Source organism: Vibrio sp. R10-SG3-ISO10 (assembly GCF_059834185.1).
In genome coordinates this window covers 173,015-230,685 of record NZ_JCBDHG010000024.1, presented here as the reverse complement: position 1 = coordinate 230,685, position 57,671 = coordinate 173,015, and the positions used below count along the sequence as shown (strand labels likewise).

Sequence of the window (57,671 nt, the reverse complement as noted above, 5' to 3'; positions counted from 1 at the left end):
TGGTATTCGCGCACTAAGGACACGACGAAGATGACGGATACGACGTTCGGCTTTGACGCTATCTGGTTCAGTGAATCCTATTGGACGACCATCTTGTTCCAGACCGATATCTCGCAGCAAACGTTCGTTATTCCATGGGATGTCGAAAGTGCTGCGGCGTAGTTTACGTTTCCAATCACGTTCTTCTCGGCGTAGATCCGCTTTGACCAAAAGAGTGGCAAGTTTTAGGTATACAGAATGACTCATGAGTTTTCTCCAGTTGAGTTTGAAGCTGGGAAAAGATCAACGAATCATTAGATCAAGAGTGTTTTAATTCGCTGCTTTTCCGCAGCCAATTAAAAAAGGTTACGGATTAATTACATGGTTTTATCTAGTTTTCGATCGGCTACAAACGTATTGCGTGTAATAGCATCCATTGCGGGAATGGTTTGATCGACAGACGCACAGATAAATGATTGAACAGTGAAATGTTTCATTGTGCGCCTCCTAGCTAATGTATTAATCCAAATATTTTGATGGGTTTGAGCCTTAGCTCATGGTTAAATTCTATTCATATCAGGTGATATTTCAACCACCTTACTGCATAAATGTTCAAAACAATTTTTTAACCTAGAAATAATCATTTTGAGCTTTTGATTATAAGATATTCAGCCAAGGAATATTGCATGTGCAATAGATCATATCGCTTATATAAGTAAAGCCGCACTTTCATAAGCGCGGCTTTTATTTACAAAACAATCAATTAGGCAGGTATATCTGAGATAAGGTTATGCTTGTTTAACAATCGATACATAGTTGCACGCGATACACCTAGCTCTTTTGCTGCCATGGAAACTTGACCTGAATGAGACTCTAGCACCAACAACAAGGCATCTCTTTCACTACGCTCACGGATACTCTTTAAGCTGCGGCGGCTATCACTGCGCTTAGGTAGGTCTAGGTGTGGTTCGTCAAGCATCACGGTATCTGACATAAGCACGATACGTTTGATCTGGTTCATCAGTTCGCGGACATTACCTGGCCAATGATAGCGAGTCATTGCACGAGCGGCCTCTTCAGTAAAACTGCGAGCTTGAGCATTGTACTCTTTCGAATATTCCTGCAAGAAGTGACGTGCAAGGATTGCAATATCCCCTGCTCGCTCTTTTAAACTCGGAACATTAATACGCAGCACATTGATATAGTGATAGAGCTCTTCATTGAAATCGCCATCAATCAATGCCTTTTCAATATCAGCAGAGTTCGCCGCTAAAACACGCACATCCACTTCTTTACGGCCTGATGGAGTATCAACCATCCCCTCTTGGAGGAAACGCAGTAAATTAAACTGCTGTGAGCGAGGTAATGTAAGAATATCGTTGAGTAATATCGTACCGCCATCTGCTCTCTCTAGAATTGACGGCTCACTCATATCATCACGGTTAATCCCGAATAAATCACTCTCTATCCGACGCTCTGACATCGCACGACAGTTAACTGAGATAAACTCCTTGTTTGCTCGCGCTGAGGTACGATGAACGGCACGCGCAACCGTTTCTTTGCCGGTACCGTTTTCTCCATAAATTAGGATACTGACATCAGTAGGGCCAATGCGCTTAATCTGATCACGTAGACGCTTAACAGGGATAGAGTCACCGATTAGCCCCATGTCACTTTGATTGCCATAATGTGGCCAAACTTTTTTCTCAAGTTTCAGCATACCTAGTTGGTGGCCAATGGTGCTGAGTAACTGAGCATCTGGAATCGGGGCGGTAAAAAAGTCGATACAGAAGTTAACGATAAATTGGCAAATAGTATCCGAACTTAATTGAGACTCACGAATAAAGGCTAACCAACGTACTTGTTTGTGTTTACTCACCAAGTTAGCAATACCATTGAGACTGAACTCATCATGGCTAAGATCAACAATACCGATACAAGGGCCCGTTTCAGTAAACAATGTATCGGCCTTGCGTAAGTCACCACACTGAGTACATCTCCAACCTACTTGCTCTAAAACTGACAGCCATGGTTCATAGGTTCCTCCCACTACAACCAACGAACCTGGAACGGAATCCATCCGGAATTGACTACCCATGAAGCGAGTTCCTTCTTATTGATAACGTAAATGCTGTGCGCTTAAACACACATAAAAATATATGTGGTTACATTATAGAGACTTGCAGAGATAATCTGTCTCAAATATAAGACTAGCGAGGGAATCGTACTTTTTCCATGCGTTGTGAGAAGCTACTCGTAAAAAAAATTCTTTTCTAAATAACTCAATTGCTTAGTTTACTGCTAACAGAGCTACTGGTTCGACCAATAGTCCAAATAAAAACCAACTTTCGTTGTAGGCTGATTAAACGCAAAAAGTCACCCGAAGGTGACTTTTAACTATCAAAAGCTGTCTATAGCTTATGCTTGAGGACGCATTGCTGGGAACAAGATCACGTCACGGATTGTGTGCGTGTTTGTAAATAGCATTGCTAGACGATCGATACCGATACCTTGACCCGCTGTTGGTGGTAGGCCGTGCTCTAATGCAGTGATGTAGTCTGCATCGTAGTACATTGCTTCATCATCACCAGCGTCTTTCGCGTTAACTTGCGCTTTGAAGCGCTCGTCTTGGTCTTGTGCATCGTTAAGCTCAGAGAAGCCGTTCGCTACTTCACGGCCACCGATGAAGAACTCAAAACGGTCTGTGAAGAACGGGTTGTCATCGCTACGACGAGCTAGAGGAGAGATATCCGCTGGGTAGCCAGTGATAAACGTTGGTTGAATTAGCTGAGGCTCAGCAGTTTCACCAAAGATCTCTTCAAGAAGCTGACCACATGTCCAGAACGTTTCTACTTCAACGTGTACAGATTTCGCGATTGCTACCATCTTCTCACGGTCTTGTAGGTCAGCTTCTGTAAGTGCTTGAATCTCAGCGTGCTCAGGGTTGTAGTGCTTGATCGCATCGAACATGCTCATACGCGCGTACTTACCACCAAACTCTACTGTTTCGTCACCGTAAGGCATTGAAGTCGAACCAAGAACGTCCATAGCCGCTGTGCTTAGCATCTCTTCAGTTAGATCCATTAGATCTTTGTAGTCAGAGTACGCTTGGTAGAATTCCATCATTGTAAATTCTGGGTTATGACGTGGCGATAGGCCTTCGTTACGGAAGTTACGGTTGATCTCGAATACACGATCAAAACCACCCACAACTAGACGCTTAAGGTACAGCTCAGGTGCAACACGTAGGTACATGTCGATGTCTAATGCGTTGTGGTGCGTGATGAATGGACGTGCAGTCGCACCACCAGGGATCACGTGCATCATTGGCGTTTCAACTTCTAGGTAGCCTTTTGAGCTCATGAAGTTACGGATTGAAGAAACTAGCTTAGAACGCACGATAAATGCGTTGCGAGAATCTTCGTTCACGATTAAGTCAACGTAACGCTGACGGTAACGCATCTCTTGGTCAGTCAAGCCGTGGAACTTCTCTGGCAGCGGACGAAGTGCTTTAGTTAGCAGCTCGTAAGACTCCATGTTCACGTAAAGGTCGCCTTTACCTGATTTGTGAAGTGCACCTTTAACACCAATGATGTCACCGATATCTAAGCCTTGGTATTTCTCTTTCAGCTCTTTTTGAACATCTTTTGCGGCGTATGCTTGGATACGGCCAGATGTTTCTTGAATCGCTAGGAATGGACCACGTTTAGCCATAACACGACCAGCGATTGCTACAACATGGTTAAGCTCTTCTAGCTCTTCCTTCGTCTTTTCACCGAATTCCGCTTGAAGATCGCCAGCTAGGTGCTCACGACGGAAGTCATTTGGGTGGCCGTTTGCTTTGCAGCTCTTACGGATATGATCCAGTTTAGCGCGGCGCTCAGCAATTAACTTGTTCTCTTCTTGTACGTTCTCGTTTTGAACAGCATCAGTCATTTTCGATGTATCCTGTTTTCGTTAGTAACGATAGTTTTTTCGGTGAAAAGCTTACAGACCTGATTTCAGGCTAGCTTCGATAAATTTGTCTAGGTCGCCATCTAAAACCGCTTGTGTGTTGCGGTTTTCAACGCCAGTACGTAGGTCTTTAATGCGCGAGTCATCCAGTACGTAAGAGCGGATTTGGCTACCCCAACCGATGTCAGATTTCGCATCTTCGTTAGCTTGCTTCTCTGCGTTCTGCTTTTGAATCTCTAGTTCAAAAAGCTTGGCACGAAGCTGCTTCATCGCTTGGTCTTTGTTCTTATGTTGAGAGCGATCGTTCTGACATTGAACCACAGTGTTAGTAGGAACGTGAGTAATACGAACCGCTGATTCCGTGGTGTTAACGTGCTGACCACCCGCACCAGAAGCGCGGTATACGTCGATACGTAGATCAGAAGGGTTAATGTCTATCTGAATGTTGTCATCAATCTCTGGGTAAATAAACGCAGAAGCAAACGATGTATGACGGCGGCCACTTGAATCGAATGGTGATTTACGAACAAGACGGTGAACACCAGTCTCTGTGCGCAACCAGCCATAAGCGTACTCGCCAGAAATCTTAACCGTTGCACCTTTCAGACCCGCAACCTCACCTTCTGATACCTCGATAACTTCGGTCTTGAAGCCTTTCGCTTCAGCCCAGCGCAAGTACATGCGTAGCATCATTGAAGTCCAGTCTTGCGCTTCTGTACCACCAGAGCCTGACTGTAAATCGATGTAACAGTCTGAAGCATCGTGATCACCAGAGAACATACGACGAAACTCAAGCTTTTCTAGTTTAGCTTCAAGCTCAGCCAATTCTGGTTCAACTTCATCGAAGGTTTCTTGATCTTCTTCTTCAACAGCAAGCTCTAAAAGACCTTCAACATCTTCAACACCTTGCTCAAGTTGATCAATCGTTTCAACAACCGCTTCAAGTGAAGAACGTTCTTTGCCTAGTGCTTGTGCACGCTCTGGCTCGCTCCATACATCTGGTTGTTCTAGTTCTGCGTTGACTTCTTCTAGACGCTCTTGCTTGGCGTCATAGTCAAAGGTACCCCCTCAGGACATTTGTGCGCTCAGACACGTCCTTTAGGCGGTTTTTAATTGGATTGATTTCAAACATGTTTGCTCAACATTTATGAGTAGAATTTAACCGAAGAATTCTACTGAAAAATGTGACGAAGATACAGGAATTTTTTACTGCCGAATAAAAATGCTTGTATAGAAAAAATCCCCTGACACGCCTTGCGTGACAGGGGATCTTTGATTCAAAAAAGTTGCTTTATTATGCAGCTTCTTCCGCTAATGTTTCTGGCTCTGATTTACCAACAAAGAACATACAAACAATAGCAACCGCCGTTGGTAGCAGCCACCCCATACCAACATCAAATAGTGGCAGCATGCTCAGTGCAGATACGTCGACACCTGCAACTTTTGCCGCATCAATTAGTGCAAACAATAAGGACACTAAGATAACCACACGGTAAGCAGTTTGTGGGTTTGGTAGTTTGTTGCGTACAAACGTTAACGCAACTAGCGCAATCGCCACTGGGTATAGAGCAAATAGCACAGGCACAGACAGAGAAATCAGTTGTGATAAACCGACATTTGCTACAGTTGCACAAGCGACACCAATGATCACCACCCAAGCTTTGTAAGAAACTGGCGTGATAGAGCTGAAGTAATCAGAACAAGCAGAAATAATACCGATAGCCGTTGTCAAACATGCAAGCAGTACAATCACAGACAGCACAACTTGACCATATGGACCGAATAGAGACTGAACGTACAGGCTAAGAATCGCGCCACCATTGTCAGCACCTGAAGCCACAGCAGCACTGGTTGCTCCTAGGTAAAACAATGATACATATACAAATGCTAAGCCTGCAGCCGCAACGCATGCCGCGCTAATCAGATACTTTGCTGTCGCCTTTTGATCGGCAATGCCTTTTTTGCGCAGTGCATCTACGATAAGCCCACCAAACATCAGCGAGGCAAAAGTATCCATGGTGTTGTAGCCTTCAAGGAAACCTTTTTGCAGAGGATGTGTGAGGTATTCTCCCTGTGCAGCGATCATCTCGCCTTGTGGGTCAATAAATACCGCAGCAGCAAGCACAACCAAACCCATGAACAGTACCGGGGTTAATATTTTACCGATCACATCAATCAGCTTGCCTTGAGACCATGCAAAAAACATCGCGACCACAAAGAATAAGATAGAGAAAACCGTCAAATGCATTTGCGCCGCATCGACGAAGAATGGCTTAACCGCCATTTCGTAAGCAACAAGTCCTGTGCGAGGCGCTGCAAATGCAGGACCAATGATGATGAAGATCAGCACCGCAATGGTCATCGCCACGCGCTTTGGCAAGTCTTTGGTTAAGTGTTCCCAAGAACCACCCGCAACCGCAATTGCAATGATAGTAATAAGAGGTAGGCCCACCGCGGTTAACAGGAAACCTGTCATGGCAGGAATTAAGTTTTCTCCGGCTAACTGACCAGCCAAAGGTGGGAAAATAATGTTACCTGCACCCAAAAAGAATGCGAAAAGCATAAAGCCTACCGCAATGATATCTGTTAGTTTTAAAGTCTGATTCACTGTCGACCCTTTACTTATAATTTAATAGATGTTGTGTTTGCTGAGTGATACGAACATGCGCTCACTCTATAAAATTAAGGCGCGCATGATGACGAAATCCTCATCACCTCGCAAGCTCAAGGCTAAAAACACCATAAAAATTTATAATTTGGCCTAAAAATTAGCACACATAACTAGAGTGAATTAAATTTCCAGTTTAATACACTACCCAAAAACCACTACACACTGGACACAAACAGCACAAAAAACCAAACAATCATTTAACAACAGATCAATTAACTCAAAAACAACCTGAACTCCGACAAACATAAACATCATGAAAAAAACAAAAGACTTCGATTTCAAACAATTTAGCATTTATGGCGGCCTTTCAGGCATGCCTGTCAGTACCGACGGAGTATTACTAGGTGCATGGACTAGCTTAGAAAGTTCGACGTCTTTATTGGATATTGGAACAGGGACAGGTCTATTAAGTTTGATGTGCGCCCAACGTAATCTTTCGCTGACTATCAAGGCGATTGACATTGATGATAATGCTATCGAAGCGGCAAATATAAATTTCACGCGCTCACCTTGGGCGCAACGATTAACGCTGCATCAAGGTGATGTGCTTACACATCAGTTTCTAGAACAGTTCGATCGCATCATATGTAACCCGCCTTACTTCAACACAGGTGAGCAAGCGAGCAATGTTTCGCGAGCAACCGCAAGGCATACCGATACTTTAACTCATCAAGCGTTGCTTACACGATGTCAGCAATTACTGACCAAGCAAGGTAAGGCAAGCTTTGTGCTACCTAAAGTAGAAGGTGATCTGTTCATTCAATTAGCGGTAGAACAAGGCTGGCATGTCAGTCGACTATGCCAAATTAAGCCTACCGAACGTAAAGATATCACTAGGCTGTTGATTGAACTGACCAAAACACCAATGGCTACGACTGAAGAAACCCTGACTATTCATAGTGATGGCGGCTATAGCGATGCCTTTATCAAGTTGACGAAAGACTTTTATCTTAAGATGTAAAAATAACGTGTGATCCTTGTCACCGAAAACTCTATAATACGTCCCCTTAAATTTATTGTTCACACCAACTGGCTTGTGGAGACATCATAGTGATCAGAAATTTTGCTGAATTAGAGTTAGACCCTAACCTACTCCTCGCAATCGAAGAAATGGGTTACGACCGCCCAACGCAAATTCAAGCTGAAGCCATTCCACAAGCTTTAGATGGCCGAGATATCTTAGCCTCCGCACCGACCGGGACAGGAAAAACCGCTGCGTTTGTCTTGCCTGCTCTGCAATATTTGCAAGATTTTCCACGTCGTAAGCCAGGGCCTGCTCGCATACTGATATTAACGCCAACTCGTGAGCTAGCGATGCAGGTTGCCGATCAAGCGCGCGCACTGGCTAGGCACACTAAGCTAAATATCTTCACTATTACTGGTGGCGTTCAGTATCAAGAGCACGCTGAAATCTTAGGTAAAACCCAAGATATCGTCGTCGCGACGCCTGGTCGTTTGATGGAATACATCAACGCTGAACGTTTTGACTGTCGAGCGATTGAATGGCTAATCCTAGATGAAGCTGATCGCATGCTAGATATGGGCTTTGGTCCAACCGTTGACCGTCTATCTGCTGAATGTCGTTGGCGTAAGCAAACTTTACTCTTCTCAGCGACGCTAGAAGGTAAAGGTGTTGAAGGTTTTACTGCAGACCTACTTAAAGAACCAGCAGAGATAGACGCAGAGCCTTCACGTCGTGAACGCAAAAAGATTGCCCAGTGGTATCACCGTGCTGACGATATGACACATAAGCTTGAGCTGCTGAAAAAGATCATCAACGACCAAGCTGAACGTTCAATCGTGTTCCTAAAAACTCGTGAGCGCTTATCAGAGCTGCGTGTTGAACTTGAGAAAGCACAAATTCCTTGTGCATGGATCCAAGGCGAAATGCCTCAAGATCGCCGTAACAATGCGATTGCCCGCTTCCGTGATGGTAGCGTTAATGTTCTTCTAGCGACCGATGTTGCTGCTCGCGGTATCGACCTGCCAGATGTTAGCCACGTGATCAACTACGATATGCCGCGCAGCGCTGACGTGTATCTGCATCGTATCGGTCGTACCGCACGTGCGGGTAAGAAAGGTAACGCTATCTCATTAGTCGAAGCACACGATCAACCAATGATGGATCGCGTTGCTCGCTACGTAAAAGAAGAGATCAAAGAGCGCTTCATTAAAGAAATGCGTCCAAAGCACAAGAAGCCGACATTCAAGAAGAAGAAAAAAGACGACAAGAAAAAGTCTGTCGCTAAAGGCAAAAAGAAAGTCGCTAAGAAGAAGAAATAGCGGAAGAGCTAGAGAGCTAGAGAGCTAGAGAGCTAGAGAGCTAGAGAGCTAGAGAGCTAGAGTAATTTGGAGGGTTGGTGTGAGAGCATCAACCCTTTTTGTTTGTGAACGCTTAGCTAGTGATATGGGATGCGGGATAAGGGAACGGACTTCGTCCTCCGGATAACTGGATAACTGGATAACTGGATAACTGGATAACTGGATAACTGGATAACTGGATAACTGGATAACTGGATAACTGGATAACTGGATAACTGGATAACTAAGGTTGAGTGAGCCCCTTAGAGAGTCAACTTTATTTTCCCGAAGGGCGAAGCCCGATCCCGTTTTCCATAAGCGAAGCGTTCTATAGGACGAAGTCCGTTCTAACCCCCTAAACAAAAAATGCCGCCTTAATTAAGGCGGCATTTATGCAACTGAGATTATCACTCCATCTTCAAAGCATTTGTTGTGAGAGCAAGGCGACAAGTAAGCTCAGCCTTGGGAGCGTAGTACACTACGTGACCAAGGTGAGTTTACGCAGTCAACGCCGCTATCGCAGCAAAGGCGAAGAAGATTAGTGTTCGCGGGTGGCGCGGAACTCCACTTCTGGAAAACGCTCTTTCGCTAGATTCAGGTTCACCATCGTTGGCGCGATGTAGGTTAGGTTGTCACCACCATCGAGCGCTAGGTTAGTTTGGTTCTTACGCTGGAACTCATCCAGTTTCTTACCGTCTTCACATTCTACCCAGCGTGCGGTTGCTACGTTTACGCTCTCGTAAATCGCTTCTACGTTGTATTCCGCTTTTAGGCGCGCTACAACGACGTCAAACTGAAGCACACCTACTGCACCTACGATTAGGTCGTTGTTTTGTAGTGGACGGAATACCTGTACTGCGCCTTCTTCAGAAAGCTGTACTAGACCTTTTAGTAGCTGTTTCTGCTTCAGAGGGTCTCTTAGACGAATACGACGGAATAGCTCTGGAGCAAAGTTAGGAATACCTGAGAACTTCAGCGCTTCACCTTGAGTAAAGGTATCACCAATCTGGATTGTACCGTGGTTGTGTAGACCAATAATATCACCTGCATAAGCGTTTTCTGCACGTGAACGGTCACCGGCCATAAAGGTTACTGCATCAGAGATGTTAATTTGCTTACCGATACGTACGTGATTCATCTTCATACCTTGCTTGTAGGTACCCGATACAATACGCATAAAGGCAATGCGGTCACGGTGCTTAGGATCCATGTTTGCTTGGATCTTAAATACGAACCCTGAGAAGTTTTCTTCAGTAGCTTCCACAGAACGCTCGTTAGCTTCGCGCGTTTGAGGTGCTGGCGCCCACTTAGTAAGGCCTTCCAACATATGGTCAACACCAAAGTTACCTAGTGCAGTACCAAAATAGACAGGTGTTAATTCACCTTGTAGGAACAGCTCAAGATCAAACTCAGGGCAAGCTCCCATAACTAACTCAAGCTCTTCACGAACACTTTCAGCAAGGTCTGCGCCCACTGCTTGATCTAGCTCTGGATTGTCTAACCCTTTAATAGTGCGTACTTCTTGAATCTCATGACCATGACCAGATTCATAAAGGATCGTTTCATCACGGTGAATGTGATAAACCCCTTTAAACTCTTTACCACAACCGATTGGCCAAGAGATAGGAGCACACATCATACCGAGCTCGCTCTCAACTTCATCCAACACTTCCATTGGATCACGAACATCACGGTCTAACTTGTTCATGAAAGTGACGATTGGAGTATCGCGTAAACGTGTTACTTCCATCAGTTTACGAGTACGGTCCTCGACACCTTTCGCCGCGTCGATTACCATCAAACATGAGTCAACAGCCGTTAGTGTGCGATAAGTATCTTCCGAGAAGTCTTCGTGCCCTGGGGTATCAAGAAGGTTAACCAAGCAATCGTTGAATGGAAACTGCATAACGGAAGTTGTTACCGAGATACCACGCTCTTTCTCCATCTCCATCCAGTCAGACTTTGCGTGTTGAGCAGAGCCACGGCCTTTAACAGTACCTGCTGTTTGGATAGCACGTCCGAACAATAGTACTTTTTCTGTAATCGTGGTTTTACCCGCATCCGGGTGCGAGATAATAGCGAATGTTCTACGTTTAGACACTTCGCCTAGAAATGGAGTATTTGACATGAAAGGTTCTTCTTCTGTCTAAGCGCTAGAGAAGGCAAGAAATACCCTAGCGTAAATGGTCGATTCAATTTTGCGCGGTATTTTCGCTTATAATGGACTGTGGGGCAACTTCAACAGCGAAAATGACTCAAAATCAACGTCAATTTCCCTGTCTATTAAAATATCAATGAAATTGGACTATAACTAAAGGAGTAGAGGGAACCGATCTGAACTATGCCTAAAAGCAAGAAAATTAACTCATTAGCTTTTCGACAAGCGAAAACAGTATTCTTAGTCTCAGTAATACTAGGGATCTGCTTTAGCTTTTACCATATCTTGGTGGATCTCCATCAGGAGCAAAAGCGCATAGAAGAACACTACCAATTCAAGCTCCTGCAAAATTACTCAAATGCTAGTCAAGCTGCCTATCACCTCAACCAGTTGTTAGCGGAACAAGTCGCTTCTAGCCTGATGATGGACAATGCTGTCTATAAGGTGCAGATTGTCGATGACTTTGGCGACACGCTAACGGAGAAAGAACGCAATGTGTCACTTCAAGGTGACTTTACAGAAGCCCTTTCTAGCTATCTGACACCAACAACTCCGATTTACACCACAGACTTGCATCAACCCAACTCCCACGTCGTGGTTGGTACACTAAGCTTCTCGGTGAATGGGGCTAACATTGCCAAAGACTTTATTGCCAAGACCAGTCAAATCCTGCTGTTTGACCTGTTCCGAAATATCCTTTTGACATCCATATTGTTGATGTTTTTCTATCAAAAGTTATCTAAGCCGCTGGTGACTTTGATTGAATGGGTGCGTTCGCTGCAAAATACTAAGAGCGATCTGCCACCGCCAACTCTATATCGAGATGATGAGCTTGGTCAGTTAGCAAAAACTTTCCACACCCTGTGGAAAGAAAGAGAGGCTGCGGCTGTGCAGCTCAATCAATTGGCTTACTACGACTCTTTAACTGGATTAGCCAATCGTAGTCTGCTGTTACAAATGCTCAAAGACTCAATCGATGAAGCGAATCAAAATAACCAAGCTGGTGCGCTTTTCTATTTAGACTTAGACAGATTTAAGACCATTAATGATTCACTCGGTCATACGATTGGTGACAACCTAATTAAGGCGATATCTAAACGTATAGAAGCTTGGCTGCAAGATGACTTCACAGCGGCTCGTATCGGTGGCGATGAGTTTGCAATCTTGCTACCTAACACTAGCGCAGACAAAGCCCATGAGTTTGCTCAGCAATTGCTCGCTCTTGTCTCTAACCCCTACTCTATCGATGATCACCAGCTCTATTGTACTGTCAGTGTCGGTATAGCAGTCTTCCCGTCTGTAGGTAGCACCAATATTGATGTGTTACGTCAAGCCGATACTGCTCTCTACCGCGCCAAAACAGCTGGACGAAACAAATACATGTTCTACGAGCCAGAGATGCAGGCTCAAGTCGAATCTTTCCTAGAAATTGAAAAAGGTCTGCACGAAGCTCTCAACCAAGGCCAGCTTGAACTCTACTATCAGCCTCAGGTAGACGACAATCACAATATCATTGGCGTTGAAGCTTTGATTCGTTGGAACCACCCACAAAAAGGGGTGCTACCTCCTGGGGTGTTTATGCCAATCGCTGAAGAGACTGGTCAAATCCTACAAATTGGTAACTGGATCATTGAGCAAGCTTGCTATCAATTTTCTCACTGGAAAAAAGAGGGGGTACTCCCAAGTACTTTCCGTAGGCTAGCAATTAACATCAGTCCATTGCAATTTTCTCAGCCGTCGTTTGTGGAGCACATTGTTGACTCTCTCGCCCAAGCAGGTATTGATGGTGAGCATATTGAGCTTGAGATTACCGAGAATCTACTGTTAGAGAATGTCGAAGCCGCGATTCAGAAAATGGCTGAGTTGAAAGAGCACAACCTAAAAACATCAATCGATGACTTCGGTACCGGATACTCTTCATTGCGTTATTTGAAACACCTGTCCGTCGACGTGCTAAAAATCGACCGTTCTTTCGTTACCCAGTTACATCTCGATGAGAGCGATCAAGCGATTGTTGATACCATCATTATGACTGCTCGTAGACTCAATTTAGAAGTGATTGCCGAAGGTGTTGAGGATGCCAATGAGCTCAATGCGCTTAAACAGCTTGGCTGTGCTCAATTCCAAGGCTACCTGTTTGATAAACCTTTACCAGCCTCAGAGCTGAATGAACGGTTTGAAAAGAACTTTTACCCAGTAGAAGGACCTTCGGTCGTCAAAGCTGTGCAAAAGTAGCCGCCTAGAAAAAAATATAACTCATGATGATCGCATCTTCTTTGCCTGACACTGTCGGGTAGTAGTTGATGCGACGATCGACTTCGTTAAAGCCGATCGATTCATAGAGACCAAAAGCACTGCTATTGCTTTCCCGCACCTCTAACCAAGCACTGTCCGCCTTATCTTGCTCGCAAATATCTAGGAAAGCTTCCATTAGCAGCTTGCCGTAGCCTTGCCCTTGCTGACTAGGACTAACAGCAACATTTAGCAAAGTGACTTCACCAACGATATTCTGGGCATAGAAATAACCCACAACTTGGTTTTCAACCACCAACACATGGTGACGCGCACCACGACTGTTTAGGTCACGAATCATGGTTTCAGACCAAGGGTGAGAGTGGGCACTTTGCTCAATACACCACACTTGATCAAGATGCTCTAATGAGAGCGGTACAATTGAAGATTGACTCATAATGGGGTCACGATTACTGATAGGAACAAATCTGTTGCCATAGGGCTCGGCGTTGTTCGTTGTTACCATCAACTTGAGTTAGTAAAGGGGAGACAAGCGCTTTAGCTTCAAGACGCTCTTGCAGATCGCATCCGGCAAACCAAATCCACTCTAGATGATGATTATCGTTATCGAGTTGGCTTAATTGCTCTGGAGTAACATGTAGAGCCTGTTCGAGTGACAACTTGATGCTTTTTAATACCCGCTCAAACATGTCTGCCGTTTTACCTTGAGGAAGTTGAGGAGAAACAAGCAGCAATTTACAGTTATCAGGCAATATCAGTTGCGGTGATTGGTAGCCCAATAACCTTTTAGGGTGTACCAGCTGATAGCACTGGATTCCCATTTCTTGTAAATACTCTTGCTGTGGCATATCAATTATCACCCCTAAAATCGTACTAATCCTACCATAACAACCCCAGTTCCAATCAAGCATTTGTCTGGGTAACGTACAATAAAAAGCGCTACCCGAAGGCAGCGCTATGAACTCAGTGATAGCTGGAATCTAGAAACTCGACTTAACGGCTTCGGCAATCTTCAGCGCAGAAGACTGAACTAGCTCCGCATCTTCACCTTCAACCATGACGCGAATTAGAGGCTCAGTACCTGATTTACGTAGCAATACGCGCCCTTTATCACCTAATTCGGCTTCCACTTCAACCACTGACGCTTTCACAGCATCCGCTTCTAATGGGTTAGAATCACCAGAAAAACGAACATTCTCTAGAACTTGCGGGTAAAGAGTCATGCCTTGCGAAAGCTCGTGGAGAGACATGTCGCTACCCACAACAGATGCCAATACTTGCAGTGCAGCGACAATGGCATCACCCGTCGTCACTTTGTCGAGTAGGATAACGTGACCTGAGTTCTCAGCACCTATTTTCCAACCTTTTTCTAGCAGTTGCTCCATAACGTAGCGGTCACCTACCGCAGCACGTACAAATGGAATGCCAAGCTGTTTTAAACCATTCTCCATACCAAGGTTGGTCATTAGCGTACCAACGACACCACCTTTTAGCTCGCCGCGACGTAGCGCATCTCGAGCAATGATGTAAGCAATTTGGTCACCATCGACTTTGTTACCTAGGTGATCGACCATAATGATACGGTCACCATCACCATCGAAAGCCAAACCAAGTTCTGCACCCTCTTCAACCACACGTTTTTGTAGAGCACGTACATCCGTAGCGCCGACTTCTGCGTTGATGTTGGTGCCGTTAGGCTCAACACCCATGGCGATCACTTCCGCACCTAGCTCGCTAAACACAGCTGGTGCAATATGGTAAGTCGCACCATGCGCGCAATCGACCACGATTTTTTTACCCGCTAGACTTAGCTCTGATGGGAAGGTGCTCTTACAAAATTCAATGTAACGGCCCGCAGCGTCGTTAAGACGGCTTGCTTTACCAAGCAGTGCCGACTCTACACACTCAATGTCTTTATCAAGCTCTGCTTCAATCGCCAGTTCGATATCATCTGGTAACTTGGTGCCTTCTGATGAGAAGAACTTAATGCCGTTATCGTAATATGGGTTGTGCGATGCTGAAATCACGATTCCCGCTTCTGCACGGAAAGTTTGCGTCAGGTATGCGACTGCCGGTGTTGGCATTGGGCCAGTAAAGGTCGCTTTTAACCCTGCAGCGGCCAAACCTGCTTCAAGAGCAGATTCAAGCATGTAACCTGAAATGCGTGTGTCCTTACCGATGATCACCTTCTTTGTGCCTTGCTTCGCCAAAACGCGACCCGCAGCCCAGCCTAGCTTAAGCACAAAATCTGGAGTAATTGGGTACTGGCCCACTTTGCCACGTACACCATCCGTACCAAAATAACGTCTCTTATCAGACATGGTTGTTCCTTTTTATCTTTCTATACTGCTCAATGATTCGCTTTGGTCATTGAGACAATTTTCATAGCATCAAGCGTTTGTTCAAAATCGTGCACGCGAATGATTTGCGCACCTTTCATAGCGGCGATTGTAGCGCATGCCACGCTCGCTGACACGCAGTCAGCCGGAGCTTTGTCGAGGAGTTTGAAGATCATAGATTTTCTCGACATCCCTGCAAGAACTGGCAGGCCAAATTGATGAAATTCTTCTAGGTGAGACAGCATCTGATAGTTGTGTTCGAGAGTTTTACCAAAGCCAAATCCAGGATCAAGTATCAGCTTTTCACGCTCGATCCCCACTTCTGCACACGCCTCAATGCGCTGCTGCAAGAACTCGCCGACTTCTTTTAGCAGATCATCATAGTGAGGGTTTGCTTGCATAGTGCGAGGCTGACCTTGCATATGCATTAAACAGATAGGTAATCCTGTTAATGCCGCCACCTCAAGCGCTCCAGGCTCTTGCAAAGCCCTCACGTCATTAATGATATCAGCGCCAGCTTCAGCTGCTTGGCGCATCACTTCCGCTTTACTGGTATCAATTGAAATCCACACGTCAGATTGTGCGCGAATCGCTTTGATAACGGGAATGGTTCGTTGAAGCTCTTCGGCCAATTCAACATCAGGAGCACCTGGGCGGGTTGACTCACCACCAATATCAATAATGGTTACACCAGAGTCAATCATACGCTGAGCTTGAGCAAGCGCATCTTCTAAGGCACGAAACTGACCACCATCAGAAAAAGAGTCAGGGGTTACATTCAATATCCCCATAACTTGTGGCTGGGATAAGTCGAGAGTTTTATTATTTGCTTTTAGGATCATAAACACAAAAACCCCGAGTTGCCTCGGGGTTTCTCTTAATCATAACAATTATTCTGAGTCTTTCTTCTCGGTGGTTTCCGCCGAGGTGCTCTCTTGAGAAGTTGCAGCGTCATCGGCTTTCGCTTCAGTGGCTGGTGCACTCTCTTCCGCTTTACCTTCTGACTTATCTTCAGGTTTCGCGTCTGATTTGTTGCTTGGGTTATCACCCCAACCAGCTGGTTCACGAATATCTGCTTTACGCTCCATCAGATCATCAATCTGACCCGCATCAATGGTTTCGTACTTCATCAATGCATCTTTCATTGCGTGCATGATATCCATGTTATCTTCAAGGATCTGTTTCGCACGAGCGTAGTTTGAGTCGATCAAGTGACGAACTTCGTCATCGATAAGCTTCGCTGTATCGTCAGACATGTGCTTAGTCTGAGTTACGCTACGGCCAAGGAACACCTCACCTTCATCTTCTGCATAAAGAAGAGGACCAAGCTTTTCCGAGAAGCCCCACTGAGTCACCATTTTACGCGCGATATCAGTTGCACGTTCGATATCGTTCGAAGCACCCGTTGATACTTTGTCTGCGCCGTAGATTAGCTCTTCAGCAAGTCGACCACCGTATAAGCTTGAAATCATTGACTCAAGATGCTGACGAGACATACTTACACGATCTTGCTCCGGTAAGTACATTGTCACACCAAGAGCACGGCCACGTGGAATGATCGATACCTTGTACACTGGATCATGTTCAGGAACTAGACGACCAACAATCGCGTGACCCGCTTCGTGATAAGCCGTTGACTCTTTAGTCTCTTCAGACATCACCATAGATCGGCGCTCTGCACCCATCATGATTTTGTCTTTTGCTAGCTCAAACTCAACCATAGAGACGTTGCGCTTGTTACCACGCGCCGCAAATAGCGCCGCTTCGTTAACAAGGTTTGCTAGGTCTGCACCTGAGAAACCTGGTGTACCACGGGCAATTAGCGATGGCTCTACATCACCGGCTAGAGGCACTTTACGCATGTGAACTTTAAGGATCTGCTCACGACCACGCACATCTGGTAGACCAACGACAACCTGACGGTCAAAACGACCTGGACGAAGTAGTGCTGGGTCTAATACGTCAGGACGGTTAGTCGCCGCGATAACGATAATACCTTCGTTACCTTCAAAGCCATCCATCTCTACTAGCATTTGGTTAAGCGTTTGCTCACGTTCATCGTGACCACCACCTACACCAGCACCACGCTGACGACCTACCGCATCAATCTCATCGATAAAGATGATACAAGGCGCCGCTTTCTTCGCTTGTTCGAACATGTCACGTACACGAGATGCACCAACACCAACAAACATTTCAACGAAGTCAGAACCAGAGATAGTAAAGAATGGTACTTTCGCTTCACCAGCAATTGCTTTTGCTAGTAGCGTTTTACCCGTACCTGGAGGACCGACCATCAGAACACCTGTTGGGATCTTACCGCCCAGTTTCTGGAAACGGCTTGGATCACGTAGGTAGTCAACCAATTCTTTTACGTCTTCTTTTGCTTCATCACAACCAGCAACGTCAGCAAAGGTTGTTTTGATTTGTTCTTCGCTCATCATACGAGCTTTGCTCTTACCGAAAGACATCGCGCCTTTACCGCCGCCGCCTTGCATTTGACGCATGAAGAAAATCCACACACCAATCAGTAAGATCATAGGGAACCAAGAAATAAAGATAGTACCTAGCAGGCTTTGCTCTTCTGGAGGAGTGCCTTGTACTTTCACATTTTGGTTAATTAAGTCATCAAGTAGCTTCTGGTCGTAGACCGGCATGTAAGTAACATAACGCGAGCCGCCGCCACGACGTGTGAATGTAATTTCACCGTCTTTAAAAGTTGCTTCCTGAATCTGGCCTTGGCCAACTTCCTGTACAAACGTGGTGTAATCCACCGCTCTGCCATTGCTCTCTCCAGGGCCAAAGCTCTGGAAAACCGACATCAATACGACAGCGATAACAAGCCACAGAATTAAATTTTTTGCCATGTCACTCAAGGTGTCAGCCTCTCGATAACTAATTGTAATTAAAGGTAGGGTACTACAGTTTATAACCTGTAGCTATAGTGTTAACTAACCCATCAAAGGGCAAATAGTTAACCTTTGTAACCAGTGGCTACAACGAAGACTTCTCGTGAGCGAGCTCGCGATGAGTCAGGTTTTCTGATTTTTACGACTTTAAAGGTGTCTCGGACTTCTTTGACAAATTGGTCAAACCCTTCGCCTTGGAAGACCTTTACAACAAAGCTACCATTAGGTGCTAGAACTTGTCGACACATATCTAAAGCCAATTCAACTAAATACATTGCGCGAGGTTGATCGACTGAATTATTGCCTGCAATGTTTGGTGCCATATCCGACATCACCACATCGACCATCGACGGTTGAATGCGATCAAGCAAAGCGTCTAAAACCGCCTCTTCACGGAAATCACCTTGTAGGAAGCTAACTCCCGCAATCGGATCCATCGGCAACAAATCACATGCAATAATTTGCCCATCCTCACCTACTATCTTAGCAGCATATTGAGACCAACCGCCGGGAGCTGCTCCTAAATCGACTACAGTCATACCAGGTTTTAGCAATTTATCCTTAGTTTGGATCTCTTCCATCTTGAAATAAGCACGCGAGCGATAGCCTTTTTTACGGGCTTCATTGGCGTATTTATCATCAAAATGTTCTTTCAACCAGCGACCTGAGCTAGCGGAATGTTTCTGTTTACTCATTTGTTACCTAATAGATAGAGGGAACAACTAACCCAATAAATTATAGTCTTCAGGGTTAGATGGCGTTAAAATGGTATTTTTCAACCCTTATATTAAAGAAAATTGGCCGCGTAATGAACCTAAGCACCAAACAAAAGCAGCATCTAAAAGGCCTAGCGCACAGTCTAAAACCTGTTGTGCTTATGGGCGCAAACGGACTAACTGAAGCTGTTCTAGCGGAAATTGAAATTGCTCTAAACCACCACGAGCTAATCAAAATCAAAGTCGCATCAGAAGATCGCGACACTAAGAACCTGATTATTGAAGCTATTGTACGTGAAACACGTGCAGAGAAAGTACAAGTAATCGGTAAAACTTTAGTTCTGTTCCGCCAATCGGAAGAACGTAAAATCGAGTTGCCACGTAAGTAATTTTACTTTCATGAGCAAGAAAAAAGGTCGCCTATGCGACCTTTTTTGATATTCAGCGTAACAAACTCGCTTAGATATACTCGACGCTGTCGATTTCAAAATCGCGATCACCACCCGGTGTAGAGATCACTACTTCGTCACCTTCCATCTTGCCGATCAGACCGCGCGCGATAGGTGAGCTTACCGAAATACGACCCGCTTTGATGTCAGCTTCATCATCACCAACAATTTGGTAGGTTTTTTCATCTTCAGTATCGCAATCGATAAGAGTCACGGTTGAGCCGAAGATAACTTTACCCGTGTTGTCCATTGTGGTTACGTCAATAACCTGCGCAACAGACAGTTTGTATTCGATATCACGAATTTGCGCTTCACAGATACCCTGCTCTTCACGAGCTGCATGGTATTCAGCGTTCTCTTTTAAATCACCAAGCTCACGCGCTTCTGCAATGGCTTCAGAAATCTGTGGGCGAAGCTTCAACAGTCTTTCAAGTTCTTCACGTAGCTTTTGTTCGCCACGCAGTGTCATTGGCACTTTTTCCATTATATACCTCATTCCAAAGCGATCTTTGGACAAAACAAAACTACCCAATCCAGTGGACTAGGTAGATGCATTAACTAATCAATTTCTTCTAGTGTAAACAAACTTGGCGTCTAAATCACTCAAATTAATCAAGCGTGATCGTGTTCACAAAACAATTTGAGTAACGGCATGAAAAATCGAGCTAATTTTTGAATCGAATCGCACCACCAAACATATTTCATCTAAAAAAAAATAAATATTGAGATATAAACCAACCTATCAACAATGAACCAAAGCAACTAAAAATCAACAACTTGATATTATTTTACATCCAATAAAACACTGTTCATAAGTTCAATTTATATCATTTTACTAACCCATCATGGAACTTTGCGTTTACAACTTAGCTGACCTAATCAGCGGGATTAGTCCCTATTGCTCAGCAACTTGTTGTTAAAGCGTTGCATATGAGCCTGGATTGATAGCGCTGATAACCAGAGGACTCACCCAACTGATGTGGAGATACTCCTCGCTATACAACTATTTATGGACAGTAAATTAGGACTAATAAGATGAACAAGACTCTGATCGCTCTAGCAGTTTCAGCTGCAGCAGTAGCTACAGGCGCAAACGCAGCAGAAATCTACAACAACGATGGTAACTCTATCGAAATGGGCGGCCGTGCTGAAGCACGTATGTCTCTAAAAGACGGCAAAGCTGAAGACAAAACACGCGTACGTCTAAACTTCCTAGGTAAAGCGCAGATCTCTGATAACCTATACGGTCTAGGTTTCTACGAAGGTGAGTTCACAACTAACGAGCAAGGCGCTAAGACTGATGTTAACGGCGGCAATGACGCTCTAACTAACCGTCTAATGTACGCTGGTCTTGGCGGTGCATTCGGTGAAGTAGCTTACGGTAAAACAGAAGGTGCACTAGGTGTAATCACTGACTTTACTGATATCATGGCTTACCACGGTAACTCTGCAGCATACAAGATTGCAGTAGCTGATCGTACAGACAACATGCTGGCTTACAAAGGTCAGTTTTCTGATCTAAGCCTAAAAGCAAGCTACCGTTTTGCAGACATCGATGATGGTAAAACTACTGGCTCGTACGAGGATAACGATGCAAACGGCTACTCACTATCGGCTATATATGCGATCGGTGAAACTGGTATTAAACTAGGTGCTGGTTACGCGGATTCTGACGAAGTAGTTAGCAGCACACTTACAGACCGTAGCGAGTACATGTTAGCAGCATCATACGAAATCAACGACTTGTACTTTGCTGGTGCTTACGTAGATGGTAAAGACAAAACTAACAGCTCAAAAACAGATAACACTGGTTACGAATTTGCTGCAAAATACACGCTAGGTCAGACTGTCCTATCTACTACATACAACAAGCTAGAAGCTAAGACATCTGGAACTAAATCAACGGCTGCTGACAACGTAGCTGTAGATGCGACTTACTACTTTAAGCCTAACTTCCGTGGTTACGCTTCTTACAACTTCAACCTACTAAAAGCTGGTGACAACAACGGCAATGTGACTAAAGCACAAGCTGAAGATGAAATCGCTCTAGGTCTACGTTACGACTTCTAATTTCCTGACATTAAGTCATGAATCTAAAACGCCTGCTCTATAGCAGGCGTTTTTTTTACCCGCTATACTGACCCTCTTAAACCGCTAACCGTGAATTCTTATGCTGCGCTTTGTTGATCGTTTTACCTCTGCTTGCTTACTCTCTCTCATAAGCGTATCTGCCTCGGCCTATGCGCCACTCAATGAACTGCCTTTAGGTAGCCGCGCAGCAATTAAAGTCGAATCTCTTCAAAGCCAAAATCAAATCCAGCAAACCGACAACCAAAGTCAGTTTTTTCCACCCGCTAGTACATTAAAAATTGTTACTGCACTTGCTGCCAAGCTAGAACTCGGTGATGAGTTTCAGTTTGCCACCAGCATTGAGAAGAGTGGCAGTGATGTTGTACTGCGTTTTAGTGGTGACCCTACTTTAACCACTCAAGATTTAAAGCAGCTTCTGAGTCAGTTGCGTAATAGTGGCACGAAAAAAATCAACGGCGACCTCTGGTTAGATAACAGCGTATTCACCGGTTATGACCGTGCAGTCGGTTGGCCGTGGGATATTCTCGGCGTTTGTTATAGCGCGCCAGCCAGCGCCATTTCGCTTGATGGTAACTGTGTTCAAGCCTCTATTTATACTCAGGAAGATGGTAAAACTCGCGTCTATGTGCCTGAACATCAACCTATTTATGTCACGACAGTGGCAAGTTCAGTGTCTAAAATCGAACAAGAGAGCTCACAGTGCGATTTAGAGTTACTTTCTTCCCCAGACAACCACTATCAACTCCAAGGGTGCTTGCAGAGTCGTAGCAAGCCACTGCCGCTAAAATTTGCAGTGCAAGACCCGGCGCTGTATACCCAGAGAATTGTCAATACCCTGCTTGCTCAGCTTAATATCGAACTAGTGGGTAGTATTCGGCTTGGCGCTCCTGAGCAGCAAGGTAAAGTTATTGCTACTCATCACTCACAAACACTGCCTAAGCTGCTTGAAACCATGCTCAGAAAGTCGGATAACCTTATTGCTGACAACCTAACCAAAACCTTGGGCGCTAAGTTCTTTATTCAGCAAGGTAGTTTTGCTAACGGTACCAAGGCAATTAAGCAGATTTTGTTTGCCCAAACTGGCATTGATATCGAGCACACCCCATTAGCAGACGGTTCTGGATTGTCGCGTAATAACCGCTTTACCAGCCAAAACATGGCTGCAGTGCTGCGCTATATTTGGCAGCACGACAGTGAACTTGGCTTGATCGCTTTAATGCCAACCTCAGGCACCAATGGAACATTGAAATATCGTCGCAGCATGCGTAAAGCGCCAGTTAAAGGTGAGCTGATTGCCAAAAGTGGTTCAGTGTATGGCAGCTATAATATGGCGGGCTATGGGTTAGATAAATCTGGTCAGCCAAGTACACTGTTTGTTCAGTTTGTGACTGACTACCACCCAGCAAAAACAAAGGGCGATGATAAACCTACCATCGCCCCAATCACCAAGTTTGAAACCTTGTTCTACAAAGATATTGTCCAGTTCAGTCAGGCAATACCTAAGAAATAGTTCACCACCGTGAAATAGATCCACATTCCTGAGATATCGACAATAGACGCTAAAACTGGGCTTACCAACACAGCAGGATCAAGTTTAAATGCACGCGCTAGGATAGGTAGCAAACCACCTAGCGTGGTTGACATCGTCACCTGGATAAACAGCGCAACCGCGATTGCAAGGGCGATGGTGTTAAGCTCAAAGCCCCCCGTACTGCTGCTATCACTAAAGAGTAAGATACGTCCAATAATCACTAAGGCAATGGCAAAAGCCAAGCAAATTGCCACTCGACTCTCTTTCCAAAACACTTCTAACCACTGGCGTTTACGCAACTCACCCGTCGCCAAGGCTCGTATCACCAAGGTCGCCGCTTGAGTACCGGTGTTACCACCAGCCGCTGCTATCACAGGCATATAGATCGCCAATAGTACCAACTGGCTCAAGGTATCTTCATATTGAGCAATAATTAGACCTGAAACTATGCCTAGTAACGCAAGGGCAATGATCCAACCGATACGTTGCTTTACATGCTCAATAACCGGTGTCTCTAGGTAACCATTCGAAGGCTCAACTTCCGAATGAATAAAACCAAGCTGGTGCGCATAATGACGTGCCAACTTTTCATGTCCTTCGAGCTCTAACGCCGATATCAATTGCTGGACATAACCCACTGAACAGTGGTGTAAAATCCCAACAGCTTCTTCTACTGACATAACCGTAAGTAAATGAACCTGCTGGGCTTGCTCGTATTGCAAAAACGCATTGCGAGCGGCACCGATCTCCTCTTGAGAAAAGTGCGGGGTGTTTTCAATGTAAGTATTGCTCATTACCGTCATGGCGAATCTCCCGATTGGCAATAGGTAACGACCATCAAATACAGCTGATATTGAATCAAAAAATAGACACGTCTATCCGTACACGAGTGCACAGAAAAGCTGCATTGGATTCTAGAATTTAGAGGAGAAAAACGTGAGGATTCACAAAGAGATGAGAAGCACTCTACCGCAATGGCAGAGGCGTGAGACGACAATACCGAAGCGGACTATTTTTCCCCTTTCATACTAGGAGGATGGTCGATATTGTTCATAAAAGTCTCCGAAAAAACTGCCGTTTTGGCAGCGCGAGGATAATACCAAAAGTTATCCACTAAAACAGCCCCAATTTGCAAAAAAGTTAGATATTTAACCTGTACCTAGAGGTATAAAAAAGCGCCTCGAAAGGCGCTGTTATCAAATCGATATTTGGTAATGGCTTGCAACTATTTGATCGTGATACGAGCAAACTTACGCTTACCAACCTGGAATACGTAAGTCCCTGCTTCAGGAGCAAACTTAGAGTCTGCTACCTTCTCGCCATCAATCTTAGCCGCGCCTTGCTTAACCATACGCATCGCTTCTGAAGTAGAGGCACATAGACCCGCTTCTTTAAGAATATTGCTTACCGGTAGGCCTGCATCAAAAGCAAATTCTGGCATTTCATCAGGAATTTGGTTCTTAGCAAAACGGTTTACAAACTCTTGCTCCGCTGCGTCAGCATCTGCCTGAGAGTGGAAGCGTGCAATGATCTCTTTCGCTAGAGCCACTTTTACATCACGTGGGTTTTGACCCGCTTCTACATCTGCTTTTAGTTGAGCAACTTCGTCAAGTGGACGGAATGAAAGCAAGTCGTAGTAGTTCCACATTAGGTCATCAGAGATAGACATGATCTTACCAAACATTTCGCTTGGCGCTTCACTGATACCAATGTAGTTGTTGGCCGACTTAGACATCTTCTTCTCGCCGTCTAGACCAACAAGAAGTGGCATCATTAGTACAACCTGTGGCTTCTGACCGTTCGATTTTTGCAGTTCGCGTCCCATCAGTAGGTTGAACTTCTGGTCAGTACCACCTAGCTCAACGTCAGTTTCCATCGCGACTGAATCGTAACCTTGTAGCAGTGGGTACATGAACTCATGAATAGCGATAGGCTGACCACCAGCATAACGCTTCTTAAAGTCATCACGCTCTAGCATACGTGCTACGGTTTGGTTAGCAGCAAGGCGAATCATGCCTTCAGCACCCAGCTCAGACAACCACTCAGAGTTAAACTGAATTTTCGTCTTAGCTGGATCTAGAATCTTAAATACCTGCTCTTTGTAGGTTTCAGCGTTGCGCAGTACATCTTCACGACTTAGTGGCGGACGAGTGTTGTTCTTACCCGTAGGGTCACCAACCATGGCAGTAAAATCACCGATAAGGAAGGTAACGTCGTGGCCTAGCTCCTGAAATGCACGCAGCTTGTTGAAAATCACTGTATGACCAAGGTGAATATCCGGTGCAGTAGGATCGGCACCTAACTTAATACGAAGAGGACGACCCTCTTTCAACTTAGCAATCAGTTCTTCTTCTGGAATCAGTTCTTCAACACCGCGCTTAATCTCGGCTAGTGCAGCTTCAATGCTCGCCATTCTTGTTCACTCCCACAGATTTGGCAAAAATTTGTTAGTTGGTCATCTTACTTGAATAGCGATGCTTTTTGAAACCAGTTAGACTAAACAGCTGAGCTTTTTTACTGAATTTTTTAGAACGGACATAAGATGTTGTCTCTTTTCGCTCGATTGCCATGGATTCACCGAGCCCTTATCGCCTTATTTAGCGCTTTTATCGTCATTGCTTTGTTTCTGCCAGCGCCGAAAGATCTCCGTCAAGAGGAGAGCAATTATCAAGTAGGTAAAGCCTACCCGCTAGCCATTGATCTTGAGCAGCTCGCTTTGCAAGAGTCAGTACCAAAATTAGCAGTGCTGCGATGGGAAAAACATACCATAGGCTCTGGTGACAGTATGGCGCTCCTTTTTCAGCGTGCAGGGCTTTCTTCTCGCCTGCTGTATCAACTGACTTCAACCAATAAAGATATTGAAAGGCAGTTAACCCGAGTTCGACCGGGTGATTCATTCCAGCTAGGCTTCGATGCTGACAACCAACTGATTCAGCTCAAACGCGTCATTAGCCCTTATGAGACCTTTCTTGTCACCAAATCAGAGACTGGCTACACCTCAACGATTGATAAAAAACAGGTCCACTATCAGTACAACTATGCTGAAGCTGATATCACTTCAAACTTCTGGAACGCGGGCGTCAATGCAGGTCTAACACCAAACCAGATCATGGAGCTTGCGGGCATCTTTGGTTGGGATATCGACTTTGCTTTAGATATTCGTGGCGGAGATAACTTTAAGATTCTTTATCAAGAGAAAGTCGTAGAGGGTGAAGTTGTTGGCCGAGGAAAGATCATTGCCGCCATCTTCAAAAACCAAGGAGATACCTTTAAAGCTATTCTCGACGACAAAACTGGCAACTATTATGACGAAAATGGTCGTGCAATGAAGAAAGCCTTCTTGCGCTCTCCGCTCGATTTCCGTCGCGTTAGTTCAAACTTCAACCCAACCCGTCGCCATCCCGTAACAGGGAAAGTCCGCGCACACCGCGGCACTGACTATGCTGCGCCAGTTGGAACACCAATATGGGCTGCCGGCGACGGTACGGTTATAAAATCAAGCTATAACAAGTTCAATGGTAACTATGTGTTTATCAAACACAGCAATACCTATATTACTAAGTACCTCCACTTGCAGCGTCGTAAAGTCAAAACAGGGCAACGAGTAAAACAAGGACAAACGATAGGTACGCTAGGTGGAACAGGACGCGTCACTGGCCCTCACCTACACTATGAGTTCTTAGTAAACGGGGTACATAAAAACCCAAGAACGGTTAAGCTACCGCAATCTAAGTCGCTGACAGGCAAAGCGAAAACCACGTATATTGCCAACGCAAAATTAAGGCTAGAGAAGTTAGAGCGTTACGGAGAGTTGCTCGCTACTCCATAAAAGCCAAAGACCCGCATGATGCGGGTCTTTGTTTTTTGCTGGTATTTCTACTCTGCTTCGATGACTAGGTTGGCCTGCTCTTCCACTTTATGCACTCTACCGAGCATCAGCAGACAAGGTGTCAGTACTAAGGTCAACACAGTAGCAAAGGCTAATCCACCCGCTACCGCTGTCGCCAATTGCGACCACCACTGGGTGCTTGGCGCGCCAAATTCGATCTTCTGATTGATGAGATCGATGTTCATTTCAAGCACCATAGGCAGCAAACCAAGTATAGTCGTCACCGTGGTTAATAACACAGGTCTTAAACGCTGCACACCCGTACGTAATATTGCTTCGCGTTTATCGAGGCCGCGCTTAAGCAGCTGATTGTAGGTATCAATTAACACGATATTGTTGTTAACCACTATCCCTGCGAGAGCAATAACACCAATACCTGACATGATGATGCCAAATGGTTTTTGGAATACGAGCAAGCCGACAAATACCCCCACTGTAGAAAACAGCACGGCACTTAGAATCAGAAATGCCTGATAGAAGCTATTGAACTGAGTAATCAAAATCAGCGCCATCACTACCAAGGCGACCAAGAAAGCATTTTGTAGGAAAGCAGAAGAGTTTTCCTGCTCTTCATTCTGACCACGAATCTTAAACTCAACACTCGAAGGGAGATCAAGCTTGGAAACTGCCTCATTGATCTTTGGCAACTCCAATGCGAGGTTATAGCCCTCTTTCATATCAGCCATAATGTTGATAACGCGATGTCCGTCGATACGACGAATCGTATCTTGCTTATGCTCAGGAACGATATTGGCAAAATTAGTAATCGGCACAAGACCTGCGGCAGTTTTGACTCGCAATTGATCAAAGCGGCCAATATCGCGTTTCTCTTCCGGATAACGCACCAAAATATCGACTTCTTCAGTGGCGTCATCGGGTAGATAGTCACCAATTTTTAAGCCGTTAGTGACGAACTGAACTGTATTACCAACTAACGTGGCGTCCGCAGCAAAGCGCGAAGCATCATCACGACGAATATCGATTTGCCAGTCGATCCCCTCTTTACTTGAGGTATCACTCAGGTTAGTAAAGGCAGGGTAGTTATCTGCCCATTGCCTCACTAGCTTTGCGGCGCCATCGAGTTGATCAGGAATCCGCGCTGACATTTCAATCACTAGGTCATGCTCAACGGGTGGGCCTGCATCCGGGAACTTGTACTCAATTTCCACCCCTGCATATTGATCCGTTTGCTGCTTGAGCTCTTCGATGATCTGTTTGACTTTACGGCGATATTGCCAATCCACTGGCGTAATTTGGATTTGTCCAATTTCGTCGTCGCCACCTGTTTTGGTGTAGACACTTTCAAACTCATCATGCCCAAGCATCACCGCCTCAATGTCACGCATGATGACGTCTTTCTCATCAAGGGAAAGATCGCCATAAGAGCGCACTTTAACGGTAAAGAAAGGAGGATCGACTTCAGGGAAGAACTCAGCGCCTAAGCCCGCTTTGGCGTAGGTAAAGCCCACCGCAATGGCTAACAGAATTGCACTCAACAAAATCTTAAGTGGATGGCGAATCGCGATATCTAAGGTATGAAAATAGAGCTTAGTAATACCGGTCGCTTTAGAGAAATCACCGTCATGCAAGGCAACCATTTTTTCACGCTGCGCTTTAGTTACGTGTTGTGGTCGACCAATTAAGCTCCCTAGTACAGGAACGAGCAATAACGCCATTGCCAGTGATGCGGTTAACGTTGCGATCAACGTAAGCGGCAAGTACTTCATGAACTCACCAGTCACATCAGGCCAGAAAAGCAATGGTGCAAACGCCGCTAGAGTCGTCGCCGTTGACGCAGTAATTGGCCACGCCATACGTTTCGCCGCATCTCGATACGCCTCACGACGTGGCGTCCCCTCTTGCATGCGCCTGTCGGCAAACTCAGTCACTACAATGGCACCATCCACCAGCATACCCACGGCCATAATCAGCGAGAACAACACCACGATGTTAACCGTTAAACCAAATACGGACAGAACTAACAGGCCCGTCAGGAAAGAGCCAGGTATCGACACCCCAACCAAGAAAGCGGTTCGAACACCTAATATCGCGATGATGACGATAACAACTAAAATGATCGCCGACAGGATGTTATTTTGTAGATCGTTAAGCATCATCTTAACGTCTTTGGATTGATCCCAAGTGTACTTAACTAACAGATTATTCGGCCAGTCAGGGCGTTTTTGCGCCTCTTCCAAAACCGCTTTTATTAACGCAACGGTTTCGATGATGTTCTCGCCCGCACGCTTTTTCACATCAAGCACCACCGCCGATTTACCATCGAGTCTGGCGTAGCTCTCTGGATCTCGGAAAGCTCGACGAACAGTCGCAACATCACCAAAAGTGATCACTTGCTTACCGTCTACCTTGACTGGCAGTTCAAGCACGTCCTTTAAGGAATCAAACACTGACGGCACTTTCACTGAAAATCGCCCATAACCAGTATCAACAAAGCCTGCCGCAACCACTTTGTTGTTCAAGGCAATCAGATTATAGATATCTCCTTGATCAAGCCCATAGCTTTCCATTAAAAGCGGATCAACCACGATCTCGACAATATCTTCACGATCACCAGCAATATCCACCTCAAGGATCTGACGATAGCTCTCAAGCTTATCTCTTAGTTGGCGCGCAATCTGAACAATAGTACGCTCTGGCACCGTACCATAAAGCACGATAGATAAAGCCGGCTCTTCTGACGCCAAAGTCACTTCATTAACAGTGGGTTCATCACTATCACTGGGCAACTTAGGTTTGGCGAGATCAACAGCTTCACGTACATCTGCCATCGCTTTGTTGAGATCGACACCGACACTAAATTCTAGCATCACAGAGGCATGCCCCTCAGATGCAGTAGAGGTCATCTCTTTGACCCCTTCAATCGATCTTAGCTCTTGCTCGATTGGACGTACTAGCAGTCTTTCTGCATCTGATGGCGAAATACCTTGGTGCCCAACCGATACATAAATAATAGGGATGGTTATATCTGGACTCGATTCTTTGGGAATCGTCACGTAAGTCGCAGCGCCAGCAAAAAGAATAAACACCAACAACACCATCATGGTGCGTGTGCGAGAAAGCGCAGCATCAATCAATGCAAACATAATCGCGCCTCCTAATCTTGCTGTTCTACAGCGATGACTTGATCGCCATCGCGAACGAAGCCCTGCCCGGTAGTGACGATATCAACACTCTCGCCCAATCCTGTTAGCCACACTCCATCTTGTTCAGCTTTAACTAGGTTGATAGGAACAAACTTAATACGATCTGCGACTAGAGTTTTAACCCCTAGATTACCGGCTTCATCTAAAGCGAGCATGGCTGGCGTCACCTTGATAGCAAGTTGATCTTGCAAGTTCAGTGTCACTTCAGTACTGATACCAGCAGGGATTCTCTGCTTAGGATTAGGCAGCTCGATTTCTATCGGAAAGGTGTTGGTCGAGTCAGACGAAACGCGCGAAATATAGCGAACTTTGCCTTGTGCCTGTTGGCCATTAATAAAGCGAACTTGCGCTTGTTGGCCTAAAACCAGATCCTGAATATGTCGCTCGCTGACATCGGCTTCAATCACAATCATACTCAAGTCAAGCAAGCTTGCGACTGGATCGCCAACACCGACAAAATCCCCTTTTTCAATAAACAGATGATCAACAAATCCAGCAAAGGGCGCGGTCACCGAGGTGTTACGCAAAGCAATTTTAGCATTGCTTACCATAGCTTTAGCTTCAACCAATCCCGCCTGAGCATTGGTGAAGGCAACCTCACCCTGTAAGCCTTTACTTTGCAGTGACTTGGCCGCTTTAAACTCTTTCTCTTTCACCTTAAGCATGGCTTGTGCGCGCTCAAGCTGAATCTCAAGATCGCCTTTATCAATCAACGCAATCACTTGCCCTTGTTTAACACTGTCCCCTTTGGAAACTTTAAGCTGAGTAATTTTACCTGCGATCTCAGCGCCTAGTTTTGCTTGCTTATTGGGAGCGGTCCGTCCATAGAGATCGATGCTTTTATGGGTGGGGTTGGCGACAAACGAAGTGAAAGCGACTTTAGCTAAAGGGATCTCCAGTTCGTTATGTTGCGGTGTCGAGTCTTCGGCATTCAACATACCAACGCCAAGCCAGAGCGTAAGTACAGTGACTAAAAAAAGAGATACAAGATAAGGTCTGGTCGCGATAAAACGCAACGGAGAGATACTAGCCATAACTATCCTTAGTAATTCTATATCGCATCCTAATTCAACCGTAACAACCTAGGTAACGGTGACTAGGTAAGCCTTAGATATAGGGGCTCACGATATTCATTCGTGAGAAGTATTATTCAGGATATAAATTAACCAAACAAAAATAAAATACAGTTGGACAGTATTTTAGAGTAGGTCTCAGTTTCTGGAATCTGAGAGGCAGATAAAACAAAGGCTGCAATCAATGCAGCCTTTGACAAAAACAGTCAGTGGTTAAACACTAAAAGATGCACCACAGCCACAGGTAGTGGTCGCATTCGGGTTGTTCACGAAGAAGCGCGAGCCTTCAAGGCCTTCTGTGTAGTCGACTTGTCCACCCACTAGGTACTGGAGGCTCATAGGGTCAACCACCAAGGTAACGCCACTGTTTACAATCGTGGTATCACCTTCATTGACACTTTCGTCAAACGTAAATCCGTATTGGAAGCCGCTACAACCGCCGCCCGTGATGTAAACACGTAGCTTTAGGTTTGGATTCTCTTCTTCAGCAATTAAAGCACCTACTCGCTGAGCCGCTGCATCTGAAAATGTTAATGGGATATTTACTTCGCTCACGATGACCTCTCTCAGTCTTCTGCATCCAGACTGCACTCACCATCTGGAACTTATCTTTTAATATTGCAGTGATTATCTAATACCTGAGTGAAGCGTTCAAGTATTCACCACTTTTCAAGCCAATTTTTACACTATTTGAGGTTTATTTGCTGTCAAAGTATTCAGAATGTGGCGCAAAGCGTTTTATTGAATCAAGCAGGGCAGGTACAATGCGAGCCAAATTGGTCCGAGCAATCAAAAGAGGATATCCCATGACCAAATCAGCTGATCTATTTCAAAAAGCACAGCAAACCATTCCTGGCGGCGTAAACTCTCCAGTACGTGCTTTTAACGGCGTTGGTGGCGCGCCAATCTTCGTAGAACGTGCCGACGGCCCATTGATTTTTGATGCTGATGGTAAAGCTTACATCGACTACGTGGGCTCTTGGGGGCCAATGATTCTTGGTCATAACCACGCAGTCATCCGGGAAGCTGTTATTGATGCAGCACAGCGTGGTCTAAGCTTTGGCGCTCCGACTGAAATGGAAATTGCTATGGCTGAGCTTGTGTCAGAACTTGTCCCATCGATGGAACAAGTGCGCATGGTAAGTTCAGGTACAGAAGCGACAATGAGTGCGATTCGCCTAGCGCGTGGCTACACTGGCCGCGACAAGATTATGAAATTTGAAGGTTGTTACCACGGTCATGCAGACAGCCTATTGGTTAAAGCTGGCTCAGGAGCACTGACTCTAGGTCAACCTAGCTCGCCAGGTGTTCCTGCTGATTTTGCTAAGCACACGCTAACCGCAACATTTAACGACCTAGATTCAGTACGTGAACTGTTTGCAGCAAATAAAGGTGAGATCGCTTGTATCATCGTAGAGCCAGTAGCAGGCAACATGAACTGTATTCCGCCAGTAGAAGGCTTCCACGAAGGGCTTCGTCAAATCTGTGATGAAGAAGGCGCACTGTTAATCTTTGATGAAGTAATGACAGGATTCCGAGTTGCTCTAGGCGGCGCACAAGGCTACTACAACATCAAGCCAGACCTTACAACTCTAGGTAAAGTTATTGGTGGCGGTATGCCAGTTGGCGCATTCGGTGGTCGTAAAGAAGTTATGCAACATATCGCACCAACAGGCCCTGTTTACCAAGCGGGAACGCTTTCTGGTAACCCAGTGGCAATGGCTGCAGGCTTTGCATGTTTGGACCTGTTAAAAGAAGAAGGCAATGAAAAACGCTTAGCTTCAAAAACCAAGCAACTTGCAGAAGGCTTTAAAGCACTGGCTGACAACCACAACATTCCATTAGTGGTTAACCAAGTTGGCGGTATGTTTGGCTTCTTCTTCACTGACCAAGAAAGCATTACCCGCTACGAAGATGTGACCAAATGTGATATCGAACGCTTCAAACGCTTCTTCCACCTAATGCTAGACCACGGTGTTTACCTTGCTCCATCAGCATTCGAAGCGAGCTTCACGTCACTCGCTCACGGTAGCAAAGAGATCGAAGCGACCCTAGAAGCGGCTGACCGTTGTTTCGCAATTATTGCTGAAGAAGCATAATCATAGCTCTTATTACTGATTGAAGGCTGCTAGGTGCAGCCTTTTTTATTGCCAGTTAACGACCACTAACACCGCCAAACCTAACAACATCAGAGCAAACCAAGGTATTTTACGCTTAGGCTCGCTCTTACTATCGCAACATTTCTCTTTCTCACAACAGCCCATACTCTTTCCACTCCGCGAATAACATTTTGATTTTGCGTTGAACACTCAGACATTTACCGCCATTATACTGATACAGTATCGAAATCTTGGATAAGAAAAGTGTCAGATAAAGTCAAATTAACTTCCAGCCATTGGGTATTGATTGTTGCCTTACTTGCTGCTGGGCTTGCGTGCTTTTTGTTAGTTGAGCCTTACATCAACTCAATTGTCATGGCATTTATCATCTCACTACTGATGTTTCCTATTCATGAGTGGATAGAAAAACGCATGCCAAAGCACACCAACTTGGCATCCCTACTCTCATGTATAGTACTCACCTTTATCATCGTTTTTCCGCTGTTGTTTGTGTTTGCAGCCATTGTTCAGCAAGGCTCGGCTTTTTCACAAAATGTCTATCAGTGGGTAACCCATGGCGGTATTCAAACGATTTTCGAACATCCTTGGGTGGTGAATGGACTGTCGTTAGTCAATACTTACTTACCGTTTGATACTATTAGCCCTCAAGAAATTGCCCAAAAGGTAGCGCAATTTGCTACTTCTTTTGGCAGTAACCTTGTTGGTATCAGCGCAAAAATCTTAGGCGATGCGACCAACTTCTTAATGGATTTCTTCTTGATGTTGTTCGTGTTGTTTTTCTTACTCCGCGACCACGACAAGATCATCAGTGCGATTCGACACATTTTACCGCTGTCACGTAGCCAAGAAGACAAGCTACTGGATGAAGTGGAACAGGTAGCTAAATCTGCCGTGATGGGCTCATTCTTAACAGCCATTGCGCAAGGCTTTGCGGGTGGTATTGGTATGTGGCTTGCTGGATTCCCGGGCTTATTCTGGGGCACCATGATGGGCTTTGCTTCCTTTATCCCTGTAGTAGGAACAGCACTAATCTGGATTCCTGCCGCGATTTACTTGTTCTTAATCGGTGATACCACATGGGCGATTTTCTTAACGGTTTGGAGCGTCGCGATCGTTGGCTCGATCGATAACTTGCTGCGTCCACTACTAATGCAAGGCAGCGCGGGAATGAATACGTTGATGATCTTCTTCTCACTGCTTGGTGGTCTACATCTGTTTGGTTTAATTGGCTTGATCTACGGTCCAATCATCTTTGCCGTCACCATGGTGTTGTTCAATATCTATGAAGAAGAGTTCCAAGGTTTCCTTGATCAACAAGATCGCAGTTAGCGTTTACGTTAAGCGCTGTTGAGCGAGTTTATCACTTCAAGATGAGGGAGGATTATGCGAAAATCCTCCCTCATTTTTTTATACTGAGTTTGCTATGTCTGCTTATATTGCACCAAGTCAAATCGCTGAGAGACAGTTTGCCTACTTCGAAGGTAAGCACGTTTTGGTCGCTGGAGAAGCTGAAGATCTTTTTCCCGTCGAACTTACTAAACACTGCCACTCTGTCACTGTCTTCACCACTAACTATGGTTACCATCGACAGTTGAGCGCATACTCGCAGGTGACAAGTGTCTTTGGTGCTGAATTTAATCAGCAGACTCAAGCCGATATGGTGCTGCTCTACTGGCCGAAAGCAAAAGCCGAAGCGGAATACTTGCTCGCTATGCTGATGGCAAAACTTGGCAAAGACACAGAGATCGTGGTTGTCGGGGAAAACCGTTCAGGTGTGAAAAGCATCGAGAAAATGTTTAAGCCGTATGGCTTGATTACCAAATACGATTCTGCACGTCGCTGCTCATTCTACTGGGGACAGTGTACACAAACTCCCGCTCCGTTTGAGCTGCAAGCTTGGTTTAAAACCTATCAAGTTGAATATCAGCAAACTTCGCTGACGATTAAGAGCTTGCCAGGTGTATTCAGTCATGGTGAGTTTGATATCGGTAGTAAGCTACTGCTTGATACGCTACCTAACCTAAGCGGCAAGGTGCTCGATTTGGGTTGTGGTGCCGGTGTTATCGGTAGTGTGATGGCACTATTGAATTCAGATATTGAGCTAGAAATGTGCGACATCAGTGCATTAGCAGTGGCATCGAGCAAAGCAACCTTAGAAGCCAACGGCTTAACAGGTAAAGTCTTTGCCTCTGATATCTATTCTGATACCAGTAACGATTATGACTTTATCATTAGTAACCCGCCGTTCCACGCGGGACTAGATACTAGCTATAGCGCAACAGAAACCTTACTTGCCGAAGGTCCAAAGCAGAGCGCAAACCAAGGTCACTTGTACATTGTCGCCAATAGCTTTTTAAAGTATCCACCGATTATTGAGCAAGCTTACGGTAATTGTGAGACGCTAAATAAGACCAGCAAATTCGCTATTTACCACGCGAAAAAGTAATTTAACCGCCCAATCCCTCACTTGGATTGGGCAATATCCCACCTATAGCCATTAAATTTGAGCCACTCTCCACGCTTTGATCGCAACTTACTTGTCAAAGTAAAAAAACTCGTTAATTTTGTCATCTTAGGAAAATAACGTTTTGTCTCGCTTATCTGGGGCGCCCTCTTCCATATAAGCAGTATTGTTACGGAAACTAAACTCAGGCTATGTTTAAGTTTTATCGAAAACAGAAGTTTAAACGCCTTCAGAGTACCTTAATGCTGGCATTTTTAGTGTTGAGTATTACCCCTCTGACGGTAATTGCGATCTTTTTCTTACAATCCCACACTCAAGATCTTCAAGAGCAAAGTACCTCACACCTAACCTCGGTTCGAGATAGTAAGCGCCAACAAGTGATCGATTACTTATACGCCAAGGAGTCTGAGGTAATGGGCTTTGTCCGTTCAGAGTTAGCCTATGCCAGCGGTGGGCGTTTCTACGGTTTAGTCAACGCATTTAGCAGTCTTGGCTTAGACATGGAGCAAGCACGTGAGTACGCTCAACGCCGTTATATCCAAGGCTCTGGTGACCAAATCAAAACCTCGATATTACCTCAATCAAGTGTCTATAACGGCACAGAGCGCTACCGCCTGCTCCACAAACGATATCACTGGGCATATCTAGAACTTCTAAAACGTTCTGACTTTGATGATATTTTGCTTGTCGATAGAGAAGGCAACGTCACCTACTCGATCTACAAACATGATAACTTTGGTACTAACCTTCTGACGGGTAAATACAAAGACGATAACCTGGGTAAAACCTTTGCTAAGCTGCGTAATCTGGTCAACGATAAACGCAAAACCAATGAAGATTTTACCCCTCTGATCATTTCCGACTTCTCTAATGAACAAGGAAAAACCGTAGCTTGGCTTGGAGCTCCTATTATCCAGCAAGGCTACCTACACAGTTATGCGATGTTCAGGTTGCCAAACAATGCCATCACCAAATTGGTCGCCGACAAAAGTAATTTAGTGTCGATGAAGACGCTGTTGGTTGGCTCTGATCATCAATCACGTACCCTTGCCTACCAACAAGAAGATATTGATAAAAGTCGTCAAGTGGTCGACCTAGCCCTTGCAGGCGCAACCGATGTCGGCACTTATACTAATACGGAAAGTGAAGCGATTATTGCCGCTTACAGTCCAATTTCGTTCAAAGGTATTGATTGGGCTATCGTGGTAGAAGTGCCAGAAAGCGTCGCCTTCGCCCGTGTCCACCAGCTCGAAACCCTATTTATCTTCGCCATGCTTAGTGCCATTCTTTTGGTTGTCATGGCCTCGCATTATTTGTCGAACTTCATCACTTCCCCGCTGCTGCAACTGACTTGGGCAGCAGAGAAAGTATCGGCGGGCGATCTTGATGCGGACATGAACAACACCCAGCGCAAAGATGAAATCGGGCGCTTGGCGATCAGCTTCGAGCGCATGCAGCGCTCCATTAGAGAGAAGATCCTGTTAATCAAACAGCAAAATGAAGAGCTAGAAAGCAATCTACAGCTAATCCAAAAACAAAACGAAGAACTGCAATTGGCAAATAAGCTCAAGGATGAGTTCTTAGCCACCACTTCCCATGAGCTACGCACACCACTTCATGGTATGGTTGGCATTGCTGAAGCGCTCGCCTCTGGTGCCAATGGCCCGATCACTTCTGAGCATAAGTATCAGCTCGATATCATCATCAATAGTGGTCAACGTTTAGCGACCTTGGTTGATGACCTGCTCGACTATCACAAAATGCGCTATGGCAATCTAGATATCGAGACCAGTGCCGTCGATTTATCAGGCTCTACTCGTTTGGTATTAGAACTTTCCTCTCACTTGATAGGCTCCAAACCTCTGCGGATTATTAATCAGGTTCCAGATGAACCTGTCTGGGTCAGTGCTGATCCGCAACGACTAGAGCAAGTTCTCTATAACTTAGTCGGCAATGCGATTAAGTACACCAGCGAAGGAAAAATCGTTATTTCTGCTAGTGTGGTAGATGACAACATTCGCGTTCAAGTGGTCGATACAGGGCAAGGTATCCCAGCCGATCAACTTGACCACATCTTTGAGCCTCTTATTCAAGCCGGCAGTGACGCGAGTCGTTATCGTCAAGGAGCTGGGTTGGGCTTGTCGATTAGCCGTCAGCTAATTGAACTGATGCAAGGTACGCTTTACGTCAGCAGCCAACCTATGGTTGGAACCACCTTTAGCTTCACTTTGCCAATCGCCAACACGGAACAAATTGAGCAAGCAAACCATTATGAATCAGCTCATTTTAAAGCACCAAACTCTGGTGAGGTTGAACTAGAAGAACCGACAAGCTTACCCGAAAATCCAGACGGACCGCTATTACTTGTTGTCGACGACGAACCCGTAAACCTGCGAGTATTGGATAGTTTCTTACGTTTGGAAGGTTATCGTGTTCGAACTGCGAAAGATGGTCATGAGGCACTTGAAGCCATCACTAAGGAAAAGCCTGAGCTGCTGCTACTGGATATCATGATGCCGGGAATGAGTGGTTACCAAGTGTGTGAATCCCTCCGCGAGACCTACGATCATGCGCAACTACCCGTGATCATGTTAACTGCATTAAACCAAACTGATGATCGGGTACGCGGCTTTAATGCGGGTGCCAACGACTATCTTTCCAAGCCATTTAATAAGCAGGAGCTGGCTGCTCGGATCGTCGCTCACCTCACAGCAAGTAAAGCAGAACAGCGTCGAATCGAAAATCAGCAGCTTCAACAAGAGCTAAAACATCGGGCGATTGTAGAAGCCAGTTTGCTTGAAACACAAGGCCGACTACTTGAGCAACTTGAGACTGCTCCTGAAGCCATTGTCTGTGTACGAGAAGACAATAAGATTCGCTTCGCCAACGAGGCTGCATCAAGACTGTTTAAACGCTCAACCGAACAACTTAAACGTTCAAGCGCCGACGAAATCATTGCACCTAAGTTCCTCAACGTAGAACAGGAACACTACTGCGGCACCATTGACGTCTATGTAGAAGATGTGAGGCAACACCTATCGGCGGATATCCTTAAACTACCTGAAGGTGCTGGACTGCGCTCTATGTACATCTTTAACGTGGGTGGTGGTATCAATGCGGCGCGTATTAACAACCTAGAAACCGCTATTGAGGCGTTATCTAGCTTCGCTTTTGAAGGGGATAAAGCCAAACTGCAAGAGCTTAAAGAATTAGGCGGAGAATTTACTCGCTTGGCCGATCGAGCAACAAGCGACAACAAATCAAAACAAGAGGTGATGCGCGAAGTATTGGTAGAAGCGATGACCAGCGCGCTTATTTATTGGGAGTCGGTAACCGGCCAAACTAAGTTTGCTTTTGCTGAACAAAGTGGTTTGTGGCGAGTTTATCTCGACCGGAGTACGCTGCAAACCCGTACCTTGGACAAATACCTCCGGCCAGAAACCCTGCCGAAAACACCACGCTGGAGAACCGTATTAAGCTCTCTCGATTACATTCTCGAACACTGCAATGAACAAAGTCCAGAGAGAACCCATATAGAAGGATTACGCGATAAATTGCAGTATTTGCTCACTAGTTAACGTGTAGCGACAAACCAACCAAAGCCTGCTTGTGCAGGCTTTTTTATTACCTAACTACAATGACTTCAGCACCTGCTGATAACGTTAATACGCTGCGTAAAACAACTCTAACAAGGTGTTATTTTCAAGCTTTATCACTTGCTCTATTTTACCGAAACAGGCTTATTATTCTCTCTATTGAACAAATAAAGCTCATATTGCGAAGCCAATCACAACAAGACGGCAGTTTTTATTTAGTGGAAGAAATTAACGCTTTAAGGCACACGTGACTAAGATCTCAAGATATATAAATGGAAGAATACCTTTTACGTTTAAACATCCGTAGAGTAAGTAAGCACTAACAAGGTAAGTTCAATAGGTAACTTAATGCGACTCACCTCAAACTCAATTATTTGCCCAAAAATCGCTCCCACCACGCTTTTTTAACATTATTGACGTCATAATTAGGGGTTTTGACGATTTTGACGGGAATAGCAATTGCGAAAATTGACGTTAAGGTGTTTTCTTACTGTGCCTAAGGCCTACAGGCCACTCTAGACAACTCGCCTCCTCCGGCGAAAAGTTACCTACAGAGGTAGGCCTTAGTGAGTGTTATTCAATTGATGACATTCCATCCATTAGTGAAATGAAAGCAAATAGTAAGGAACAGCTATGCTTGCCAACATTAAAAAAACAGCACTAGCAACAGCAATTATCGCAACAGCAGCAACTGGTTTTACTTCAGTAGCCGCTGCAGCTGAACGCAGTGAATTAACTATCCACCCTAAAGAGTTCACCACTTTCGTACGTAACTTTAACCCATACCTAGGTGCAACGAACTTACACACAACGACAGATTTCCTATACGAGCCACTTGTTGTTTTCAACGAGATGCATGGTAATACACCTGTATTCCGTCTAGCAGAGAACTACACCATTGCAGACGATCTACTTAGCGTTGTATTTGACCTACGTAAAGGTGTGAAATGGTCTGATGGCGAAACCTTCAACGCGGATGATGTGATCTACTCATTTAATCTAGTGAAAGAGAAGCCTGAACTTGATCAAAGTGGTATCAACTCTTGGGTTTCTAGTGTCGAGAAATTGAACGACTACCAAGTTAAATTCAATATCAAAGAAGCGAACTCAAATGCTCCTTACGAAATTGTTAAAGTACCTGTAGTACCTCAGCACGTATGGAGTAAAGTAAAAGATCCATCAACGTTCACAAACGAAAATCCAGTAGGTTCTGGTCCGTTTACTGAAATCGCGACTTTCACTCCACAACTTTACATTCAGTGTGAAAACCCGAACTACTGGGATGCAGATAACCTAGATGTAGACTGTCTGCGCGTCCCTCAGATCGCAAACAACGACCAATTCCTTGGTAAAGTTGTAAACAGCGAAATGGACTGGACTTCATCATTCATTCCAGACATCGATCGTACCTATGCAGCGGCAAGTCCTAAGCACCACTATTGGTACCCGCCAGCAGGTACACAAGCATTCGTTGTTAACTTTAAGCACCCTGACGCAGCTAAAAATGAAGCGTTAACAAACGTTGATTTCCGCCGCGCATTCTCAATGGCACTTGACCGTCAAACGATTATCGACATTGCATTCTACGGCGGCGGTACAGTGAATGACTTCGCTTCAGGTCTAGGTTATGCATTTAAGACTTGGTCTGATGAAGGCATTCATAAGAAATACCAAGGTTACAACACCTACAACGTTGAAGGCGCTAAAAAGCTGCTAGAAAAAGCTGGCTTTAAAGATGTTAACAATGACGGTTTCGTAGACACTCCATCAGGTAAGTCTTTCGAACTTCTGATTCAATCTCCTAACGGTTGGACTGACTTCAACAACACAGTTCAACTAGCGGTTGAGCAACTTGCTGAAGTAGGTATTAAAGCAAAAGCTCGTACTCCAGACTTCTCTGTGTACAACCAAGCGATGCTAGAAGCTACGTATGACGTTGCTTACACCAACTACTTCCACGGTGCGGATCCACACCTATACTGGAACAGTGGCTACAACTCTGAGCTACAAGCTGGTGACGGTATGCCTCGCTTTGCAATGCACTACTACAAGAACGACAAACTTGATGGTCTTCTTAACAGCTTCTACAAAACAGCTGATAAGAACGAGCAGCTAGAAATCGCTCACGGCATTCAGGAAATCATTGCTAAAGACCAGGTAACGATTCCAGTACTGTCTGGTGCATACATGTTCCAATACAACACAACTCGCTTTACTGGTTGGTGGAACGAAGAAAATCCAAAAGGCCGTCCAAACATTTGGGCTGGTATCCCAGAGCGTCTACTACACGTACTGGACCTAAAACCAGTTAAATAAGTAGTTGTTCTAACTATGCGGCATACATTCCGTATGCCGCAAAATCCCCCTCACTGTTACCAGTTTGTCATGTGGCGCTAGTCGTCAGGGGATTGTTCGCTCTAAATTTTCGTTTTCGCTAGGGCGACCTGAAGCCAGAAACAGGGAAAATCTGGGTAAGTAAGGTGTAAGTTATGGGTTATTTTTTAAGACGTTTGTCGTTCTATTTGGTCGCGCTGTTAGTTGCTGCGACGCTAAACTTTATTATTCCACGTGCGATGCCGGGCGATCCGGTCACCATGATGTTTGCAAACGCATCGGTTCAGGTAACTCCTGAACGTATTGCAGCAATGAAAGAGCTGCTAGGTTTCGTCGATGGCGGTCTATTTGTTCAGTACATCGCATATATGAAAAACATTCTTAGCTGGGAACTGGGTACTTCAATCCAATTCTACCCGCTATCTGTAAACAAACTGCTTGGTGGTGCATTTGGTTGGTCACTGTTCCTTGCAGGTTCAGCCGTAATCCTTTCATTCTCGTTAGGTTCTATCTTAGGCATCTTCGCCGCATGGAAGCGCGGCAGCAAGTACGATGCTTTCGTCACGCCAGGTATGCTCATTATTCAAGCCGTCCCTCAAGTTGTTATTGCGATGCTAGCGCTCTTTACTTTCGCAATCGGCTTGAAGTGGTTCCCAACAGGATATGCCTACACAGCAGGTACAGTGCCTGAATGGACAAGCTGGGAATTCATCAAAGACGTCGCCTACCACGCCATCCTACCGCTGTTCTGTGCTTCTGTGGTTCAGATCGGTGGCTTCTTGATCAACATGCGTAACAACATGATTAACCTACTCGCCGAAGACTACATCACCATGGCGAAAGGTAAGGGTTTGAGCGAAAACCGCGTTGTTTTCAACTACGCAGCGCGAAACGCACTACTGCCAAGTGTGACTGCCCTTTCAATGTCACTCGGTATGGCGATTGGCGGTCAGCTAATTGTAGAAATCATCTTTAACTACCCAGGGCTTGGTACGGTTCTACTTAACGCGATTCACGCACGTGATTACCAGGTTCTTCAAGGTCAATTAATCATTATGACGCTGTTTATGCTGTCATTTAACTTAATTGCAGATATGGCTTATGTCGTTCTAGACCCTCGCCTGCGCAAGGGAGGAAAATAATTATGAAACAACTATTTAAGCTAATCTTAGGTAACGCATACGCACGTGTCGGTTTAGCCATTGTCTCAGTGTTCTTACTTGTCGCGATTTTCGCTCCGGTACTGACTAAGCATGCTCCAGATAAGAGAACAGGTAATCCACATGAGTACCCAGGTTTTGTTGTCACCTCAGCAAAAGCTGACCCAGATGGTTGGATTGCACAAAACCTAGCCACTGATCGCCGCACTATGATCATGTCGAAAAAAGCCGATCACGTTCTTGGCACTAGCCGTATGGGCCGCGATATTTGGTCTCAGCTTGTGCACGGTGCGCGTATTTCTCTCGGTGTCGGCTTTGGTGCGGGTATCACAGTGTGTCTACTTGCAACCATCATCGGTATTTCAGCAGGTTACTTCGGAGGCCGTGTTGATGACGTGTTAACCGCCGCGATGAACATCATGCTGGTTATCCCTCAATATCCATTGCTATTCGTTTTAGCCGCCTTCATTGGTGAAGCAGGACCACTAACCATTGCCATCATTATCGGCTGTACCTCCTGGGCTTGGGGCGCGAGGGTTATTCGCTCACAAACGCTTGCCTTGCGAGAAAAAGAGTTTGTTAAAGCCGCTGAAGTGCTTGGTGAGTCCTCTTTCCGCATCATCTTTGTTGAGATTCTGCCGAACTTAATTCCAATCGTTGGCGCGAGCTTTATTGGCTCAGTGATGTACGCAATTGGTATGGAATCTATCATTTCGTTCCTTGGTCTAGGTGACCCGAATACCATTAGTTGGGGCATCATGCTTTACAACGTTAACCAATCATCTGCGATGCTAATCGGCGCATGGTGGGAAGTTCTAACACCTTGTATTGCACTTACTGTACTGGTTACTGGTCTAGCACTGCTTAACTTCGCAGTCGATGAGATTGCCAACCCTCAGCTACGTTCACATAAAGGCATGAAGCGTTGGAAGAAGCTTGCAGCTCAAGACAAGAAAGAACGTACACCTGAAATGCCACCTCAAAATGCACTTTGGAGCGGAGATAAATAATTATGACTAGCCCACTTATTTCTATCCGCAACCTTTGCGTTGACTATATTACTGATGCTGGCGACGTCCGTGCTTGTAACAATGTCAGCTTTGACATTGCCCCAGGTGAAGTGTTTGGCCTAGCAGGCGAGTCTGGTTGTGGTAAATCAACCGTTGCCTTCTCGCTAATGCGCCTGCATAAGCCGCCTGCATTCATTACCGGTGGTGAGGTTATCTTCAATGGTGAAGATATCCTTAAGTACAGTGACGAGCGTATGCAGTCGTTCCGTTGGAGCGAGATGTCAATGGTGTTCCAAAGCGCAATGAATGCTTTGAACCCAGTACTGACCATGGAAGAACAGTTTTGTGACGTCATTATGCGTCACACCAACATGACTCGTGAGCAAGCTCGTAAACGCGCTGAAGGTCTGTTAGAGATTGTCGATATTCACCCTAGCCGACTCACTGACTACCCGCACCAGTTCTCGGGTGGCATGCGTCAACGCTTGGTGATTGCGATCGCTCTCGCGCTCAATCCGAAGATGATCATCATGGATGAGCCAACCACAGCACTGGATGTAGTAGTTCAACGTGAGATTCTGCAAAAGATCTATGCGCTGAAAGAAGAGTTTGGCTTCTCAATCCTATTCATTACCCATGATATCTCTTTGATGGTCGAGTTCTCTGACCGTATCGGCATCATGTACTCAGGTGAGTTAATTGAAGTTGCGCCTTCGAAACAGATTCTAGAAAGCCCTTACCACCCTTATACCAAGGGGTTAGGTAGTTCTTTCCCTCCATTAACTGGGCCAAAAACAAAGCTGACTGGTATTCCAGGAAACCCTCTCAACCTACTGGAAATTCCACAAGGTTGTCGTTTCCAAGCACGCTGTGACCGTGTTCACGAGGCATGTACTCGCGTACCAACTCAACTACGACAAATCGAGCCTAATCGTTTCTCAAATTGCCACCTTTATGGTGACCCGATAGCTCAAAGCAAACTCTAGCGAGCCATTGAGAAATAACTATAAAGATTACTGGAGACAATTATGAGCAAAGAATTTGGCGAGCTATTGGTAGAAGGGAAAAACCTAGTTAAAGATTTCCCGATCAGTAGCAATGCATTACAACAGCCAATGATGCGTGCCATCAACGACGTATCATTCAAAATGTACAAAAGCCGCGGCCTGTCTGTGGTTGGTGAATCTGGTTCAGGTAAATCAACAACCGCCAAGATGATCGCAAAGATGTATGCACCAACCGATGGTGTGATTGAGTACAAAGGTCGTGATATTCAAACCATCGACTCACGTTCTGACTTAATGGCGTACCGCGAAGGTGTGCAGATGGTTTGGCAAGACCCATTTGGCTCGCTAAACCCGACCCACAATATCTTCCACCACATTCTTCGTCCGCTGCTGATCCATAAAAAAGTGGATCCTCGCAACAAGAAAGAGCAGGAAGAACGTGTATACGATTTACTCGAACAAGTTGGTCTTATCCCACCGAAAGAGACCGCACAAAAGTTCCCCCATCAGCTATCTGGTGGTCAGCGTCAGCGTGTCAACTTAGCACGCAACATCGCGGTAGGTGCGGAAGTGGTCTTGGCCGATGAGCCGACTTCAATGCTGGATGTTTCGATTCGTGCTGGCGTACTTAACCTGATGGAAGAGATGAAGTTTGAGAAACAAATGTCTCTGCTTTACATCACTCACGATATCGCTACCGCACGCTACATCGCAGAAGATCTCGCGGTTATGTATGTCGGCCACATGGTTGAATGGGGCGACACTGAAGAGATCATTCATAACCCTCAGCACCCATATACACAACTATTAGTTTCTGCGGTACCTGATCCGAGCAAATCGATTCACGAGAAACTCAAAGGTAACAAAGGCGAGATCCCACTCTGGACGCCAGTCTCTGTAGGCTGCCCTTTTGCCGGTCGATGCCAACACGCTTCAGATAAATGTCGCGAACAGTTACCAGAAGTGACTCAGCTTTCTGATAACCACTTTGTTCGCTGTTACCTATACGAAAACTAAAACCTAAAGAGCCAAGATTTTCTTGGCTCAACAAACAAGATTGATTTTTCGGAGATTTTAATGCTGCTACTTACTAACCATATTGGTTATGAAGCCCTTGGGCCAAAGCAGGCTGTTTTGATGACCGGCAAGACACGACTTTCATCTACCACTGCGTTGTTAGTTTGTGCCGACAGTCATCAAACTGTGGCAACTTTTGCTATTGAGAAAGGCACAAAGGTCGCTAATTGGCACCAAGGGAGTTTTTTTCGTATTGAATTCTCTGATTTTGAACAAGCAGGACGCTTCTATCTAAGAGTTGAAAACCTGCGCTCTGAAGTGTTTGCGATTGAGCAAGGCTTACTGCTCAACACAACCTTTTCCGACCTGCTCCACTACTTCAAATCACAGCGATGTGGTGGCCGCTTTGACAAACAAGACAAACAGATCCCTATTCTCGGCAGTGATCAAACCGTCGATGTTCAAGGCGGTTGGTATGATGCCTCAGGAGATGTCAGCAAATACCTAAGTCACCTGTCGTATGCCAATTATCTAAACCCACAGCAAACTCCGATGGTAGTTTGGAACATGCTCAAAGGTTTAGAACTTGTAGGCAGCGGAGATGCTTTACCCGCGTTCTCTAAAGTTCGCTTAGTTGAAGAGGCGCTATTCGGCGCAGATTTCCTAGTACGAATGCAAAATGAAGCCGGTTACTTTTACATGACCGTCTTTGATAAGTGGTCGAAAGATACCAAACAGCGAGAAATTTGTGCCTACGCCACTCAAGAAGGTCACAAGTCTGAAAACTATCAAGCAGGCTTTAGACAAGGTGGCGGTGTCGCTATCGCAGCTTTAGCTCAGGCAGCTCGATTAGATGAATCCGGTGAGTTTACTCGCCAAGAATACTTAGCAGCTGCTGAGAAAGGCTATTGGCACCTTAAAGAGTTTAACCGCCAATACCTAGATGACGGCCAAGAGAACATCATTGATGAGTACTGTGCATTGCTAGCAGTGACTGAGCTGCTGCGTACAACAGAAAGTGAACAGTATCTTGAAGAGTGCCGCTACTGGAGCAATCAACTGGTCTCACGTCAGCAAAGTGACCAAAACTTCAACCATTACTGGGCAGCCAACCAAGATGGTAGTCGCCCATACTATCACGCCGCTGAAGCCGGCCTGCCAGTTATCGCTCTATGTGAGTACCTCAATGTTGAGCCTAACGCTCAACGAAAATCACAAGTGACCGAAGTGCTCAATCGTGCGGTGAAGTTTGAACTGACGATTAGCAATAGTGTTGCAAACCCGTTTGGTTATCCTCGCCAATACGTCAAATCTGTTGATGGTGAAAAGCGAGATGCATTCTTTGTCGCGCAGAACAATGAAACCGGTTATTGGTGGCAAGGAGAGAATGCACGTTTAGGCTCTCTCAGTAGCATGGCATTTTTTGCCCTTGCGCATATTGAAGATCACACAACGAAGCAACAGCTCCTCGCATTCGCCCAAAACAGTCTTAATTGGATCTTAGGCCTTAACCCTTACCATATGTGCATGCTGGATGGGCATGGCATCAACAACCCAGATTACCTGCCACAGCTTGGATTCTTTAATGCAAAAGGCGGTATTTGTAACGGTATTACCGCAGGCTTTGAAGACGAAAACGACATCGCCTTTAACCCAGAGAAACAGAAAGACGACATGCTGCAAAACTGGCGTTGGGGAGAGCAATGGATTCCACATGGTGCTTGGTATTTACTCGCGATAGTAAGTCAATTCGCTCACTTCAATACTGAGGAGACAACCAATGAGTAAGTTATTTGTTGGTGTTGATGGTGGCGGTACTTCCTGCCGCGCCCGAATTCGTGATGAACAAGGCAACTTAATCGGCGAAGCGAAAAGCGGTAGCGCCAATATTTTGCTAGGTGTTGAAGTTGCAATGGCTTCGATTGTTCAAGCCATTACCGAAGCCGCTGCTCAGGGTGGCTTAAATTCCAATGATTTTGCTCGTATGCATCTTGGCCTTGCTCTCGCAGGTGCTGAGCAAAAATCAGCATGGCAAGCCTTTATGGATCTACCACACCCATTCGCATCTATCGTGCTAAACACCGACGCTTACGGTGCCTGTATTGGCGCTCATAATGGTGATGCTGGTGCAATTATGATAGCAGGCACAGGTTCATGTGGTATCTACCTTGAAAATGGTCAACAACACGTCGTCGGGGGTCGCGAATTCCCGATATCAGATCAAGGTGGTGGCGCTGTTATGGGCCTACGCCTTATTCAAAATGTCCTTCTTGCTCAAGATGGTATTGGCGAGAAGACCCCACTTGTTCAGCATGTTCTCGCTCATTTCAACCATGATGTTGACCAAATAGTGGAATGGTCTAAATCGGCATTACCAAGAGATTACGGACAATTCTCTCCTGCAATTTTTCAACACGCTCATCAAGGCGATAGCTTAGCAATCGATATGCTTAAGCAGACAGCTGCAGATATTGAAATGTTCCTAGTAGCACTTAATCGTAACGGTGCCACTCGCATCTGTTTAATGGGTAGTATTGCCGAGCGCATCAAAGCTTGGCTTTCACCACCAGTACAGTCTTGGATCGTTGAACCGCAATTTGATGCCATTGAGGGCGCAATCATGTTTGCCGATCAACCTGAGCACAATCTGTATTAAGGATAAGATTATGAGCTTTCGCGTCGAACTTGCTGTCCTATCCGAACAAAAGCAGTTTTGCCGTTTTGGTTTAACTTTGCATAACCTCACCGATCAATCACTCGACAACTGGCAACTGCAGTTCATCATTGATCGCTTTATCTTGCCTGATAGCTTCACTCATGGAGAAATCAAACAAGTTGGTAGTTTCTGCACCGTCAAACCTGACATACAAGTTCTTGAAGCAAATCAGCACTACTACTGTGAGTTCAGCATTAACACTGCCCCTCTTCGCTTTTATACAGACGGTCTAAAAGACGCGGTCATTATCGCTAATGATGGGCAAGAGAAGCATCAGGTGATCCTCACCCCGATAGCTCTTGCCTCACCATATCGTGAACGCGCTGAGTTACCTAGTGTTGATAGGCCTGAAATTGCGCTAATTCCAAAGCCAAATAAGGTCGAGCTATTTGATGGTAAGTTCCAACTGACTCGCTCTAGTCAAATTACTTTGCAAGCTAATCTAGCCGAGAAAGCCGCAACATGGCTGCAGCTAGAGCTAGAAAGGCTGTTTGATTTTAAAGCTCAAACCATAGGTCATAGCGAGATTGTTTATCGCAATAATCCGACTCTTGATGAAGGTGAATACCAACTTACGGTGAGTGGTACAGGCGTTCGACTTGAAGCAGGATCTCGTTCTGGCTTTGTTCATGCCAGCGCAACCCTGTTGCAATTAATTGAGCAAGATGGCGACCACAACTTATCTCTCCCGTGTATTAAAGTCGTTGATGCGCCACGTTTTAAGTATCGCGGCATGATGTTGGATTGTGCTCGCCACTTCCACTCAGTTGAGATGGTGAAGCGTTTAATCAACCAACTCGCCCATTACAAATTTAATACCTTCCACTGGCACCTAACCGATGACGAGGGATGGCGTCTGGAAATCAAAGCGCTACCAGAGTTAACCAAGACTGGCGGATACCGCGGAGTTGGGACGGCGCTTGAACCTCAGTACAGTCACCTAGCTGACATCTATGGCGGTTATTACAGCCAACAAGAAGTCAAGGAAGTGATTGCTTACGCGGACGAACGCGGGATCAACATAATTCCAGAGATCGATATTCCAGGTCACTGCCGTGCGGCGATCAAGTCTTTACCAGAGCTATTACAAGATCATAATGATCGTTCTCAATATCGCAGTATTCAGCACTACAACGACAATGTGCTCTCGCCAGCCCTTGCTGGCACTTACGAGTTCCTCGACAAGGTTTTGCAAGAAGTCGCTGAGCTATTCCCCTCCCCTTGGGTTCATATTGGTGCCGATGAAGTGCCTGACGGCGTGTGGCTAGAAAGCCCTGCCTGCCAAAAACTGATGCAAGAGAAGGGTTATCAGAGCGCTAAAGAACTCCAAGGTCATCTTCTCGGCTATGCGGAGAAAAAGCTTCGCTCACTGGGGAAACGCATGGTGGGTTGGGAAGAGGCTCAACACGGCAATAAGGTGAGCAAAGATACGGTTATCTACTCTTGGCTCAGTGAAGAGGCGGCTCTTAACTGCGCTAAACAAGGTTTTGATGTCATTTTACAGCCGGGTCAATCGACTTATTTAGATATGACCCAAGACTACAGCCCAGAGGAACCTGGGGTCGATTGGGCAGCAGTTATCCCTCTTGAAAATGCTTATCGCTATGAGCCACTAGCGCAAGTCCCTGACAACGATCCAATAAGAAAACGCATTTTGGGTATTCAGTGCGCGCTATGGAGTGAAATCGTCACACAACAAAATCGCATGGATTACATGGTTTTCCCACGGCTCACTGCTATGGCAGAAGCTTGTTGGACAGAGAAATCCGAACGGGATTGGGAAGACTATTTAGCACGGTTAAAAGGCCATTTGCCTTTACTCGACAGACAAGACATTAACTATCGTCAACCGTGGAAATAACACTGGAGCGAATGGTGAGCATTCGCGGTTTTCACTAGCTTAAATTTTTGGCTGCCAAAGTGGCAGCTTGGTAAAAAGGAAATCAACATGAAATACGGCTATTTCGATAACGACAATCGTGAATACGTCATCACCCGACCAGACGTACCTGCGCCATGGACTAACTACTTAGGCACAGAGAAGTTCTGTACTGTCATCTCGCACAACGCAGGGGGGTATTCATTCTACAACTCCCCTGAATATAACCGTGTTACCAAATTCCGCCCTAACGCAACTTTCGATCGCCCGGGTCACTATGTTTACCTGCGCGATGATCAAACTGGCGATTACTGGTCAATCTCATGGCAGCCAGTCGCGAAAAGCTTAGATGAAGCAAGCTATGAAGTGCGTCACGGCTTGTCATATTCAAAGTTTAAGTGTGATTACAATGGCATTGAAGCAACGAAAACGCTCTTCGTACCAAAAGGTGAAGATGCGGAAGTGTGGGATGTTGTGATTAAAAACACTTCTGATAAGCCGCGCACTATAAGTGCCTTCTCATTTGTTGAGTTCTCATTCAGCCACATTCAGTCTGACAACCAGAACCACCAAATGTCTCTTTACTCAGCAGGAACTGAGTACAAAGATGGCGTGATTGAGTATGACTTGTATTACAACACCAACGACTTTGAAGGTTTCTATTACCTAGCTTCTACATTCGACCCTGACTCATACGATGGTCAACGTGATAGCTTCCTGGGTCTATACCGCGACGAAGCGAATCCAATCGCCGTTGAACAAGGTAAATGTACCAATAGTGCGCAAACTTGTTACAACCACTGTGGTTCGTTACACAAGCAGTTCACTATCCAACCTGGCGAAGAAGTGCGTTTTGCCTACATTCTGGGTATCGGTAAAGGCAATGGTGAACGTCTACGTGAAAAGTATCAAGACCTTGCGAATGTCGATGCTGCGTTTGCAGGTATTAAAGCCCACTGGGACGAGCGCTGTGCTAAGTTCCAAGTGAAATCGCCGAACGAAGGCCTAGATACTATGATCAACGCTTGGACTCTATACCAAGCTGAAACCTGTGTGGTTTGGTCTCGCTTTGCTTCTTTCATTGAAGTCGGTGGACGTACTGGTCTTGGCTACCGAGATACTGCTCAAGATGCGATTTCAGTCCCTCATTCAAATGCAGCAATGACACGTAAACGTCTTGTTGATCTTCTACGTGGTCAGGTTAAAGCTGGTTACGGTCTGCACCTATTTGATCCTGATTGGTTTGATCCTGAAAAAGCCGATGTTGAGCCTTCAAAATCTCCAACCGTGGTTCCAACGCCATCGGATGAAGATAAGATCCACGGCATCGAAGACACTTGTTCGGATGATCATCTATGGCTAGTTCCTACCATCTGTAAGTACGTGATGGAAACTGGCGAGCATAGTTTCTTCGAGGAAGTCATTCCTTACGCAGACGGCGGAGACGCAACAGTTTACGAGCATATGAAAGCCGCCCTCGATTTCTCGGCGGAATATGTCGGTCAAACCGGTATCTGTAAAGGTTTGCGTGCAGACTGGAACGACTGTCTAAACCTAGGCGGCGGTGAATCTTCTATGGTTTCATTCCTCCACTTCTGGGCTCTGCAAGAGTTTATTGACCTAGCGAAATACTTAGGTCGCGATGCAGATGTAGAGAAATACACCGAAATGGCGGCCAATGTTCGTGAAGCGTGTGAAACGCACCTTTGGGATGATGAAGGTGGCTGGTACATCCGCGGCCTGACCAAAAATGGTGACAAGATCGGTACTGCGCAACAGACCGAAGGCCGTATCCATTTAGAGTCAAACACTCTTGCCGTTCTATCGGGTGCGGTATCGCAAGAGCGCGGTGAAAAAGCGATGGATGCCGTAGATGAGAATCTATTCTCAGAATACGGTCTACATCTTAACGCCCCTTCATTTGCAACACCTAACGATGATATCGGCTTTGTCACTCGTGTATACCAAGGCGTAAAAGAAAACGGCGCGATCTTCTCGCATCCAAACCCGTGGGCGTGGGTAGCAGAAGCGAAACTTGGTCGTGGTGACCGCGCAATGAAATTCTACGATGCGCTCAACCCATACAACCAAAACGACATCATAGAAAAACGTGTTGCTGAACCATACTCATACGTGCAGTTCATTATGGGTCGTGACCACCAAGATCATGGCCGTGCCAACCACCCTTGGTTGACGGGCACTTCGGGTTGGGCTTACTTCGCGGTAACCAACTTCATCTTAGGTGTACGTACCGGTTTTGATGGTTTGACCATAGATCCATGTATTCCAACTGACTGGCCTGGTTTTGAGGTCACTCGTCAGTGGTTAGGTGCGACCTACAACATCAAGGTCGAAAACCCAAGCTCAGTAAGCAAAGGCATTAAGTCGATCACGGTTAACGGACAAGCAGTGACAGGTGCTGTTCCAGTTCAAGCGGAAGGCAGTGTCAACGACGTTGTGGTTGTTCTTGGTTAACGCCAGCAATAAGCCTCTTTCGAGAGGCTCTTTTACTTAAAGGATTATCACTATGATTAAATTTGGAACAGGTGGCTGGCGCGCATTCATTGGCGAAGAGTTTACTAAAGACAATGTTCGCTTAGTGGCTCAAGCTCTGGCCAACATCATCAATCAAGAACAAGTGGCTGAAAAAGGGTTCGTAATTGGTTACGACCGCCGTTTTTTATCAGATAAAGCAGGCCGCTGGTTTACAGAGGTTTTAGCTGCAAACGGCATTACCGTCAGCTTTATCGACAAGTTCGTACCAACGCCAATTGTGATGTTTAAGGCCAAAGAAATGGGCTGTGCCTACTCTGCCTGCATCACCGCTTCACATAACCCAGCTGACTACAATGGCATTAAGGTCTTTATTCAAGGTGGGCGTGACGCTGATGAAATCATCACTGAAAAGATCGAAACGCAAATTAGCCAGCTAAGCGCTGAGCAGGTTAAGTCGGTTGATTTCGACCAAGCGGTTGAAGACAAACTGATCGATGTCATTAACCCAATGAACGAGTTTGTCGATTCAATCATTAACTTCATTGATATTGAATCAATTAAAAAAGCCAACTTGCGTGTTTTGATCGACCCTATGTTTGGTGTGGCGAAAAACGCATTGCAAACGGTACTGATTAATGGCCGCTGTGATGTCGATGTGATCAATGATGGCAAGAACCCAGATTTTGGTGGTTTGATGCCTTCACCGAGTGCTGCGACCTTATATAGGTTAAAACACCTTGTAGCCGCCGAGGGGTACGACATTGGTATCGGAACCGATGGTGACGCAGACCGTTTAGGCATCATCGATGAAAAAGGCCACTTTATTCACCCTAACGAAGTGCTGATCCTGCTCTACTACTACCTACTAGAGTACAAAGGCTGGAAAGGCTCCGTGGTTCGTAATATTGCCACTACACATATTCTCGATAAGATCGCCGCTGATCATGGTGAGAAATCATTTGAAGTGCCTGTGGGCTTTAAACATATCAGTTCACAAATGGAAGCCGATGATTCGCTGATTGGTGGCGAAAGTTCTGGTGGCCTTACCATCCGTGGACACATTAAGGGTAAAGACGGTGTTTTCGCCTCTAGCCTATTGGTTGAAATGATCTCTGTGACCGGCAAGAAACTGTCCGAGCTACTGGATGAGATATATGGCAAGTATGGCTATGCCTATACCGCTGAGGGAGACTGTACGTTTAAGCCAGCCCAAAAAGAGGTGCTCTACAATCGTATTTACGTTGAAAAACAATTGCCTGATTTTGAGTTTGAGATAGACAAGGTGAGCTATGAAGATGGCGCTAAGGTCTACTTCAAGAATGGTGGTTGGGTGATTGCGCGCTTCTCGGGTACTGAACCACTACTGCGTATCTTTGCTGAAATGGCAGATAAAGAGACCGCCGAGCAGGTCGTACAACAAGTCAAAGCGTTTTTACAACTCTAATTAACTGAATTCACTTCCCTATAGGTGAATACAATTAGCCCGGCGATTTAGCCGGGCACTTTTTTAGCTAGAAAGCGAGCACACCTTGGGTCTCAACCTTGACCGACACTTGCTGGCCTATGGTCAAAGGCTCCGCTGAACTTGCTAACAATCGACTGCCACTCGCATCAATCACGTAACGGCAGTGATCACCCATAAACTGTTGTTCCAACACCGTCACCGTACTCTCTTCAGCCGCACTAATCTGTACATGCTGAGGTCGAAGTAGGAGTTCGCAGCTCTCACCAATTTGAATATGTTGCTGCGCAGTGGCTTCAACCAATCCCAGTTCAGTCTCAAATTCCGACTCTGAAGAACGTTTAGCCGTTAAGTAACTACCACCACCCAAAAAGTCTGCCACAAACTTGCTTGATGGTTGATAATAAAGCTCACTCGCGGTGCCATATTGCTCAATCACGCCATGATTCATCACAGCCATCTTGTCAGCAAAAGCAAACGCTTCTTCACGACTATGAGTAACAAATATCGCCGTCACCCCTTGTGCCTTAAAAATCTTGCGAATCTCAGCAATAAGCTCATGACGCACTTGAGTATCAATGTTTGAGAACGGCTCATCGAGTAATAGGAGGTCTGGTTTGTAAGCCAAAGAGCGTGCTATCGCGACACGTTGTTGTTGACCACCAGAGAGTTGGTGAGGATAGCGTTCGCCATAACCGTCCAAATGGACTAGCGCTAGCATCTCTTCAACTTTAGTATTTTGCTCACTAAGCGACAATTTACGTAGGCCAAAAGCAACATTCTCAGCCACAGTTAAGTGTGGAAAAAGCGCGTAATCTTGAAAAATCATGCCGATGTTGCGCTGCTCTGGAGGAAGCCAATTGGCTCCGTCATCAATAGTCATGCAATTCAGACTCATGGTGCCCGAGCTTAAAGGCAACAATCCAGCAATCGCTTTGAGCAAAGTTGTTTTACCGCAGCCACTAGCCCCTAATAGACAAACAATTTCACCTTGCTCAACTTCTAGCGATAGCGACTCAAGCACTGTCGTTTGCTCATCGTATTTACACGTTAAGTCTTTGATTGATAATGCACAGCTCATTAGTGGGAATGCTCCAGTGAACGGTTAACAATAACTAAAGGTACTAGGCCAACCAAGACCAATAGAACGGCGGGCATTGCCGCAAGCTCTAGATGCTCGTCAGAGGCAAAGTTATAAACATAGGTGGCTAGGGTCTCAAAGTTGAAAGGGCGTAGCAGTAGCGCCGCATTAAGCTCTTTCATTGACTCGATAAACACGAGCAGTCCCGCGATTAAAGCTCCTCTGCGTACCAGTGGTAAGTGAATTCGCCAAAGCATGATATTGGCGCTGCACCCCATGGTTCTTGATGCCATATCCAATGAAGGAGACACTTTACTTAAACTGCTTTCAATACTGCCAATAGCAACTGCTGAGAAACGCACCACCATGGCAAAGATCAGCGCGAACATAGAACCAGAGAAAATCAGTCCAGGTCGACCCCAGTCCATAAATTTAGCAATGTCATTAACCATGTGGTCCATGAATAGCACCGGAACCATCACGCCTATCGCAAGAACGGTTCCTGGCACCGCATATCCCATTGAGGATAAGCGCATAAATGCGAGGCTCTTACGCCCGGGATTAACGCGTTGGCAGAAGTTGACAATCAGTGCAACCACAACACCAATCACAGCTGCGGTAAGGGAAACATACAGGCTATTAAGCGCGTACTCACGAAACTCTGCCGTCCAACTTTGGCCGAAATATTTGTAAGCATAGATAATCAACTGACCAAGCGGGAAAATAAACGCAATACAGACAAGTCCCCAACACCAAGACAGTGCTAGCCACTTTCTCCAACCTGCCAACTCATAGCGAAAATCTTCGCGACTACTAAACTGATTCTGAAACAGCTTTTGCTTACGGCGACTATAACGTTCTGAGCTAAGCAATAGAATGACGACAACCAACATTATCGCTGAGATTTTCGCTGCTGCAGTTAAGCTTGAGTAACCAAGCCAGGTGTCATAAACCGCAGTCGTTAGGGTATTAACCGCGAAGTAGCTCACCGTACCAAAATCACCAATAGTTTCCATCGCCACCAGCGATAGCCCGACAGCAATAGATGGCCTGACTAAAGGTAAAGAAATACGGCGAAAGCTCTCCCATGGAGAACATTTCAGAAGTCGCGCCGATTGAAGCAATGAGACGTTTTGCTCCATAAAAGCCGCGCGGCATAGCAAATAAACATAAGGATAGAGAACTAATGAAAGAACGATAATCGCGCCACTTAGGGTCCGGATATCTGGAAACCAGTATTCACCAGGCCCCCACCCTGTCAAGTCACGCAACAAAATCTGTACAGGCCCCGCAAAGTCGAACCAATCAGTAAATATATAACCAACGATATAACCAGGCATCGCAAGAGGAAGAACTAGCGCCCATTGCAAAACGCGTTCACCAGGAATGCGGCACATCGCCATTATCCATGCGGAAGGGATACCAAAAAGAAGAGACAGCACCATGGTACCAACAACTAATACCACGGTATTAAATGCGTAAGTCGGCATCACCGTTGACATCAAATGAGTAAAGAGCTCATTGGTTTCACCAACAGCGGTCATGAATATCGCTAAGATCGGCAAAACCAGTAGCAAAGCAAGTGCTCCACTACTGGTTTTCCATAAATAATTTTTTTCTTTCATCGCCTACTTACAACCAGGATTCATGAAATATAAATGCGTTTGCAAATACCTCTCATATCCCTTTAATAGTTTAGGGTATTTATACCCTTATAAACAAACAACCTCAAGTAACCCTACAAAAAGAGCGACTTGAGGCTGTGCTTATTTAATGAGTCTATGACTCACCAAAAACTATTATAGGTCGAACTTAACTTCGTCTAGTAGTTTGATCGCTGCTTCATGGTGGC

General features: G+C 45.5%; 43 protein-coding genes (2 of these 43 running past the window's edge). 22 read left to right on the top strand and 21 right to left on the bottom strand.

The genetic code is table 11. The features are described from left to right. The 5 genes from AC6R16_RS20685 to brnQ form a co-directional block, all read right to left on the bottom strand. Positions 1-246, bottom strand: the 5' portion of a protein-coding gene (locus AC6R16_RS20685; protein ID WP_500639273.1) for a DUF1127 domain-containing protein. 6 nt of this gene lie to the left of the window's left edge; only the first 246 of its 252 coding nucleotides appear in the window; it begins with the start codon at positions 244-246; its stop codon lies beyond the left edge, outside the window. A 496-nt stretch (positions 247-742) separates the two neighbouring features. Further along, positions 743-2,077: a cyclic-di-GMP-binding transcriptional regulator VpsR gene (gene vpsR, locus AC6R16_RS20680; RefSeq protein ID WP_500675586.1), complete on the bottom strand. Its 1,335-nt coding sequence runs from the start codon at positions 2,075-2,077 to the stop codon at positions 743-745. Positions 2,078-2,397: 320 nt separating this feature from the next. Then, positions 2,398-3,915 (bottom strand): lysine--tRNA ligase, encoded by a 1,518-nt coding sequence (gene lysS / locus AC6R16_RS20675; RefSeq protein WP_069667534.1) that lies wholly within the window; start codon positions 3,913-3,915, stop codon positions 2,398-2,400. A 51-nt stretch (positions 3,916-3,966) separates the two neighbouring features. After that, a protein-coding gene (gene prfB, locus AC6R16_RS20670) for a peptide chain release factor 2 (protein WP_500675585.1) occupies positions 3,967-5,065 on the bottom strand; the annotation gives its coding sequence in 2 pieces (ribosomal slippage) (positions 3,967-4,989 and positions 4,991-5,065; 1,098 coding nt in all). A 162-nt stretch (positions 5,066-5,227) separates the two neighbouring features. Next, positions 5,228-6,541 carry a branched-chain amino acid transport system II carrier protein gene (gene brnQ / locus AC6R16_RS20665; RefSeq protein WP_500675584.1) on the bottom strand — a complete coding sequence of 438 codons (1,314 nt, stop codon included), beginning with the start codon at positions 6,539-6,541 and terminating at the stop codon, positions 5,228-5,230. A 316-nt stretch (positions 6,542-6,857) separates the two neighbouring features. Between brnQ and AC6R16_RS20660 the strand changes: the two genes are divergently transcribed. The 3 genes from AC6R16_RS20660 to AC6R16_RS20650 all read left to right on the top strand — a co-directional run bounded on the left by AC6R16_RS20660 (position 6,858) and on the right by AC6R16_RS20650 (position 9,447). Then, positions 6,858-7,565: a tRNA1(Val) (adenine(37)-N6)-methyltransferase gene (locus tag AC6R16_RS20660; RefSeq protein WP_500675583.1), complete on the top strand. Its 708-nt coding sequence runs from the start codon at positions 6,858-6,860 to the stop codon at positions 7,563-7,565. Between the two features lie 89 nt (positions 7,566-7,654). Continuing rightward, positions 7,655-8,887, top strand: coding sequence for an ATP-dependent RNA helicase SrmB (srmB, locus tag AC6R16_RS20655; protein ID WP_500675582.1), 1,233 nt, complete (start codon positions 7,655-7,657; stop codon positions 8,885-8,887). Positions 8,888-9,297: 410 nt separating this feature from the next. Continuing rightward, complete coding sequence (locus AC6R16_RS20650) at positions 9,298-9,447, top strand: hypothetical protein (protein ID WP_500675581.1); 150 nt, start codon at positions 9,298-9,300, stop codon at positions 9,445-9,447. Here AC6R16_RS20650 and prfC read toward each other — a convergent pair. Next, a complete protein-coding gene (prfC, locus tag AC6R16_RS20645) occupies positions 9,444-11,033 on the bottom strand; it encodes a peptide chain release factor 3 (RefSeq protein ID WP_500639268.1) in 1,590 nt (529 codons plus the stop codon). The genes AC6R16_RS20650 and prfC overlap by 4 nt on opposite strands. Positions 11,034-11,246: 213 nt before the next feature. Here prfC and AC6R16_RS20640 point away from each other — a divergent pair, with 213 nt between their 5' ends. After that, a complete protein-coding gene (locus AC6R16_RS20640) occupies positions 11,247-13,298 on the top strand; it encodes a putative bifunctional diguanylate cyclase/phosphodiesterase (RefSeq protein WP_500675580.1) in 2,052 nt (683 codons plus the stop codon). Between the two features lie 4 nt (positions 13,299-13,302). On the opposite strand, the gene rimI is transcribed toward AC6R16_RS20640, so the two are convergent. From rimI to rlmE, 6 genes are all read right to left on the bottom strand, one after another. Further along, complete coding sequence (gene rimI / locus AC6R16_RS20635; protein WP_500675579.1) at positions 13,303-13,752, bottom strand: ribosomal protein S18-alanine N-acetyltransferase; 450 nt, start codon at positions 13,750-13,752, stop codon at positions 13,303-13,305. A gap of 13 nt (positions 13,753-13,765) precedes the next feature. After that, a complete protein-coding gene (locus tag AC6R16_RS20630; protein ID WP_500675608.1) occupies positions 13,766-14,170 on the bottom strand; it encodes a DNA polymerase III subunit psi in 405 nt (134 codons plus the stop codon). 126 nt (positions 14,171-14,296) lie between these two features. Then, positions 14,297-15,637, bottom strand: coding sequence for a phosphoglucosamine mutase (gene glmM, locus AC6R16_RS20625; protein ID WP_500639265.1), 1,341 nt, complete (start codon positions 15,635-15,637; stop codon positions 14,297-14,299). A gap of 29 nt (positions 15,638-15,666) precedes the next feature. Continuing rightward, complete coding sequence (folP, locus tag AC6R16_RS20620; protein ID WP_500675607.1) at positions 15,667-16,497, bottom strand: dihydropteroate synthase; 831 nt, start codon at positions 16,495-16,497, stop codon at positions 15,667-15,669. Positions 16,498-16,545: 48 nt separating this feature from the next. Further along, positions 16,546-18,522, bottom strand: a complete 1,977-nt coding sequence (ftsH, locus tag AC6R16_RS20615) for an ATP-dependent zinc metalloprotease FtsH (RefSeq protein ID WP_004742664.1) — start codon at positions 18,520-18,522, stop codon at positions 16,546-16,548. Between the two features lie 107 nt (positions 18,523-18,629). After that, on the bottom strand, positions 18,630-19,259 hold the full coding sequence (rlmE, locus tag AC6R16_RS20610; RefSeq protein WP_004742663.1) for a 23S rRNA (uridine(2552)-2'-O)-methyltransferase RlmE: 630 nt from the start codon (positions 19,257-19,259) through the stop codon (positions 18,630-18,632). Positions 19,260-19,372: 113 nt separating this feature from the next. Here rlmE and yhbY point away from each other — a divergent pair, with 113 nt between their 5' ends. Continuing rightward, the gene (gene yhbY, locus AC6R16_RS20605; RefSeq protein WP_004742662.1) at positions 19,373-19,669 is read left to right on the top strand and encodes a ribosome assembly RNA-binding protein YhbY; all 297 of its coding nucleotides are present in this window, start codon (positions 19,373-19,375) and stop codon (positions 19,667-19,669) included. Between the two features lie 70 nt (positions 19,670-19,739). On the opposite strand, the gene greA is transcribed toward yhbY, so the two are convergent. Then, positions 19,740-20,213: a transcription elongation factor GreA gene (gene greA, locus AC6R16_RS20600; protein ID WP_239850682.1), complete on the bottom strand. Its 474-nt coding sequence runs from the start codon at positions 20,211-20,213 to the stop codon at positions 19,740-19,742. A gap of 551 nt (positions 20,214-20,764) precedes the next feature. Here greA and AC6R16_RS20595 point away from each other — a divergent pair. Together AC6R16_RS20595 and dacB are read left to right on the top strand one after the other, a co-directional pair. Continuing rightward, positions 20,765-21,799: a porin gene (locus tag AC6R16_RS20595; RefSeq protein ID WP_500675578.1), complete on the top strand. Its 1,035-nt coding sequence runs from the start codon at positions 20,765-20,767 to the stop codon at positions 21,797-21,799. 100 nt (positions 21,800-21,899) lie between these two features. After that, positions 21,900-23,330 carry a serine-type D-Ala-D-Ala carboxypeptidase gene (dacB, locus tag AC6R16_RS20590; protein WP_500675577.1) on the top strand — a complete coding sequence of 477 codons (1,431 nt, stop codon included), beginning with the start codon at positions 21,900-21,902 and terminating at the stop codon, positions 23,328-23,330. Here the strand turns inward: dacB and AC6R16_RS20585 are convergent. Then, positions 23,309-24,154, bottom strand: coding sequence for a magnesium transporter (locus AC6R16_RS20585; RefSeq protein ID WP_500675576.1), 846 nt, complete (start codon positions 24,152-24,154; stop codon positions 23,309-23,311). The two genes, dacB and AC6R16_RS20585, sit on opposite strands and share 22 nt — an antisense overlap. Positions 24,155-24,576: 422 nt before the next feature. Further along, positions 24,577-25,764 (bottom strand): tyrosine--tRNA ligase, encoded by a 1,188-nt coding sequence (tyrS, locus tag AC6R16_RS20580; protein ID WP_171801107.1) that lies wholly within the window; start codon positions 25,762-25,764, stop codon positions 24,577-24,579. Positions 25,765-25,893: 129 nt separating this feature from the next. Here tyrS and shyC point away from each other — a divergent pair, with 129 nt between their 5' ends. After that, positions 25,894-27,180, top strand: a complete 1,287-nt coding sequence (gene shyC, locus AC6R16_RS20575; protein ID WP_500675575.1) for a peptidoglycan DD-endopeptidase ShyC — start codon at positions 25,894-25,896, stop codon at positions 27,178-27,180. A 47-nt stretch (positions 27,181-27,227) separates the two neighbouring features. Here the strand turns inward: shyC and AC6R16_RS20570 are convergent, their stop codons facing one another. From AC6R16_RS20570 to erpA, 3 genes are all read right to left on the bottom strand, one after another. Continuing rightward, positions 27,228-30,344, bottom strand: a complete 3,117-nt coding sequence (locus AC6R16_RS20570; RefSeq protein WP_500675574.1) for an efflux RND transporter permease subunit — start codon at positions 30,342-30,344, stop codon at positions 27,228-27,230. 11 nt (positions 30,345-30,355) lie between these two features. Further along, on the bottom strand, positions 30,356-31,438 hold the full coding sequence (locus tag AC6R16_RS20565; protein WP_494505546.1) for an efflux RND transporter periplasmic adaptor subunit: 1,083 nt from the start codon (positions 31,436-31,438) through the stop codon (positions 30,356-30,358). A 252-nt stretch (positions 31,439-31,690) separates the two neighbouring features. Then, complete coding sequence (gene erpA / locus AC6R16_RS20560; RefSeq protein ID WP_004742653.1) at positions 31,691-32,032, bottom strand: iron-sulfur cluster insertion protein ErpA; 342 nt, start codon at positions 32,030-32,032, stop codon at positions 31,691-31,693. 251 nt (positions 32,033-32,283) lie between these two features. Between erpA and hemL the strand changes: the two genes are divergently transcribed. From hemL to AC6R16_RS20490, 14 genes are all read left to right on the top strand, one after another. After that, positions 32,284-33,576 carry a glutamate-1-semialdehyde 2,1-aminomutase gene (gene hemL, locus AC6R16_RS20555; protein ID WP_500675573.1) on the top strand — a complete coding sequence of 431 codons (1,293 nt, stop codon included), beginning with the start codon at positions 32,284-32,286 and terminating at the stop codon, positions 33,574-33,576. Positions 33,577-33,840: 264 nt separating this feature from the next. Beyond that, entirely contained in the window at positions 33,841-34,926 is a 1,086-nt protein-coding gene (locus AC6R16_RS20550) for an AI-2E family transporter (RefSeq protein WP_500639259.1), read from the top strand. 94 nt (positions 34,927-35,020) lie between these two features. Further along, positions 35,021-36,043, top strand: a complete 1,023-nt coding sequence (gene rsmC, locus AC6R16_RS20545; protein ID WP_500675572.1) for a 16S rRNA (guanine(1207)-N(2))-methyltransferase RsmC — start codon at positions 35,021-35,023, stop codon at positions 36,041-36,043. A 209-nt stretch (positions 36,044-36,252) separates the two neighbouring features. Beyond that, positions 36,253-39,639 (top strand): response regulator, encoded by a 3,387-nt coding sequence (locus AC6R16_RS20540; RefSeq protein ID WP_500675571.1) that lies wholly within the window; start codon positions 36,253-36,255, stop codon positions 39,637-39,639. A gap of 651 nt (positions 39,640-40,290) precedes the next feature. Further along, a complete protein-coding gene (locus tag AC6R16_RS20535; RefSeq protein WP_500675570.1) occupies positions 40,291-41,973 on the top strand; it encodes an ABC transporter substrate-binding protein in 1,683 nt (560 codons plus the stop codon). 173 nt (positions 41,974-42,146) lie between these two features. Further along, positions 42,147-43,133 carry an ABC transporter permease gene (locus AC6R16_RS20530; protein ID WP_004742646.1) on the top strand — a complete coding sequence of 329 codons (987 nt, stop codon included), beginning with the start codon at positions 42,147-42,149 and terminating at the stop codon, positions 43,131-43,133. A 2-nt stretch (positions 43,134-43,135) separates the two neighbouring features. Then, a complete protein-coding gene (locus tag AC6R16_RS20525) occupies positions 43,136-44,161 on the top strand; it encodes an ABC transporter permease (RefSeq protein WP_500675569.1) in 1,026 nt (341 codons plus the stop codon). Between the two features lie 2 nt (positions 44,162-44,163). Beyond that, positions 44,164-45,147: an ABC transporter ATP-binding protein gene (locus AC6R16_RS20520; protein WP_500639254.1), complete on the top strand. Its 984-nt coding sequence runs from the start codon at positions 44,164-44,166 to the stop codon at positions 45,145-45,147. A 42-nt stretch (positions 45,148-45,189) separates the two neighbouring features. Further along, positions 45,190-46,185 carry an ABC transporter ATP-binding protein gene (locus tag AC6R16_RS20515; protein ID WP_004742643.1) on the top strand — a complete coding sequence of 332 codons (996 nt, stop codon included), beginning with the start codon at positions 45,190-45,192 and terminating at the stop codon, positions 46,183-46,185. A 60-nt stretch (positions 46,186-46,245) separates the two neighbouring features. Then, positions 46,246-47,973: a glycoside hydrolase family 9 protein gene (locus tag AC6R16_RS20510; RefSeq protein WP_500675568.1), complete on the top strand. Its 1,728-nt coding sequence runs from the start codon at positions 46,246-46,248 to the stop codon at positions 47,971-47,973. Continuing rightward, positions 47,966-48,841, top strand: a complete 876-nt coding sequence (locus AC6R16_RS20505) for a glucosamine kinase nucleotide-binding domain-containing protein (protein ID WP_500675567.1) — start codon at positions 47,966-47,968, stop codon at positions 48,839-48,841. Before AC6R16_RS20510 ends, AC6R16_RS20505 begins: the two co-directional genes overlap by 8 nt. A 10-nt stretch (positions 48,842-48,851) precedes the next feature. Then, complete coding sequence (locus tag AC6R16_RS20500; protein ID WP_500675566.1) at positions 48,852-50,762, top strand: beta-N-acetylhexosaminidase; 1,911 nt, start codon at positions 48,852-48,854, stop codon at positions 50,760-50,762. An 87-nt stretch (positions 50,763-50,849) separates the two neighbouring features. Then, positions 50,850-53,255: a glycoside hydrolase family 94 protein gene (locus tag AC6R16_RS20495; RefSeq protein WP_500675565.1), complete on the top strand. Its 2,406-nt coding sequence runs from the start codon at positions 50,850-50,852 to the stop codon at positions 53,253-53,255. A 52-nt stretch (positions 53,256-53,307) separates the two neighbouring features. Then, entirely contained in the window at positions 53,308-54,720 is a 1,413-nt protein-coding gene (locus AC6R16_RS20490) for a phosphoglucomutase/phosphomannomutase family protein (protein WP_004742638.1), read from the top strand. Between the two features lie 67 nt (positions 54,721-54,787). Here the strand turns inward: AC6R16_RS20490 and AC6R16_RS20485 are convergent, their stop codons facing one another. From AC6R16_RS20485 to AC6R16_RS20475, 3 genes are all read right to left on the bottom strand, one after another. Continuing rightward, entirely contained in the window at positions 54,788-55,819 is a 1,032-nt protein-coding gene (locus tag AC6R16_RS20485) for an ABC transporter ATP-binding protein (protein WP_500675564.1), read from the bottom strand. Next, complete coding sequence (locus AC6R16_RS20480) at positions 55,819-57,444, bottom strand: ABC transporter permease (protein WP_425666363.1); 1,626 nt, start codon at positions 57,442-57,444, stop codon at positions 55,819-55,821. The genes AC6R16_RS20485 and AC6R16_RS20480 overlap by 1 nt, the downstream gene beginning before the upstream one ends. 174 nt (positions 57,445-57,618) lie before the next feature. Beyond that, positions 57,619-57,671: the end of a Fe(3+) ABC transporter substrate-binding protein gene (locus AC6R16_RS20475; RefSeq protein WP_500639248.1), read on the bottom strand. 964 nt of this gene lie beyond the right edge of the window; 53 of the gene's 1,017 nt are visible here — the last part of the coding sequence; its start codon lies beyond the right edge, outside the window; it ends in the stop codon at positions 57,619-57,621.

What these genes read in the sequence shown, in the direction of transcription:
- vpsR (WP_500675586.1), bottom strand. Translation starts at nt 2,077, where the DNA reads ATGGGTAGTCAATTCCGGATGGATTCCGTTCCAGGTTCGTTGGTTGTA.
- lysS (WP_069667534.1), bottom strand. Translation starts at nt 3,915, where the DNA reads ATGACTGATGCTGTTCAAAACGAGAACGTACAAGAAGAGAACAAGTTA.
- AC6R16_RS20660 (WP_500675583.1), top strand. Translation starts at nt 6,858, where the DNA reads ATGAAAAAAACAAAAGACTTCGATTTCAAACAATTTAGCATTTATGGC.
- AC6R16_RS20650 (WP_500675581.1), top strand. Translation starts at nt 9,298, where the DNA reads ATGCAACTGAGATTATCACTCCATCTTCAAAGCATTTGTTGTGAGAGC.
- prfC (WP_500639268.1), bottom strand. Translation starts at nt 11,033, where the DNA reads ATGTCAAATACTCCATTTCTAGGCGAAGTGTCTAAACGTAGAACATTC.
- AC6R16_RS20640 (WP_500675580.1), top strand. Translation starts at nt 11,247, where the DNA reads ATGCCTAAAAGCAAGAAAATTAACTCATTAGCTTTTCGACAAGCGAAA.
- rimI (WP_500675579.1), bottom strand. Translation starts at nt 13,752, where the DNA reads ATGAGTCAATCTTCAATTGTACCGCTCTCATTAGAGCATCTTGATCAA.
- glmM (WP_500639265.1), bottom strand. Translation starts at nt 15,637, where the DNA reads ATGTCTGATAAGAGACGTTATTTTGGTACGGATGGTGTACGTGGCAAA.
- folP (WP_500675607.1), bottom strand. Translation starts at nt 16,497, where the DNA reads ATGATCCTAAAAGCAAATAATAAAACTCTCGACTTATCCCAGCCACAA.
- ftsH (WP_004742664.1), bottom strand. Translation starts at nt 18,522, where the DNA reads ATGGCAAAAAATTTAATTCTGTGGCTTGTTATCGCTGTCGTATTGATG.
- rlmE (WP_004742663.1), bottom strand. Translation starts at nt 19,259, where the DNA reads ATGAGTAAACAGAAACATTCCGCTAGCTCAGGTCGCTGGTTGAAAGAA.
- yhbY (WP_004742662.1), top strand. Translation starts at nt 19,373, where the DNA reads ATGAACCTAAGCACCAAACAAAAGCAGCATCTAAAAGGCCTAGCGCAC.
- greA (WP_239850682.1), bottom strand. Translation starts at nt 20,213, where the DNA reads ATGGAAAAAGTGCCAATGACACTGCGTGGCGAACAAAAGCTACGTGAA.
- AC6R16_RS20595 (WP_500675578.1), top strand. Translation starts at nt 20,765, where the DNA reads ATGAACAAGACTCTGATCGCTCTAGCAGTTTCAGCTGCAGCAGTAGCT.
- dacB (WP_500675577.1), top strand. Translation starts at nt 21,900, where the DNA reads ATGCTGCGCTTTGTTGATCGTTTTACCTCTGCTTGCTTACTCTCTCTC.
- AC6R16_RS20585 (WP_500675576.1), bottom strand. Translation starts at nt 24,154, where the DNA reads ATGACGGTAATGAGCAATACTTACATTGAAAACACCCCGCACTTTTCT.
- tyrS (WP_171801107.1), bottom strand. Translation starts at nt 25,764, where the DNA reads ATGGCGAGCATTGAAGCTGCACTAGCCGAGATTAAGCGCGGTGTTGAA.
- shyC (WP_500675575.1), top strand. Translation starts at nt 25,894, where the DNA reads ATGTTGTCTCTTTTCGCTCGATTGCCATGGATTCACCGAGCCCTTATC.
- AC6R16_RS20570 (WP_500675574.1), bottom strand. Translation starts at nt 30,344, where the DNA reads ATGTTTGCATTGATTGATGCTGCGCTTTCTCGCACACGCACCATGATG.
- AC6R16_RS20565 (WP_494505546.1), bottom strand. Translation starts at nt 31,438, where the DNA reads ATGGCTAGTATCTCTCCGTTGCGTTTTATCGCGACCAGACCTTATCTT.
- hemL (WP_500675573.1), top strand. Translation starts at nt 32,284, where the DNA reads ATGACCAAATCAGCTGATCTATTTCAAAAAGCACAGCAAACCATTCCT.
- rsmC (WP_500675572.1), top strand. Translation starts at nt 35,021, where the DNA reads ATGTCTGCTTATATTGCACCAAGTCAAATCGCTGAGAGACAGTTTGCC.
- AC6R16_RS20540 (WP_500675571.1), top strand. Translation starts at nt 36,253, where the DNA reads ATGTTTAAGTTTTATCGAAAACAGAAGTTTAAACGCCTTCAGAGTACC.
- AC6R16_RS20535 (WP_500675570.1), top strand. Translation starts at nt 40,291, where the DNA reads ATGCTTGCCAACATTAAAAAAACAGCACTAGCAACAGCAATTATCGCA.
- AC6R16_RS20530 (WP_004742646.1), top strand. Translation starts at nt 42,147, where the DNA reads ATGGGTTATTTTTTAAGACGTTTGTCGTTCTATTTGGTCGCGCTGTTA.
- AC6R16_RS20525 (WP_500675569.1), top strand. Translation starts at nt 43,136, where the DNA reads ATGAAACAACTATTTAAGCTAATCTTAGGTAACGCATACGCACGTGTC.
- AC6R16_RS20520 (WP_500639254.1), top strand. Translation starts at nt 44,164, where the DNA reads ATGACTAGCCCACTTATTTCTATCCGCAACCTTTGCGTTGACTATATT.
- AC6R16_RS20515 (WP_004742643.1), top strand. Translation starts at nt 45,190, where the DNA reads ATGAGCAAAGAATTTGGCGAGCTATTGGTAGAAGGGAAAAACCTAGTT.
- AC6R16_RS20510 (WP_500675568.1), top strand. Translation starts at nt 46,246, where the DNA reads ATGCTGCTACTTACTAACCATATTGGTTATGAAGCCCTTGGGCCAAAG.
- AC6R16_RS20505 (WP_500675567.1), top strand. Translation starts at nt 47,966, where the DNA reads ATGAGTAAGTTATTTGTTGGTGTTGATGGTGGCGGTACTTCCTGCCGC.
- AC6R16_RS20500 (WP_500675566.1), top strand. Translation starts at nt 48,852, where the DNA reads ATGAGCTTTCGCGTCGAACTTGCTGTCCTATCCGAACAAAAGCAGTTT.
- AC6R16_RS20495 (WP_500675565.1), top strand. Translation starts at nt 50,850, where the DNA reads ATGAAATACGGCTATTTCGATAACGACAATCGTGAATACGTCATCACC.
- AC6R16_RS20490 (WP_004742638.1), top strand. Translation starts at nt 53,308, where the DNA reads ATGATTAAATTTGGAACAGGTGGCTGGCGCGCATTCATTGGCGAAGAG.
- AC6R16_RS20485 (WP_500675564.1), bottom strand. Translation starts at nt 55,819, where the DNA reads ATGAGCTGTGCATTATCAATCAAAGACTTAACGTGTAAATACGATGAG.
- AC6R16_RS20480 (WP_425666363.1), bottom strand. Translation starts at nt 57,444, where the DNA reads ATGAAAGAAAAAAATTATTTATGGAAAACCAGTAGTGGAGCACTTGCT.